Origin of the sequence: Belliella filtrata (genome assembly GCF_022549775.1) — a bacterium.
Lineage (GTDB): Bacteria > Bacteroidota > Bacteroidia > Cytophagales > Cyclobacteriaceae > Belliella > Belliella filtrata.
The window spans coordinates 115,343-173,013 of record NZ_JAKZGP010000002.1 but is presented as its reverse complement, the minus strand read 5'-3'; the positions used below and the strand labels follow the sequence as shown (position 1 = coordinate 173,013).

Genomic DNA, 57,671 nt, shown 5'->3' with positions numbered 1-57,671 from the left:
GACAAAATAATATTTTTTCTCTAACACGCTACTTGATTTCAGAAATTTGGTTAAAAACACAAATATTCTTTAATGGCCTACTCAAAAGAATTTTAAATTATCTCTTCTAATGCAGATTTCCACAAAATGAATCCTTTCTTGTTATCTGAGTAGTCATGTATAATTTTAGTGAAATTTTCAAGGCTATTTTCTAAGAAAGCCTGTCTGCCTTTTCCCATATAACACTCAACTGATTATCAATTCGTTCAACTTCTTTAATTAATAATGCATTGCTTTGGGCGTAAGCCATATATAAGTGGGCTCTTCTGTGTCTAAAGTTTCCAAAATAAGGAAGTAATGATTTTCACTAGAAATGAGAAACATGAATGAAAATGGATTTAATACAAAACGAATTTTCATTTTAGAACTATCGTGTCTGAATGCTAAATATTGGATGTGTTGAAAATGTTTGTATTGCTTATTTTTAAGGATTTCTTCCAGCACTTCCTCAGCATTGGTATAAAAATTACTTTGCCCTTGTAGTTGGTCAGAAATAAGGGTCTTTTGTTTATTAGGATTGAGTTTCTTAAGTAATCCCTTATTTAGACACTGAATTTTGACTCCTTCTATCACTTCTTTATTTATATAATCAATATCTGTTGATAGAGCTATTTGGGAAACCAGTTTCCCGAATTCAAACTCAGTAAATAATTCTATAGTGATACTTTTTGAATTTAAAGTTTTGATAAAGGAGCGTTTAAGCACCTTAAACTCCGGTCCCATTTCAATATTTTCGATCTGAAATTGAAGTTAGGAATTCAACTCCGTTACAGTATGGTGCCATCCTTCTATCACTTATCCTGTTTAAAAGTCATTCCATTTTCTTCAAGTGCCTTTTTAAATGAAGGTAGTGAAGCTTTTCCGATTCCATGTAATTTCAATATTTCTTTTTCTGTATAGGAAGCCAATTTTTCAATGGTATCAATTCCATAATGAAGTAAAGCATTTCTTGCAGGATTACTTAATAAGGCTAAAAATCCCGATGCGGGTTCTTTGAGTTTTTCACAGATAGGGCAGGTAGGGCAGTCGCTACTTTTGTAGAAAGTGTGACCATGTTTACAAATTCGCTTTGTCTTTTCTTGTGCCATGTTATCTATTACGTTTGTAATGCAATTGTGTTAACCCCGTATCAAAAGACTTACTTTCAATAAATTCAAGGTCTTGTTCAGGTCTATTGTCTTTGAATAACCTTGTACCGTTGCCAAGCAAAACAGGGATTACCGAAATTATAAGCTCATCTATTAAATCGTGCTTCAATAGCTCGTTTATTACTTCTGCACCTCCATCACAATAAATGTTTTTTCCATTCTCTGAATTTAGTCTTTTCACTAAATCTATCATGTTTCCTGAGTAAAAAGTGGTTCTACCTACTGGAGGTCTTTCAGTTCTTGTAATGACATAGACATCTCGTTGTCCATTGTCGTAATAAGAAGAGCCAATTTCTCTTACTACATAGTCATAAGTTTTCCGGCCTATGATTAATGTATCAACTGTGTCGGTAAATGCTGCATAACCATAATCTTCCCCTTCTTTTTCAACAATCTTCAAGAAGCTTAGGTCATCATTAGGTTTTGCTATGTAGCCATCTAGACTCATTGCAATGAAAAGTGATATTTTTCTCATTTGTTTTAAATCTTAATTTTAACCAATTTCCATTGATTGGGCTGGTTTCTACCAAAATATTATCATTTATAGAAAGGATAATTTCTCCATTTTTTTATCTCTTACATTAGCTGGTCCATCTATTCTTTCCCCTTTAAGTATTTCTTGGGTATATTCTTCCTCCTCAGTTATTAGGAGGTCTTGTGTTTTTTGATCTAAAATATTTTCATCCTCATATTCAGTCTTTGTAGAACATGCAACAATTAATAGAAACGAGAATATCAAAAATACGTGCTTCATATTACTTTATTGAGCTATGACTTCAAGTGTTTAAGATGCAATCTACCTAAAAAAAGCTATAAATAGATAGATCAAAATAGCCCTTGAAACATAGTTGTCCTAAGCCGCTTCATAGCTATCATCAGATATTCCGGAGGATGTTGACCCCCTTAAGTAGGGATTTTGATAATTTTCTGGAGCATATCCAAATAGTAAAAGGTAATTTAATTTCTCCTTTATATTGATTTGATTATTAATTTATTACAAATGTTTGAAGCTTAAATTTTTTGCATCCTAAATTGCCTTTTTACTTTTCAAATAGGTAAATGTAAATATAGGTTGAGAGCTTCTAGAATAAACAATATTTTATAATCAGTTCTTTTCATAGAAAGGGTAGGGCTGAGGCCATTCGGGGCATTTTTGCTAACATAACTTTTAGAAGTCAGATTAACTTTCTGTATTTCAGGAAAAGCTTGGTAGCCATGGCTAATAGATCTATTTGTTTTGAACTTCTTAAAGTTCTCCGCCTGCTCAAAGATTTCTTTGTACACTTCATCCCGATCTACAGGCGGATAGTCATTCTCCGCCAATAAAATGATAAGATCCACTTTTAGCTCTGCCTTGATATCATCTCTCTTACTCCAATCAGTGTACTTGGCTTTGTCATCGACCAAAGTCTTAACCTCCTTAGCCAGCGTGAGTAGCCTGTCATCAGGATACGTAAAGTCATACTTTACAGCCAAAGCTTTGAGAATGTCATAAAAGGCTTTTTCTTCAAAATCTATCCCCAGGTCTTTGAAAGAGTCTTTTTCCTTTCTAAGCTGATGGTAAAGATCAATGATTTCATCTGTGAAATCTTCCAACACATTGCTGACCAAGACATCGGCCTCTTTTCTTTCATTGTACTTGTCCACCAAGACCTGCATCTTTTTGCTGAAATCTAGCCCTTTGGCACGGTTGACTTTTTTGAATTCATCGATAGCTTTGGCAAGGAGTTTTTGAAGGAACTTGATTTTGGTATGTGGTAGCTTGATCTTGTCGATTTTGGAGAGATAATCTTCGTCAAAGATGTCCACTTCTTTTTGCTTATCATCGCCTAGTTTGAACATCTCTTCCACGCCCTCGCTTTCTATCGCTGCTTGGATCATGTCTCTTACTTTGGCATTCATCTGAGCGGTGTCAGGAGCTTCTCCCTTGAGTAACTTATAGACAATGGATCTTACTGCGATGTAAAAATGAATTTTGTTTTTCTCCTCCTGAGTAATTACTTCTGAGCCAGAACAAATGTCATAGGCAGCTTTCATCCTTTTGACTAAGTTCATAAAGCGCTTCTCCAAGTCTTTGGTCAACTGCACAAATTCAGCTGCCATGTTCAAGGTATTCAACTGCTGCATTGGGCTGCCTTCGAAATAGCCACCGCTGTCAAATTTTAGAAACACCCTAGAAAGTAAATCCAGATGATCTCTGACCACAACAATAGATTGTTCAATATCTTCAAAATTCTGACTATCCACCTTATTGTATTGGGCAAGTGCTTGGTTCATTTGCTTTTGACACCGATATCATCTACCACCAGCCCCTTTTCCTTGCCTCCAAACTTTCTATTGACCCTCGATATGGTTTGTATAAGGTTGTGCCTATGAATGGGTTTGTCGATATAGATGGTATCCAAAAATGGGACATCAAAGCCAGTAAGCCACATGTCCACAACTATGGCTATCTTGAAGTTTGACTTGATATTTTTAAACTGCCTGTCCAATTCCTTTCTATAAACTTTGTTCCCCAACAGCTGATACAGGGTTTTATCATCATCCTTGCCACGCGTCATTACCATTTGGATTTTTGCAGCAGGTAGGATTTCTTTTTGATCTTTCTCACTCAGTACTGCCAAAGAATCCGCAGCCATCACTTCTCCCCAATCTGGCCTGAGTTCAAGAATATATTGATACAGTTGATAGGCAATCTCTCTACTGCTACTGACAAAAAGTGCTTTGCCCGCAACGGTTGTGCCTTCTGAAACATCCACCATACCATAGATAGAGGTCAGAGGAGTGGAGTTGCTCCAAGTTGCGGATGACCTGCTCTATTTCAGTGGCAGTGATGCCAACATGACCATAGCGTGTTCGCAAAAAATCCCTCAAATCATCCTTCAGTAAAACCTCAGAAAGGTCTCTTTGTATAGCATTGCTATTGAGGTGCTCTAAGGCCTTTTTTTTGTAGCAAATCTATAATAAGTGACTCTAACTTAGCTTCTGATAACATGGATCAATTAAATTAAAGATTTAAATTAAGGAAAATATTTGAAAATAGAGTGCTATATGATTTGAAGAGCGACAAGTACCAATAAATCGTAACTATTCAGCGATATTCCAGGTGATGTGTTGGAGTCTTTTTTGAATCATATTCAATGTTTCGAAAATTTCATTTTCTTGAGGAAATTCACCGTAGACTAATTTTTTGAAATAAGTCACCCAGTAGTCTTTCTCATCATAAATGGCTGGAATCTTCATTTGGTCTTCCGCAAACAGAATAGCTTGTCTAAATAGCGTCTTAATTTTCGTGCAGTTTCATATAATATTCCATTTTTCAGTGCTGAATAAGACTTTTTCTGCACCAGCTAGTTTATACTTAGTGATTGGGTTTAACGACATATAAAGTGGTTTGGCTGCTTTGTTTTTTTGTAACTCTTCTAATAATGCGCCTAATAAGGCTCTTGTAGCAGGTGGGTATTTTAAAGCTAATCGAACCAAGGTATTGATATCCTTGTCTGTATATTTTTTGAGGATAGCCAAAAACCGCTTACAAGATGATTCCACTCTTGCATCAGGGATTTTCTTGATATATCGAATGCTATCCAACACTTGCAGAAGGGGGATGTTGTCTTTAGTAATGGTGTTTTTTTGTTTTATAAAAGAGATGCTATAGCGCTCTCTTTCAAAACTAGGCCGAGTCTGATTTTTTCCGATTTGTATGGTGTTACTGATTTGGGTAGTCAACCCCAATTGATTGAAAATACTAAAACCAGTTAGGTAACCTGTGACTTTACCATCTTCTTCCAACAGGTCTTTGACTACCTGCTTTTGTTCAGGCTGAAGATCACCGAAAATTGTTTTTTCAGGCTTGTAAAACTTCCCTTTTGATAGCTTAGCGATTTTTCCTGACTGTGCCATTCGATTTAGCGCTTTGATTACCGCTTCTTTTTGATTCACCTCCGTATTAAAATCATCGTAGGTGAATACAAATCCTTTTGGGAATCTATCTATCATAAACACTATATAATCAGTTGTTTTCATGTAAAAAAAAGGTAATTAATAAAAACATAATGTCCAGTTTTTTAATTAAAAAACTGGACATTTAAATGATGATAGTAAAAACCAACTAATGATTAACAATCTTAATTTTATCTTCACCACCTATCTTGTTCAGCTTTAAAAACATTCTTTTGTATAAGGTGTTATTAAATACTTATAAAGTCTTTTTATTAGGTCAATTTCATTTTCTACAAATTTTCGTAATATGCTTTAATCTTTTTAGCCATCAGCTTTCTTTTTTCAATTAAAAAGCTTTCGTATTCTATAAATGTACTAGTTTCTAAACCGAAAGGGATGTCATTGAGGAACATGGATATTTCGTCTAACCCTCTTATATATTTCGATTCCTGTATGGTGCGATTGAGAGGAGATAGGTCAGACACCGTCTGACCTATCTAGAGAATATTTCAATTCCTGTATGGTGCGATTGAGAGTTGTCCACTTGAATATGGTAACTCACGACCAAATTGATTTCAATTCCTGTATGGTGCGATTGAGAGAAATCATTGCCGTATGGGTATTGCTTTACTTACTGTATTTCAATTCCTGTATGGTGCGATTGAGAGGGTAGAGCCTCGCTTTGGCACTATTCAAGAACCTTTATTTCAACTCCTGTATGGTGCGATTGAGAGCCTCTAAGATTCAGGAGCAAGTGCACGGGTTGCTCCGATTTCAATTCCTGTATGGTGCGATTGAGAGGCGAGGACGGCCTCTATTGCCGACCAATCCCCGAATTTCAATTCCTGTATGGTGCGATTGAGAGAGTAAGAGTCACCGGTTAATTTTATCACATGCCTCAATTTCAATTCCTGTATGGTGCGATTGAGAGATGAACTGCCTCCATCACTTCAGCGGCAATATCCTCATTTCAATTCCTGTATGGTGCGATTGAGAGAAAATAGAAGAGAAAGCAAAACAACTCTTCGATGCATTTCAATTCCTGTATGGTGCGATTGAGAGGAGTGTTCGAGTTGTGCGAACGACTGCACGAGCCAATTTCAATTCCTGTATGGTGCGATTGAGAGCGCGCGTAGAGACTTTGCTCCAAGACTTCTTGGGTGATTTCAATTCCTGTATGGTGCGATTGAGAGACTCTCAGATATGGGATTCCAAGCATTCCACGGACTATTTCAATTCCTGTATGGTGCGATTGAGAGTAGATCAAGAAATCACCTTTTTAGGTGCTCCATCAATATTTCAATTCCTGTATGGTGCGATTGAGAGTCCGTGAACCTCATCAAAGAGTTGAGGGCGTACGTGATTTCAATTCCTGTATGGTGCGATTGAGAGTAGATTTAAAGATTGACCTAGGGGATGCTCCCATTGATTTCAATTCCTGTATGGTGCGATTGAGAGTGTTGAAAAAGGCCTAAGAGAAGTAAACACACTTTTATTTCAATTCCTGTATGGTGCGATTGAGAGCGTATTTTCAGTGTCAATAAGAAATCGAAATAAAATATTTCAATTCCTGTATGGTGCGATTGAGAGCATTATGGACGGCAAGATGCAAGCCTGTGAATATGATTTCAATTCCTGTATGGTGCGATTGAGAGCTACATTGAATCAGACATACCCTGCTCCCGTTCTTTATTTCAATTCCTGTATGGTGCGATTGAGAGAAGCACAAGATCTTCTTCCCTTAATTTCTTCGCCAATTTCAATTCCTGTATGGTGCGATTGAGAGATATCCGTTACTTACTCCTGTTTTCGATTCTCCTATATTTCAATTCCTGTATGGTGCGATTGAGAGAAACTGAAAAAGGAGATTATTAACAAAGTTGAGGCAATTTCAATTCCTGTATGGTGCGATTGAGAGCATAACCAAAAAGATTATTTTGAATAGGTTTTCTTGATTTCAATTCCTGTATGGTGCGATTGAGAGGGCTTCCCTTGCTTTTTGTAAGTCCGATATTGCATTATTTCAATTCCTGTATGGTGCGATTGAGAGTATAAAGTGATCCCCATTATAAACCTTACCAACAACATTTCAATTCCTGTATGGTGCGATTGAGAGAATGCAAAGTAGGATATGCAAAATTTGAGGATGAAGATTTCAATTCCTGTATGGTGCGATTGAGAGATCTAGCTTTTCGGCTTCGGTGAACGTGCCTGGGCTATTTCAATTCCTGTATGGTGCGATTGAGAGTTCTTCTACACAAGTGACTAACTGGAATACCGCATTATTTCAATTCCTGTATGGTGCGATTGAGAGATGAAAGATCATTGATTGAAAATATATCTACAGCTTTATTTCAATTCCTGTATGGTGCGATTGAGAGCTTTGCCCTTGCCTTTCTAAGCAATCTGTTTACCTCATTTCAATTCCTGTATGGTGCGATTGAGAGTGGCTAGTGAAATCTCTTTGACCCAGCTTGGTACCGTATTTCAATTCCTGTATGGAGCGATTGAGAGATTCCAGAGTTTATCAAAACACATATCAGAAGTATGATTTCAATTCCTGTATGGTGCGATTGAGAGTCATTGTCGATAGATTCATTTTGACGTGATTTTTGAATTTCAATTCCTGTATGGTGCGATTGAGAGAGTGATACTATTAAGGCACATTGAGTACAGAAACATATTTCAATTCCTGTATGGTGCGATTGAGAGAATCATCCATTAAAAAGTCCAAGAAACCTTTACCGTATTTCAATTCCTGTATGGTGCGATTGAGAGGTTGCATCTGTTATGACTAAAATGGTTGAAATGCTATTTCAATTCCTGTATGGTGCGATTGAGAGTTGGTCATTTTACCATAATTTCTTCTTATGAAATCTATTTCAATTCCTGTATGGTGCGATTGAGAGATTGAGTGAAAATGCTGTTATCGGTTGTTTTTCTTATTTCAATTCCTGTATGGTGCGATTGAGAGTGTTGCCGTAAGGGATGAATTATTTGAAAATGTATTATTTCAATTCCTGTATGGTGCGATTGAGAGAATGAACCTTGTAAAACCTCAAAACAAGATCGTTTAATTTCAATTCCTGTATGGTGCGATTGAGAGATGTTGATGGCTGTGAAAATAATCGCGTTCCAGCCTATTTCAATTCCTGTATGGTGCGATTGAGAGCTTTGCCCTTGCCTTTCTAAGCAATCTGTTTACCTCATTTCAATTCCTGTATGGTGCGATTGAGAGTGGCTAGTGAAATCTCTTTGACCCAGCTTGGTACCGTATTTCAATTCCTGTATGGAGCGATTGAGAGATTCCAGAGTTTATCAAAACACATATCAGAAGTATGATTTCAATTCCTGTATGGTGCGATTGAGAGCCTGGGAATCAAATTCAGCATCCAGTTTTTTGTTTCATTTCAATTCCTGTATGGTGCGATTGAGAGAACATAAATACCTATTCTAATAATTTCGATACTGCTATTTCAATTCCTGTATGGTGCGATTGAGAGAATTGAAAACCCAATAGTACATAATGCTTATGGAATATTTCAATTCCTGTATGGTGCGATTGAGAGTAAGGCATCCAATCCAATAGACCAATATGCCCTTCATTTCAATTCCTGTATGGTGCGATTGAGAGGTTGCATCTGTTATGACTAAAATGGTTGAAATGCTATTTCAATTCCTGTATGGTGCGATTGAGAGTTGGTCATTTTACCATAATTTCTTCTTATGAAATCTATTTCAATTCCTGTATGGTGCGATTGAGAGAAAGATAGAGCAGGTAATAAAGTGTCAAATACTGAAATTTCAATTCCTGTATGGTGCGATTGAGAGTTGGTGAATTTGAAGTACTCCATTTTCTAGTACTATTTCAATTCCTGTATGGTGCGATTGAGAGAGAAATGCCCCCAAGGAATTTCCCCAAACCTGTTTGATTTCAATTCCTGTATGGTGCGATTGAGAGATGACAAGTCAATTATAGATACTTTGGGTATTAAACATTTCAATTCCTGTATGGTGCGATTGAGAGATCAATGACATTACCGATGAAGGAATAGAAAATACTTATTTCAATTCCTGTATGGTGCGATTGAGAGAGAAACCCGAAACAACTACATCATAGATTCTGATTTATTTCAATTCCTGTATGGTGCGATTGAGAGCCTGGGAATCAAATTCAGCATCCAGTTTTTTGTTTCATTTCAATTCCTGTATGGTGCGATTGAGAGCATCATAAACTACAAAGGTAAAGCACAGTTTCAAGTATTTCAATTCCTGTATGGTGCGATTGAGAGTCATTGTCGATAGATTCATTTTGACGTGATTTTTGAATTTCAATTCCTGTATGGTGCGATTGAGAGCCATATCTGCAACTTGGATAAAACTATCAAATTTTATTTCAATTCCTGTATGGTGCGATTGAGAGATTCGTAACTTTCGCAAGTGATTGCATTCCCTGTAATTTCAATTCCTGTATGGTGCGATTGAGAGAAATCGAGGTGAAACAAGCCTTGATTGACATCAATAATTTCAATTCCTGTATGGTGCGATTGAGAGACAGTAAGGTCAGCAGCACCGTAAACCCCTCTTTTTAATTTCAATTCCTGTATGGTGCGATTGAGAGATACTCTTCATCATCATCACCCTCTTCTCTTTTTGAATTTCAATTCCTGTATGGTGCGATTGAGAGCACCTGTATCTGTATCACCTATCCACCAATTTCCATTATTTCAATTCCTGTATGGTGCGATTGAGAGAAAATATATGTCAGTGATCATCCTAGCGACCTGTTCATTTCAATTCCTGTATGGTGCGATTGAGAGGGAGATATAGCCCATTACCTATTTGATGGCTCGTACATTTCAATTCCTGTATGGTGCGATTGAGAGCAAGCAAGGTGATAAAATCCAATTAGCTGTATGGTCATTTCAATTCCTGTATGGTGCGATTGAGAGTGATCTTTCATCATCAAGCATGTAGGGCGTTATTTCATTTCAATTCCTGTATGGTGCGATTGAGAGAATGAAATTGTTTTGCTGATAGTGTTAACGTAACAAATTTCAATTCCTGTATGGTGCGATTGAGAGTCAATTGTTTGCATAGAGTCAAGATCGAAAACATCTATTTCAATTCCTGTATGGTGCGATTGAGAGACAACTTTGTAAGGGGTGTATGCAGTCGCAGAGAGGAATTTCAATTCCTGTATGGTGCGATTGAGAGTTTTTTCAGTTTCTTCGAAATAAACCTTATCAAAATATTTCAATTCCTGTATGGTGCGATTGAGAGCCATCCAGAAGGTGTATCAATGAAAGCAACTCCATCATTTCAATTCCTGTATGGTGCGATTGAGAGCATCACCACAAATATGATTTTAAAAACGTTTTCCTGATTTCAATTCCTGTATGGTGCGATTGAGAGAGCCCATCCCGAATTCGACATGTGTGATTTTCTTGATTTCAATTCCTGTATGGTGCGATTGAGAGTGAGATAGCTGAAACAAACAATGATATGCTTACAAATTTCAATTCCTGTATGGTGCGATTGAGAGAACAGCGTATGTTGGTAGACGGAAGGGATTATATACATTTCAATTCCTGTATGGTGCGATTGAGAGCTTTCAAAGAATGGTGTGAGCACTACACAGGAGCTTTATTTCAATTCCTGTATGGTGCGATTGAGAGATAATGAGTATTACCCCTATGTTTTGTTTACTTAAAAATTTCAATTCCTGTATGGTGCGATTGAGAGTCTGCATAATTTAAAGTTTTGTACTGTTAATAATCTTATTTCAATTCCTGTATGGTGCGATTGAGAGTAGCTGGAATTACCCTTCCTACAGATGATGAATATAATTTCAATTCCTGTATGGTGCGATTGAGAGTTGGACAATTCAAAAAGCCTGAATATCCCTTCACAATTTCAATTCCTGTATGGTGCGATTGAGAGTCCAGAAACGCTGAAATTCAAAGGTGCCGCTAGGTAATTTCAATTCCTGTATGGTGCGATTGAGAGAAATCAGGTTATCGTTCCGTTGGGTCAATTCGATTTATTTCAATTCCTGTATGGTGCGATTGAGAGCCTTACAAGCATCCCTGAGGGGTTTAATCCGACCGATTTCAATTCCTGTATGGTGCGATTGAGAGGATCGTTTTTGTAGCTGGCGCTCTTATGACAGCAGTATTTCAATTCCTGTATGGTGCGATTGAGAGAAGAGAAGTTTTTGAAAGGTTTGGTCAAATACAAGAATTTCAATTCCTGTATGGTGCGATTGAGAGATCTTTTTCAACTGAGGGTAGAAGCTGAGGATGATTATTTCAATTCCTGTATGGTGCGATTGAGAGTTTTTTACCATACAGCTCCCAGAAATCTTCAAAGCTATTTCAATTCCTGTATGGTGCGATTGAGAGAAAATAATTGAAAACATAGAGCTTGAAGGAAGTAAATTTCAATTCCTGTATGGTGCGATTGAGAGATTTCTGAATCCTCACGTGCAAGTTTATCCCACTCCATTTCAATTCCTGTATGGTGCGATTGAGAGAAGAATTTCTAACATACAGGATTTCCTTTCAGAGTAATTTCAATTCCTGTATGGTGCGATTGAGAGTCGTTGAAACGACAGACTAAAATAGTCAATTTTTAATCAATTTGGCTGTTTATTCAATGCAAATTCTTTGTTTAAATGCGTCGATCGGCAATAACCTGTTTATACCAGAGTTTCGACAACTTATTAAACCAATGATATTCATTGAATTAGAATTGTTTATGTTCTAAAAATCAAGTTTAGATTCAATTTTCAACGTCATTCGACAACTATAGAAAGGTATCTAGGTCATTTTTCTCTTGGCCAATCACTTCTTTATCCAGCCATTTTTCTTCTCGACTCTTAAATACTATCAAGCTATCTTCTTCGATTTTCATAATTTTCTTCGCATTAATTACCAATTCCTTATATTTTACCTCTGTGATTTCTCCTTCAAATACTGAATTTTGGATCCAATTCAAATACTTTCTACACAGCTTTAGCATTTTGCCTACTCGTCTTTCACCAATATCATAAACTAAGATAACATACATATTTTTTCATCGTTGAGAGATTAAGGGTTTTCTAATTATTATAGAACAGGTGAACTACCACCAAATCTTAAAAGGCTTATAGGTCTCCATTCCCAGAAGATGTTTGCTGAGTTTGTAGCATTCTAATTTCACCAAACTTTTGTAACTCACTTGCTTGTTCAAAGTCCGATGCTTGATCGTTTCATTGAGCCGTTCTTCAAAGGCTCGGATAAAAACCTTTTTGCCGGACTCTTTCAAAATAACTTTATTGACATGGAAATCAAAGTCCTTAGATTGGATTTCTTTTTTATTCAATACCCTAAAGATAATCCTATCGACTAGGATCGGCTTGAAAATCTCTGCCAAGTCCAATGCCAATGAATACCTTCTGTATCCAGGCTCATGCAAAAAACTGATCGTTGGATTCAATTGGGTATGGTAAATTTGATCCAAGCATAGCGTGTAGCACATCATATTGCCAAACGAAATCAAGGCATTGAGTTCATTCATTGGAGGCTGCTTACTTCTGCCTTCCATCGCATGATCCTTGACTATAATGTCAAAAGCTTGATAATATACCTGCCGAATATTGCCTTCTATTCCCATCAGTCCAGGGATGGTACTGGTATTTTCAATTTCTTGGGCATAAAGGTCAATTTTCGCTAGCTGAATCTCCAAGTCTTTGCCTCGATTATGGTAATACTTTAGGTTCTTGGACATATTGAATGCTGCTCCAGTAATCAATTTCTGGGCGATGGCCATACGCTTACCTGTGTGGAGGTAGTGCTGCGTTTGGTTGATTTGCATTTTACCAGCCAAAAGATACTCTTTGGACTGAAAACTACCCGTATAGTGCTCATAGTAATCGAAAAAGTGCACGCTAATTCCATTTTTTCCTAAAAAATTGTAGAGCGCACTGTTGGCATCCAAAGAACCAAAACAATAGAAATCCGAGACACCTTCAACGGGGATATACTTGGGTGTACCCTCTTTTCCAGACTCTTCTACCGGGGTAAACTTAAGCGTATTGTCTTTTCGGCTCATTCGGCCCCGATTGAAGAGATAGTAGGTCTTTTTCATAAATGATGAATAATGGGTGATGAATGATCGTTGATAAATGCAGCCTTATAAATGATTATTTTAAGGTTTTAGTTTTTTTCTATAGGTAGCCAAAGCTTTTACAATTTCCTCCGTCTCTGACATCAACTCATTTAAAGTTGCTACAGCTATTAAATTTAATTCCTTGATAATTTCAAGCCACTACAGTGTTTCATCTGCTTCTTCCACTACTATAGAAAGTTTGGCAAATCTTTCATTTTCTGATCTTGCACGACACATTGCTCTATAATTGGAGGCAACTGATGTTGATGATCTAATAATTTGTCTTCGGATTATTGAAACAGCGTCTGAGTACGGAATAGGTGAGAGGCATTTTATAATTTTAATAGCCAAAGTTTTAGCCCTGTCTTGAAAAATCTGATTATAGTTTATCATACAAATGGTTTTAGGAAAATATTCTCTTATCTTTTAATTACATAACACTAATCTCTTACAAATCATAATCTCCCATCTATCATCATTCATCATTTATGTCATTTTCCCCCGCATAGCAAAAATCAAAATAGCTGCATTTCTTGCAAATTGTTTTCTTCAGCAGGGGAGGGCAGTTGTCTTTGTGGATGATCTCCGAACTTTCAGAAATCCAATTTTCTACTTTTTCTTTGTCACCTTCCTCCCATTCTACGATCTCTTTTTGTTTCATTTTTGGATATTCCAAGATTGCAGAAGCCTCGTGAATTCCGTTTTTCAGCAAAACATATAAATAATACTTGACTTGGGCAAAATGAGCCTGTTCCAACTTATCAGTCTTTTTTACTTCGTGAATCACCTTGTTTTTGGCGTCATAGTAATCGATTTTGATGCCGTCCAATTCCAATTCGGTGTATTTTCTGGCTCTATCTAAATAGGTCGTTTCAGAAATCAATTTTCCTTCTGCCACTATTTGAGAGGTATGTTCCATTTGGATTCCATTGGCAAATAGCCAAAGTTTCCTATGGCAGGTGTGGAGGTAGGCGATATGTGTTCCGGTGATATTCATGGGTTTAGTAGACAAAATCAATAAATTAAAAAGGAATCTCTTTGAGTTGATCAAATAACGCCAACGACACTCAATTCATCTTTTAACGCACTTAAGCGACCGTTGGCATAGACTATTCTATTTATCAGCACATCAGTTTGATGCTGAATAGCTGGTATATCTTTAGCAATTTTTAGTATTGTAGCTACTCTTGCGTAGAAATTTCTTCCTCGCTCATCGAGAAGAAGTTCTTCTATTTTCTGGGCAAGGATGACTATAGTTTGCTCTGGGTCATGTTCTAAGCAAGGAGTCATTGTTTCGACAATATTCCACCTGTTCGTATGGTGTAGGGCGTGTTTAAGTGCTTCATTAATTTTCCCTTCCATGCACAAGACTGAGATGTATGCGGGGTGATCGTTTTGGAGTGTTTTCAAATACATCATCCGATCCTCCTCTTTCATTAGCTCTTGGATGATTCTGTAATATTTTTTGGAGAAGTTCCTCTTAATCAAATACAGTGTGACCTCTAGGTATAAGTTTGGGTCTTCATTTGGATTGAGAACATCAAAATACAGTTCTGCACTTTCATGACGAAATAATCCATTATTCCACAACTGCTTGGCGATGTCCCTGAATTTGATGCTGTTAGTAGATTTGTATAGGTCCAAAAGATCGAGTGCCACATGTACACTCAATTGAAAATAATTTAGTGCTGCTTTTTCATAGCTTTCAATTCCACCAGTTTTTCTATGTAGTTCGGTGTACAACCAGGGCAAATGTAACGCTTTGTTTTTCTCTTCTATGACATCGAGTAGGATACTCGCTTCCGAGCCAGAATGAATTAGGCTGTATAAACATGCCTCAAAAAACAACAGAAAACTCGAATCTTTAGCTTCTAATTCAGTATGCTGATCAAAAAGGAAAGTTGCAATGGTGTAGAGCTGATCTTCGGGAATTTGTATTGCCTTGAAGATCGGAAGACAGCTTTCTAAATGATTTTCAAATGCATTGAGCATCGTCAAGGTAGGATCTGGGACTTCGTAGTAATCCTCGTTGAGCTTAGCTTCCAAACATGCTTTATAAATACTGATCATATATAAGAAAGCCAAATCGAAATGTTTGATAGAGCAATACCTTTCTACTTCGCCTGCATGAATGCCGATGACCCTACTGATTTCTTCCTCAGCCATTTCTTCCAGTGCTTCATGTTCTGGAATATATCCATTGTGAGTAGGTACATAGTCATTCCAATCCAGTTCATCAAATTTGATAGATTCTAGGTCAATTTTGATCAGGTCCTTACTGGCCAATATAAAATCATCAGGATCTGACACCGTCAGCACCAGCTGTTTGTCCTTAGGCTTGAGATAAAAGTTGATAAATTGCTCTTTAAGCTGCTCATCTTGCTCAATTATAGTATTGAGAAATGAAAGTTTGAGTTGATCGGAAGCCTGTTGGTAGAATTGGTCAAACATGGGAGGGGAGAGAAGATGAAAAAGCACCTTCTTTTAGATATTCATCAAAGAAGGTGCTTTTAAAAATTAAGCGATTTGATTTTCGTAATCAAAGGCAGTCATTTTATCAATCAGCGCTTGTTCTGCCCGGTCAAGAGCATCGGCTTTTTCTCCCTTAGTATGAATAAAACCTCCTGCTTGAAGGGAAATAAATGTTTCAACTCCATTCAGGTTTTCATCAATAATTGGATCAGCTTTTCGCGAATCTTCTTCTGATAGCTTGGCTCGAATGCTACTTGCAATCAAATTGGCATTATCACTTATGGAAACAGCAAGGGTGTCCATCAAGCTAAAAGTTCTAGATTGGTTAGAAGTGATTCGCCAGTTAATTATAGCATGCGCTAAACCTTTGATCCATTCTTCCCTTAGTGATATAGGAGCGACTAAGCAGGGACCAAAGACATTTTTTGATTCAATCCAACCATCTTCTTTTAGTTTGGCTATCGTAGCATCTGCCATTTCGGGCTCCAACTGATTAGTACTTACAGAGAAAAGCCTCCGTAAATCTATCGCAATGTCAAACACGAAGAGGCCTGTTGCCCTTTCAGCAGGATTCAGCCATTTTCTTCCCAAGCTTCTGTCTGTATTTCCTTCAGTTTTCAAAACTACATCGATTTCCTCGTTGGACAGAATATTCCCCTTATCATCCCGAATGATGACGACATTATTCGGGCGTTCACTTCTGTCGAAAGAGCCTGCTTCCCCTCCGTTTGAATCCAATCCAGCTAATAATGGATGTAATGCCCTCATTGCAGAAATTGACAGAGGACTTCTTCTTTTTAACGTTCTTTCTCCACCGCCTTTTGAAGCTTTCATCCAGCCTCCAAACAATTGATCAGCATAAGTAGGGTCACATGTTCCATAAACTTCTCCTTCTTTAAGTTTCTTCTGTTTGTCTACCTCAAACAGGAAAGTCGTAGGTGAAGGGATTTGATCAATTGCCTCGCAAAGGGAGTCAATCAATGATCGCTTTACTTGTTGTCCACTGGAAAAAGGAATTTTCTTATTGAACTGAACATCGTAATAATACTTTTGGCCACTGGCTACGTTAAAAACGGTATGCTCAGCTCTCTTTAAGGTTCTTATATAAATAGTATTCATTTTTTGATTGTTTATGGTTATGATTTCTTTTGTTGGTAAGCATAGTCAAATTTTAAAAGCGTTAAAAAATAGCCAAACTCCTCATTTGTCATCAGGTGGACCTCATCTTTTAGAGTTTTTAGTGTTTCTAAATCTTCCCCTTCCAGATCAGGGATCATAAGTGTCAATGACTCTATAAATCCCCTTTTGGATTTGGATGTAAACATTTCCTTTTCTACCAGTGTGACCCTTGACATGCCTTTTCCGGTATTTCTATAGCGCAAAATGACTTCAGCCAATTTTGGGGTATAGTCTGTGATTTCTTCTTTGTTTCGTGTTAACATAGCGACTAACCAGGTTTTATATGCTTGATAATTTATTGTGTCTTCCTCTTTTTTGAAGGTTAAATTTTTGTCCTCAGTCATGTATTTTTTTAAACTGTCAGGACGTAAAGCCTGCAAACCAATACTTCCTAATTCACAAGCTCGCTTGATATGCATTCCAAAAAGGCTTTCAAATTCCTTTTTATTGATTTTAAAGTCTCCAAACAGTTTCTGATAAACTTCCTTGATATTTCCTCCTGACTTGAGTTGAAATGGAATAAAGCCTATCGTTTTATTAGTCTGCCCGAATCCATAGACATAGCCCATCATTTCATTATCAGGGAATTGGGTAGATAGACTAAAGAATAATTGACTCCAATTTACAGTGGCTACTTCTGCCAGATTGGTATCCACTTTGAAAATTTTCTGATTGGTGAGTTCTGAAAAATCAAAGTCTTCTCGATACTCATCAGGATTGAGAGAATAGGTCAACCACTGTCCATTCCAAGTATTAATTTGATTCCCACGAAGCTTTTCTAAAGTAGGGTCGTTCAAATACTTTCGGTAAACTTTCCAGCCTTCAAAGGTTTGTATTGTGATTTCGGGATTGTCAAAAAGTATCGTAAAGCCACCAGCCACACCAATCCCGAGGCTACTTCCTATCCAAGAAAGATAAACCTCCTCTTCATTTACGGGGATTTCCACATCGCTTACCAAGCCTGATGTACTGGCAAACTCTTTTGACTCAGATGCTGGATATCCTAAAGCAAAACTAGCATCAGGAATTTCATTTCCAGCCTTTTCAAACAGGTTTTCCAGTTTTTCAATTCTTGCATCTACCGAAAGTAAATGTGGTTTTTGTCCACTTTTCATTTGTACAAATGGAGAATTGGTCACCCATTGCATGTATTTGGAATGATTGTAAAATAATTCCCAATATTCTAGCTCAAAAAACTCTTTTGGGGAAAGCTCTTTGGCATACTTCTCATTGTATGCTTTTAGAAATGTTTTACCTATTACTGCTGTGATCATAATATTTGGTTATTTACATCAAAGTTGTTTTCTCTGATTTTCTTTACATCTAAGCCAATTTCAAAATCATACGCCTTATCAGGAATGATAAAGGGCTTATTGCCATTTTGCGCTTGGTTCATTCCTTTCACCGCAAAATACCTTACTGGAATTTCAAGTTCCAGCCTTCTCTCAAAATCAGTATTTTCATATATCTCCAAATCTCCTTCACAAATACAGGATACACTGTCAATTTCTAATAATTCAAAAAGAATTGATTTGCCTCTATGTGTTAGCTTGTCAATGGTGATTTTTCCATCAGATTTAAATACTGCGTGTTCTTCTATGTCCATAAAATCAATTTCTGGAAACACATAATCGATTTTACCCTGCAAATCCCTTTCTTTTAAAATCTGACTGTCCTCCAAAACATCATAAGATCTACGAAGCACTTCCACATCATAAGGCAAGGCATCATTTTTACTTTCCGGGGGAGCGATTATATAGATGGGTTTGGTTTTTCCTATGGTGTCCTTGGTTCTTTTTCGGTTTACCCTGCCAAAGCGCTGTATCATAGCATCAATAGGAGCTGTCTCAGTTATCATAAGGTCAAAACTAATATCCAGACTTACTTCTACGATCTGGGTAGAAACGACAATACATGCCTTGGTAGAAGTATTGAATTCACCAATTGGATTTCCGGCCTCATCCAAGCCTAGAAGTTGTTTTTCCTTAAAATTTCTGTCGCCTCTTTTAAAGCGACTGTGGAGCAAAAGGATTGGTGTTTCAGGATATATTTCTTTTAATTGGTCATAAGCATCTTGCGCTCTTGCGACACGGTTAAAGACTACCAATGTTTTTTTATTTTCTTCAATGGCTTGGCTGATTTTTGGCAAACTCTCTTCAAATGAATTGATTTTGTGTAAGGTATGCCTATCAAATTCATCCAGCTCTTCGAGGGTCAGTTTCTCTTCCAAAATATCCTCACCTAATTCCTCCACTATTTTCTCATAAAGCTTTGTAGGCATGGTGGCTGTACCTATATGAATGGCGCAATCCAATTGCTTAAGGATTTGAACCAATTTCAAAACGATGGCCTGGGACACCCCAGTGTAGGTGTGGATTTCATCTAAAATGAAATCACATCCTTTTAAATCGAGCAGCATGGCTTCATAACCTTTCATTCCAAAGGCTATTGCTGCCAATTGATGGGGAGTTAGAATTTTAATCGTTGACCCGAAAAGTGGTTGTAAGACACTTTCCTCTTCTTTACCATTTTGTCGGACAACCATGGAAGCCGAATGCAAAACCCGTATATCCAAGTTTGGGTTGTCCGGTTTTAAGTCCTTTGACACTCGCTTAAACATGGCATTGATTGACGCTTGAAATGGGAGTGTATAAAACACCCGTCCTTTTGTCCTTTTAAATAGATAGTCTGTTTTGCCAGCTCCTGTACTGGCCACTACAAGGGTATGTCTTTTTGAAGAAGCAGTTTCTTTATATGAAAGAGGGTAAAGGGGATGCGTACGGTTAAAAAAAGAAAGATCCGGAATCTGAAAAGCTCTATTAAGGTTTTTCTCTGTATCATTGATCAAAGCCGAAGCAAAGTGATCTGCCCCCATCAATAATCCTCGCCATTCCGCATACCCTCTGATTTTCGTTTGTTTTTTGCAATAGGTTATAGCCAAGGAAAGGTTTTGACGGGCGACCTCTTCGCCAAACGGAATACATTGTATCCCGATATCTACTAGGAGTTTAAACGCATCAGGTGCCCATTGATTCCATTGACCAACATGAAAGTCAATATAGTCATATCCGTTTTCCAAGTCCAACAACCCCTTATCTCCAGCATCGTTTTTGGCTGATTTGTGGTGAGCGATAACCATATCCAATAAAGCCGAATATTCTGATTCTGGAAATACAGATAAGAAAAGAAGAGAACTGATTTCATGTCTGAAAACTTTGCTGTTTCGTCCATTTCCTCTAATTCTTCTTTGAAACTCAGGGTGAGCCTTTCCCATATCATGTAGAATTGCACCATTAAATGCCACTGTTTTATCCATCTTTAGATAGTTGGCAAATGCTTTAGCGGCATAGGAAACGTGTAAAAGATGATCTTTTAGAGGAGTATACTCAGGTGCGGATTTAGCAAGTAGATTTTCCATCAGAAGTTGGTTACAGGTTGACCTACTACTCTAATCCAACCATACATAGGTTCATTGTTTAGCCTGTTATAGCCGACTAAAAATGATTTGTCATTTTTCCCGAAAACCAACTCGAAACCAGGGAATTTATCCTCATCTCCTTCAAATGCTTCTTTGGTAGTTTCGATGATAGAATCTGGATACATTACATCCTCGTTTCTACAAAGGCAAACATGCTGTTTAGCTGCATTAGATACATCTTCTTTAGATGTAAAAGCCAGTAACAGGGTCGGGTTTTGTAAAACTCCACGTATCAAGATTGCCTTAGGTCTGTCAAAAAGAAATTCTTTCCCTTTTCTGGTTGAATTCCAACCTCTGGTTTGAATTACTTCTTGTTGGTTACTTACTTGATCATATGACAATCTATGACCTACTATTTTATGGATACCTTCATTTCCCAGTAATTCTGGAAATAATTTCTTCTCAATCCCTTCCACAATTGATGGCGTTAAAAACTGCTGACTAAACGTTTCACTGTCTCTGACTGCCGTCCAAGGTTTAATAAAACCAAAGGGGCCTGAATATTTTACTACATAGTATTTCATACCTATTATTTTAAAGAGCCAAATCCAATTCCAGTACTATTTCCAATACCCACATTCCAAGCAAATTTGAGCTGCTCTTCACTACCCTCAATAATTACAGGACACATACTCGCTCTGCATTTGATGCCATTATAATTGATCATCTTGGTACTTGGTTTTTGATACGTATAGTCGAAATAGACCTTCACACCATTTGAGTCAAGACTTGCTTTTTCAAGTTTAGCTTGGAGGGTTTGGGTCATGTAAAGGCCTGAGTCAGCATCAGAAAATGTATAATGATGTACTCTTTCTTCTAATTTCCTTTTGATGAAAATGGGACTGTTTAAGAAAAACCGTTGAATTGGCTCAACTCTAGGATCCTCCATAATCGATACTTCTTTGACCCTCATTCCAAAATTCAATTCAGGGTCGTTTTGTATTCCTTTGATAAGTGTTTTTATCAAAGCTGTATCGTAGGAACTGATTTGCCAATAGGCACCATTTTTAAAATCAAAACCTTTTTTATCAATTCTTCCTCCCATTAGCCAGGATAGAGAATATAGAGAAATATCATCATGAACATGGTTTTCTCCAAGCCATTTGTGGAATGTACCAACAAGATTTCTTTGATATTCAAAAGGCACTACTTCAGTGTTTCTGCTAAGTTTTATATCTATTCTCATATACTTTTTTATTAATCACCGAGCCTTCTCAAAAGCCCCACATTCAAAATTTGCTTCATTTCTTTGATCATACCTTGTCATGTTACAAAGTATATTTTCAACCTTATCTGATTCTTCGTCATGTTTGCACAGTAAGCACAGGCATGGTTTCTTTATGGTCAATGGGTCTATTTTATTTCCATCATCATCATAAAATCCATTTAACTCCATCATACCACACCTCCTTTCACCTCCACACAGCCAAAGCCCTGACTACCTAAATGTCCAAATCCTGCGTGGTAGCCGATCTCATGCAGTTCAACAGGAGCTTTTAACTCAAATTCAAAGCTGTAGCCTATAAGTTGGGTTTCTTTTTCTGTCAGTTGTTTGATTTTGACCCCATTCTTGAAAATCTTGCCAATAGGAGTAAATTCAAAGTCAGGGATTTGGCCTCCGGTAGGGGATTCATCCCATTGATTGGCCAATTCATAAGCTTTGGATTTTGAAAGCAGGTTTTGCATTAAAAGAATTCCATAGTGGCTGTTTTCCGGATGGAGGTAATCTTCTCCGCCACCAGACCTTTTTCTGCGGAGAAACACAGGTGAAAGACATCTGTACCTCATGTTTTCCTTAAACAAAGGAGGCTGTACTGCCTCGATAGAACTTATCTGGTAAAATACCCTGCTGATTTTGTCACCTAATACAAATTCCTGATCTAAAAACAGACCTTTTATGAATTCTTCAGCGGCTTTGTCAATCAGGAAACTGATCTCAAAGAAGGCAGCATTCCCTTGATGATGTATTCGACCTGCATCTTTGATCACCTTGAATTGCTCAAAAAATATTCTAGAGAAAGTAAATAAGCGAAATTTATTACCAAACGCCAAATAACCCTCTTCATGCAAAAACCTACTGAAATCACTATCTGCACGATCTATAGTTTTATATATAGCAGCAGAGAGTTCATACTGGTAATTGATAGGTAAAAAACTCTCTTGACCAAACTTGTTAATATGTATCCTGAATCGCATAGGCTTTTATTTTGGGACAATCTAAGGATCTGTTTATCAATAAACTAATCTACTGACACAAATTGTCGTTCTTTGACTAAATTTATTTGATATCGTAAGATTGGGAAAATATGCTAGTCAAACAATACCCTAATCAGGGTATTTTTACTCAAGCTCACTTGATTACTTGTCACTTTTATGAGAAAGTGGCGACTGACTTTTGGAGTTCTCTCAGTTGATAGTTGTTCAGGTCTCTTGATGTGAAATCAGTTTACTTGAAGGTTGAACCAAATTAATATGGTAAACTAAATCACTGATATCTACTTGAACCCAATTCAAGATCCTTTTAATCCATCTATAAGACTTAAGAAACTACGTTTGGCTTCTAATGAAAAGCTAAAAAACAAAATCTAAAATATTAAAGTAGGGGATACCATACCCAAACCAAAGCAGAATCTGCCTATTAAAACCAAAAATTAAAAAAATCTTCCTGAAATTTACCAAATAGCATATTATTCCACCTAGAAAACCACACCCTGCTGATGTATGCCATTGCGTAGACCTAAGGATTCATAAATACCAAAAAAACAAACACATTTTCCATAAAAAGCTCCTATAGATTTTATCTCCTGTCAAGGCCTATCGATAGGGAAGGTAGGAAGGGATTTCGAATAGTGGGTTAAATATTACTTCGCGTGTATTGCTTAAAATTGTTTCTCAAAAGTGCTTCCGTTGAACTTGTATATTTTTCCATCTGCCATTCCAAACCATAATTCCTTATTTCTATCTTCATAAATAGAAAGAACGAAATCATTTTCCAATCCATTTTCCTTGGTATAATTTTCAAACTTTTCACCATCAAATTTCCAAATTCCAGCATCTCTGTCTCCAAACCAAATGTTTCCACTTTTGTCTTCAGCAATTGTAAAAACATGCTCCAGTGTGCCTTTTGGTGATTTCTGGCTTCATTAAGTTTGCTATTGGGATGAATTAAGCCATGTTTATTTGAAAAATTTATGATTGAATCACCTTCTTTTAGTAATACACCAATTCCGTTGTTCCCAATCCAAAGTCTACCTTTTGAATCCTCATAAATACTTCTAATATGCAAAGCTTCAACTTTCCTATCATACCCTAGGGTATCATCGTTAACAATTGTGAAATCATTTCCATTATAGCCGAAAATTCCTGCATAGGTAGCAAACCAAATCATATTATTTTTTCCACTTGCAATATCTGTTACCGCAAATAAGTTATCGGATAAATTAATGACTTTTTGAGGTGGCAAATCTAAATAATGTAATTCATGACCATCGTATCTATAAACTCCCGATTTATTATCAGCCTCAAACCATAAGTCATTTTCGGTTTTCATCCAGCCACTTTGCTTTTTGTCATTGCCTTGAATTGGTAAAACACCTTGAGAATTTCCCTTACTTGGATTTGTTCGATTACTAATCCTTGTTCCATCATAACTACTAACACCTGATTGAGTACCAAACCATAAAACCCCATTCTTATCTTCTTGAATGGAGTGGATTTGATTGTCAGAAAGCCCATAGTAATTGTCGAAATACTTAAATGATTTACCGTTGTAAACAGCAACACCTTCTTGGAGACTTCCAAACCAAAAATTACCTTTACTGTCTTGAAAAATGGCACGGATTCCTGAAGTAAATTTTAAGGTATCTTTTAATTCATTTGACTCCAAGTCAAGTTTGTTCGTGTGCCCATCTATTGACTTCTTTTCAGCACAAGAAAAGTTTAAGTTCAAAATAAATATCAGGCATACTAATTTGAGGGTTACATTCATATCAGATTCGTATAATGTTTAGAATTGCCAAAATTTAATCAAATATATTGGACAAAAGAAAGAGATATATATCCTAATTAGTCGAGACATACCATTAATTATGTAAGAGTATTCTATAAACTCAATTAGCCCAATCTTTTCTCCCAAATCCTTTCATACTCTACCTAATACAATCCAGATCCTCCCACAGATTCTAAGAAATCAATCATTGAATCAAAGTCAAGCTAGAAGACCAAATCTCAAAACAAAGCGTAGGGGTGGCCATAACCAAAGTAAAAACTCCCAAATACAACCAAAACTAGAAAAATCACTATATAAAATTCATCAATCAGCCACTTACCTAGCAAACCCTTTGCTCTGCGGATGTCGGTCAATAGGTCATAGGCGCACACGGTAGCGACTAGCCTCCCGATCATTATCGACAACCCTGAAAGATGAATGCATCAATGAGGTCTTACCGATAGTATCGGTAGGAAGTACTTTTGGTTCGTGGGCTAAATGTTAATGGTTCGCTGTCCTATTCAATTTAATTAGTAGCCCTTCTAATATCTCATCATTATCATCTAATAAATGGTCTTGAATATAGATGTCAGGTTTTAAACCTTCTAATTTTCTACTTCCATTTACCCTAATAATATAGCTTTTTGGTACTTTGACCACTATGCCACTGTGGGGAAGTGAATATGAAAACTGTGAAGCATATAATGTTGGAGATTCACCTGTTTCCTCACCAACTATTTTTCCAAAATTATAGTCTAGAATAAGTGCTGCACTTACAGCAGCCATAGAGTATGTTTGCCTATTTACTAAGATATATACTCTGCCATTAAATCTTTTTGATTTCTCTACAGGTTTATACTTTGGGAAATCATGATTGAATATCTGACCGTCTGTATTATTCAAAATCTTTTTTGAATATTCATCAGTAGTATCTGCCTGTAATAATGTATGTTCTTTCAGTATCTTGCTTGTCTTTACGGAAAAACTGGAATACCATTTGAAAGGTTTATTTGCAAAATAGGATATTAGGTAATCACTATAAGCATTATGACCTCCTGGGTTATTTCTAAAGTCAATAATTAAATTTTTAGCTTTTCGATCTTTTATTACAGTGAATGTTGAGTCAATGAAATTTTTAAACAGCTTTTCTCCATCTACTTCATTGCTGCCAAATTGACCTGCATTTAGATAAGCAACATCTCCGTAAAATTTTAATGTTTTTTTAGGATTTAAAATTTCTCCGTTCCTATTAGTTTCATAGTCCATTACAGAGATTGAGTTCACCTCTAAATTGATTACTTTGTTATTTTTATTCTTAATTTGAATAAGCCATTGGTCCTTTCTGCCTTTCAATTGATAAAAAAGTCTTGGGAATGACCAGAATTCTATTTTGGCATTTTTAAAATAGGCTCTTTCTGCTGAGACAAGGGGATTAAATTGTTTCCATATATCATCTATTGGTATTTTGTCAATGGATAATATTTCATCTCCAATTGAAATCTCTTTGTTTAATGAAAAGATCTTGCGTATAAATACCTTTTCATTTTCAAACGCCAGCTCCAAAGGGAATACTGTACCACCAGCATATGCGTAATCTATATAAGATGAAGCAGGATAATCTATTTCACAATGTCCTGTATTTGAAAAACTCACTAACCTTTGAAAAAAAGAAGTTGCTTCTAATAAAGTCAATGAATCCGTAGTCAAGTTTGATTTCAGATGACTAAACAAGCTGTCATATTTTTCTTTACTTTGAAAAGCAAAAAGATTATAATGTGTGTCTTTTAAAGATTGATATAAATAGTCAAAGTCCTCTTTTATAACCTGGTTGGATAATTTAGGTGATGTATTTTGTGCAAATGAAACTTTGCTTAACAATAAAATTATTAGTAATATAAATTGAAATCTCATTAAGGTAAGTTTTTATGCTTTGGACTTACAATTTTGACTAATGCTTATTATATCGATTAAACTAAGCTGATTTAGAGGTTTAATCCTAATTAGCAAGACCGAATTTATCAATTCCCTTAGCAATTCGATCAACTATACTGTGTTTAATTCTTTCAATATATGTTATTTTCTAATTTATCAATTAATTATTTGATAATGAGGAAATCTGCTAATGAGATGATGTCTATGGCACAATGGCCACCATATATTGGATGCCAATGAGTCTTAATTCCTCTTGAATTTGCCAAATCAACCAGCGTTTCTGTGCCTTCATAGTTACCAAATTTATCATATATACCACAAGACAGATACAATTCAGGGTAATCTTTATTTGCCTTTTTAATCAGCTCAATCGGAGAAATTTCATTCCACTCTTCATCATTTAAAACATATTTTTTAGCCATTAAGTATATTCCCATAGCAATTTTAGGATCTGCACCCGTTCGCTTCATAGCTGCCATTATTTTATCAAAATCTGAAAATGGCGAATCTATATATACGCCAGGACATAATGATGCAATTCTTGAGAACAATTCAGGATGACTAAGTCCTAAAATCAAAACATTAAGTCCACCCATGGATTCACCGACTAAAATTCGGTTTTTTGGTTTACCTATTTTAGATTCAATAAATGGCATATTTGCTATGAAGTCATCCATTAAGCCACTCTCTGTTTTAGAGTTTTTAGATGTTAGTAACCATTCAGGGCCATAGGAAATTAATACAACTGTTGGTGGCTTCACTTTTGATTTTTGCCAATGAGACTGAATCATTGATGTAAAGTAGGTGTCATCATTCCAAATAGTATGATCTAAATTCCTTCCGTGAAAATGGTAAATGATATCATCATTTACTCCATCATTTCCTTTATAAATTGAAAAAATCAAATCTCCTCTTGTAAATGTTTCAGATTCAGATGAGATGAAACCAACTTTTTGAGCTCCCCAAGGACTTGTGAATTTCCCATACAACCAATATAGAGTTATTGATATAATTAATATCAGAAAAAAAAATCTAAGATTTTTTGTTGAAATAGTTATAGATTTCATTTACTTGATTTAGGGATTAAAGTGTTTATCTAATTAATAATTTGAAAAGATTTATTGTGTTATACTGCTTTTAAACGAGTATTGAAAGGGAATTGCTCTCTAACTTCCCCATTCCACAGGTCTTATGAAAATTGATGCAGTTTGTGAGTAGCACTCTTATCAGGCAAGGAGGGTCAATTGGGTTTGTAAAATCTTCGCTACTAAATTAACTGAGGTTGAGTCAATTTCCAATGTTAATAAAAATAATCATCTCTCAAACCCAATCCAATTCCCTCATGATGTACTTATAGGATCAAATAAATCAAGGGTAGACCCCAAGTCAAACTAGCGTATCCATTTCAATAAAAAGGGTAGTGGAAACCATACCCTAGACAAAATCTTCCAAATACCACCAAAAACTAAAACAACCACTTCCTAAAACCCACACGCTAGTGCCATTCCAGCTACGGAACCCCTCCATCTGCGGTTGTACGCCACGTCGCACAAGACAGTCAATACGCCATAGGCACCCACGGCACCCACTACGTCTGAATCACTACCGGTGATCCTGATAGATGAATTGCATCAATCAGGGCTTATCGATGAGTTAGCATGTTCGTTTGGCTAAAAACTAGATATGGTTTTATCTTTGATGTGAGTTTCAATTTTTTATTTCAGTTAAAGGACTTACGAAACTCCAAAGGCGAGAATTGTGTCTTTGCTTTGAAGAGTTTACTGAAAGATTGAGAATGTTCAAAACCTAATTGATATGCAATTTCCGATATAGATAAATTTGTGGCAGTTAGATAATCTTTTGCTTTTTCAATTAATTTTCCGTGAATATGTTGCTGTGCATTTTGGCCCGTGAGTGATCGCAGTAAGTCTCCTAAATACCTTGGGGAAAGATTTAATTTCCCTGCCAAATATTCAACGGTAGGTAATCCTTTTTGTAATGTCACTTCTTGTTCAAAATAGTTATCCAATAGTCGCTCCATGCGTGAAAGTATATCGTGGTTTATTGCTTTTCGTGTGATAAACTGTCTCCCGTAAAAACGAGAGCAATAATTCAAAAGTAATTCTATAGTCGAAACAATAATGTTTTGACTGTGACCATCAATGTTTTCTTTCAATTCTAATTGTACCTTCAAGACACAATCGTACAATATTTGTTTTTCTTTCTCTGACAAATGAAGTGCTTCGGATATTTCATAAGAAAAAAAATGATACGCTTTCATTTTGCTCCCCAAAGATGTCGCTCTGATTAAATCTGCATGAAAATACAAACCCCAACCCAACATATTTCCTACATCTTCGATATCGTAATCCATCTCAATAATTTGATTTGGTGACATACAAATTAAACTTCCGTTTTGAAAATCAAAAACATGACGACCATACTTAATGTTGTTCTTTGAATAGTTTTTAAACATTATTGAGTAAAAATCTCCTGTGACTTTTGTTGCGCCACTTATATGTTCTTCCACTTCACTAAAATCAACAACCCCAACTAATGGGTGTTGGATATTTTGCTCTAATCGGAATAATTTAAATAAATCCGAAATGGTTTTTAAATGAATAAACTCACTCATTTTTATTAAAATATTTAATGCAAAGATAGCAACATAGTGCTGCCGGTATGTTGCTATCTGACCTTGTTTATAATTAATTGATCTTTAAACCGAATGCCTTTGCCATTACAATCGGATTGAAATACTCTGTATATTCAATTATTTGACCGTTCTCCAATTTGAAAGTCGCTAAATAATCATTTTCATATTTCCCTCCATTTTTCAATTCCATGTCACCCTTGAATTTGACAAAGAAGAAATTGGGATCTTCAGTTGCATAAATTTCCCTTGTAAACTTCATTTTACTAAAATAGGCGGTTAATCCGCTGAACTGATTGTAAATAGCCTCTGAGCCTTCTAAGCGGTTCGGAAACCCTTCGGGTGCATACGGTAATAATTGAACCGCATTTTCAGCAAAGACCTCTTTTATGGTTTCAAATTTTTGTGCTTCCATTGCACTGAAGAAACTGTCCACAACCTGCGTGTTTGATTTTGCTATTACTGACTGACTTTTAATTTGTTGAGCCATTGATTGGTTTGTAAAACTGGATAGCATTAAGATCATGAATAATGCTATTTTTAATTTTGAAATACTGTTCATCACTATGTTGTTTTTAATTGATTTTTATAACCTAAATTGTGCTTTCACTCCTCCAAAAAATGTTTCATCATCCGATTGCTTGCGGTTAGCAATAAACATTTTAGCGTCCTCGCCCGCGGTATATCTTAACTGATCTGTATTACCTTTTGCTGCCTCGTATATTACATTTGCAATTGACGTTCCCGATGCTGCATTCTGATACAAGGCAGGTAATGCTGCTAATACCTTATCTACGATTGGCTGATACTCAACAAGGGCTTCGTCGTTTGAAAAGTCTAAAGAACGGCTTGTAAAATCGGTAGCAATAGCCCCTGGCTCGATGATTTTTACCTTACCACCAAATTGCTCAACTTCATAATTTAACGCCTCTGAAATCCCTTCTACAGCAAACTTGGTTCCATGATATAACGAACCTAAAGGAAAAGCAAGCTTGCCTCCAATGGAAGAAATATTGATGATAACCCCACTTCTGTTCTGCCGGAAGTGAGGCAGTAATGCTTTAGTAACGTCTAATAGACCTATAACATTTGTGTTAAATTGTCGAATAATTCTCTCTCTTGAAAAAGATTCCAATGTACCATAAGCACCATACCCAGCATTGTTTACCAATACATCAATCTTTCCAAACTTCCGGATACCTTGATTTACTGCTCTTGTGATCGATTCTAAATCCAAAACGTCAAGCTTAGTAATTAAAACTTTTTCTGATGTCTTTAATTCGGTTTCATTTTCTGGGTTTCGCATCGTGGCGACTACATTCCACCCTTTTGACTGAAATAATTTTGCGGTTGCTTTTCCCAACCCTGCCGAAGCACCTGTAATTAAAATTGTCTTTTGCATATGCTTTATAAATTAAAACTGATGATGCAAAAGTCAGCAAAAGTCAAAAGTCTGCTGTTGCCAAATTGAGTTTGAATGTAGCTAAAATAGCGAAACTGCTGTAGGGAGAAGAGCTTATCATTGTTGGTTTTTGAAATGTTTGTTTTCAAGGAACAGAAACTAGAGCTGCTAATTGCCAAGTTATTTTATACTTTTCTTTTAGTTAAATGACTTTCTAAACTCCTTTGGTGAAAGTTTTGTCTTTGCCTTAAACAACTTACTGAAGGATTGTAAATGTTCAAAGCCAAGTTCGTAGGCAATCTCACTTACAGATAGATCTGAAGTGGATAGCTTTTCCTTAGCTTTCTCGATCAATTTTTGATGAATATGTTGTTGAGCAGTTTGTCCAGTCAATGATTTGAGTAAACTGGAAAGGTAAGTTGGTGAAAGGTTTAGATGTGCTGAAATGTATTGCACGGTTGGTAAACCTTTTGTCATTAAATCATCACTATTGAAGTAGCTAGAAAGTAGCTTTTCTAATCGGTCAAGAATTTGATGGTTGGTTATCTTTCTGGTTATAAACTGACGTTGATAAAAGCGCTCTGCATAATTCAACAATGTCTCTATAAGTGAAATAATAATGTCTTGGCTGAATTTATCAATGTTTGAATGATATTCTTGCTTTATGTTTGCAACAATATAATTGATAGTTGCTTCTTCTTTATCGGAAAGAAACAACGCTTCATTTATAGCATAATCAAAAAAATCATATTTCTTAATCTTTGTTGCTAATTGATAATTCCATAGAAAATCAGGATGAATCATTAAGATCCATCCTGATTGGTTAGTTACATCTTCTTTGAAAACTTCAATTCCAAACACTTGATTGGGTGCGACAAAAGACATAACTCCTTCGTCAAAATCGTATTGTTGCTGGCCGTATTGTAAGGTACCATTCAAATTACGTTTTACGGAAATGGAGTAATAGTCAAAAATGACACTTAACTTTTGGCCTCTTTCTTCTTCACTAAATTTCAGATCGGCATAATCAATAATGCTAATAAGCGGATGTTCGGGTTTAGGTAAATTTCGTGAACGATGAAACTCCGTAATGCTCTTTATTCTGCTTGCTTTCACGATATCAAATTTACTTTTTCTTTTTTTCTTTTTGCTTTTTCAAGGGTTTTGTCCATCAGGTTTAAGAAAAATTTTGGTGCAATTCTTCCCATGAAGTACAATGCCTTTGACATTCCAGGTTTGATCTCAAGTTTGTCATTCGTTATTCCCTTAATGGCAATTGCAACCATTTTTTCAACCTTCATTGCAGGTCCTGCACTTTCTTTATCTATGTCATTTGTAAAGGCGTTCATCAATGTCGTTTCGGTTAGAGGAGGTGCAATTTCAAACACTTTCACATTGGTTTTTTTGAGTTGCAAACGTAGGACTTTCGAATAGGCATGAACTCCTGATTTTGTTGCACTGTATACAGGAGATAGTGGGAAAGGTAGAAAAGCAAGACCCGAAGAAATATTTACTATTGCAGCAGATGTTTTTGTTTTTAAATGCGGTAAAAACTGGTGGTTTACTCTTATTACGCCAGATAAGTTAGTTTCAATTTCTTGGGTAATGTTTTCCAAAACTATGCTGGTGTCTCGCAGATTCAAATTACGCATAATTCCTGCATTGTTGATTATTATATTGAGTTCGGGAAATTGCTGCGTAACACTTTTATATAATTGTTCAATGTCTTGCGGTATGCTTACATCACTCTGAAAAATATGAACTTTTGGAAATTTCTTTTTAGTTTCCTTGAGTCTGTCAAGACTGCGACCTGTAATTATGATGTTTGCACCTTTTTCTGTTAGTTGTTTTACAAACTCTAATCCAATCCCGCTTGTACCTCCTGTAATAAGGATTGTGCTGTTATTTAGTTCCATTTCTCTGAATTTATGTTGGTACAAAGTTGCCATGAAGTGATTAAGAAAAGTTAGTCAAAATAACTTTTGTCTTAGCCAAAAAAATATCTGTTGGTTAGATTTGGCTGGTTTTTCTTGTTTATGTTTGATTTCTGTAACTTCGTTAATCTTATGAAAAAACCGAGAAGAATCCCTTAATTTGAGCTGATAGTGAGGTCTCAATTCTCTCAAGTCAGAGCCAATTTATCAATTTACTTTCTTAATTCTCACAACTAACCCCAACTTTGTTTCCTAAAAGTCCCTCAAACCTAATACCGCAACTTCTTGATCCACTAACAATATCTAATAAATCAATCATTAAATCCAGGGCATACTAGAAGCTAATCTCAATGAAAAGAGTAGGGGATACCACGCCCATACCAAAGTAAAATCTTCTAAATAAAACCAAAAACCAAAACAACCACTTCCTAAAATGCACCAATCATCCTACTATTCCACCTAGCAAACCCTTCACCCTGCAGATGTACGCCACGGCGCACAAGTCAGTCGATAAGCCATAAGCGCACACGGCGACCACTAACCTCCCGATAACTATCGGCGACCCTGATAGATTAATGCATCAATCAGGGATTTTTTTGAGGGCTTTTGGCTAGTGGTCTAAATTTTCTGGGTATTACTCTATTTTCAAGTTTCCTTCAATTTCTCTCGGTCTCTTACTTTTAAGTATATAGCAATAAGAGTTGTCTTCCGCAATTGCTATATGGTTTGTTTTGTTGTATTCATTTAAAAGACTTTCTTCTTTAATTAGTCTCAATTTCCAGTTTGGAAACGATGGTGGGCTCTGAAAAGATTGAGCCATTTGAGATGGACTCTGACTTTGAAGTCCTAGAACGAATTTTTTAAAGTATTCTCTGAAGTACTCATGATTTATGCAGTATTCTACTTCTCTGAATCTATCAATTAGTCTTCTTTTTGTTGATTTGGCAATATGCCAATATGACCACCAATAAGAGTAAAATTCATATTCGCCATTGACTTCAATTGTTAATAGGGCACGCCTTATGTCGTTACCTAGATCTTTTTCATTATCAAAATAGGTGTTAAATACATCAGCAATTGAAACGAATAAATCAGCATTGAAATTTTCAGGATTTAAGTCATAACTTATGCAATGAAACAGAAAATCTATCTTTCCACGAAGCAACTCATTGTCTTCAGCTTTGAAGATCATTTCCTTAAGACCGCTGTCGTGCTGAATGAGTCTTGCTTTTTCTATTTCTTCGTTTATTTGATCGCGAGCGTATTGAGATTTTAATGTTGGTTTTTCTGAAAGAAACTTATATATGTCTTCACATCCATCTGAAAGTTCATTGATAAGATTAATTACACCATCAAAAGACTGAGGACTCCTGACTATATCTGGCCTTGAGCCATCTTTATCAATGTCAGCCCTAGAAACAATATTTCGAATTACACGCATCCAATCTTGATAAATGTCATTTGAACCATGTTCATTCTTTTTGAAAAATACCGATTCAGCAAAGAAGAGTACCTTTTGAGTATAAGTAGCACTATCCCTTTGAATTGTGGATGAAGAATTATCATCATAAACTATCATAGATAATATAGAGCTCTTTGGGGCATGTCTCCACATCGGGAAAGGAAGCTTTTGACTTAAGTAATTTGTCAGAATTACTTTTTCACTGTAAGCATTAAGAGTAGATGTAAGATGCTTAAAACTTCTTTTGGAATAGTGATTGGGCCTAACTTGAGATGGATCTTCTTGAAGTTGATTTAGAAATTCAATTCTTGATTCAGTTGAGTTTAGTCTTTCAACTGAATGCATTATCATAGCAATAGCAGATACGAATCGTGTTTGCGCAGCGTCTACAGTATCCTCCTGCCTGAAATGATCCCAGAAAAAGTCTGTCCAATCATTGTCTATTTTAGTACTAAAGCATTCAGATAAGGGAAGATCTTCTTCCCAGTTCTCTTCATCAATGCGTTTTTGGAAACCCGCCTTAAAATTTTCAAATGGAGTCAGTAACTTTCCTCTTGCATTCATTTTGATGTACAGATCATCTGTCAATCCCATGTTTTCAAGCTCAACAAAGTAAAACTCGATAAGATTAGATGAAATTTTATCATACAAATTTTCTAAGGCGAAGAAGATTTCGTGAATTGCATCGATTGTTCTAAGCATAGCATCAATTGTTGGATCTCTAACCCATGAAAGGTAGAACCAATTTTCGTCAATTATGGCTTCACTTAATTTTTGATTATCGGGTATTTTTTGAATTGACTCTTCAACTAGTGCCTTACAAAATTCACGTGAAGAGATCCTGGTTTCGTAAGAAAAACGTGTCAGTAAATCACGAATGTCCTTATTGTTTGAATTACAATCTTTTATGATTGCGTACCAATGAAGTAGGAATAATGTGGTAAGTCGTTGCTGACCATCTAGAGGTTGAAATTTTCCATCAATTACACTTCCATAAATGAAGTCAAGCTTAATAGGATCCGAATTTATTAGGCAGGAATGAAGAGCATTGAGAAAGTTATGTCGAATTTCTTTTTGACTTTCACGACCTTGTGCATAGTCTCTTTGAATAATTGGAATTTGAACCTCATAGTCTTTTAGAAGGTCTAGGAAATTCAAAATACGACCTGTGTAGTTTTGTGAATTAATCATTGGTTTCCAAATATTTATCTAGTACTGCGTAAAGGTCTGTTTCATAATTCTCTCGGTCTTCATCTGTCCAAAAGGATATTTTTGGGGGGTATTCACTAAAATATTTTAGGAAAACATTTTTTGTGCAAATTGGAATAAAGATACCTGCTTTATCTCTGCTAATAATCGTCTTTCTTTTCAATGGAAAAACTGCGTTTTTATATCCTCTATTAGTTTCTGAATCCAAAAGTGTCAGATTGGAAATGTCATTTATTGCATCATCTCCCAGTTCAGAATTGAAATGGGAAACAATGTCTTGAAAAAGGGCTTTAAAATCTTCTTCGTTGTTTACATTACATTTTTCAGCTCTTTCTTTGAGACTTACACCTTCTGGTTTTGCGTCATCTATGAAGACTATTGCATCATCCAGCCAATGGTTTCGATTTCTGTCGGGAATAGCATCTTTAATTGAGGTAATATGTTCTATATCCCAGCTTTCGGTTTTAAAAAGGTTAAAAGGAAAATAGGAGTTGTCATCTGGACTATTGAGCATTGTGAGAATATTGTAAAGAAGTAAGGCCTTTCTTACCTCTTTCTTATCTTGATATTGAAGGTTCTCCAAATCTATATTCTTCATTGAGGAAGTAATCAATTTGTCTAGGCAGGCTCCGAATTCGTTTTTTGTTAAATTATTTGATTCCTTATATAACCTTTCAATAGATATTTCATTCACGGTTATTAAGAATCCAATTTTATGATACCATTCTCTTTTTGAATACCATTCGTTAAACCGTTGATAATATCCTTTAATTCTTTTCCAATTCTCTTCAATAGTGATTTGACTACTATTTGTAAAAAGCCTTGAGAAATATCTAAAAGTGGAGTAAGGGTCTTTATGATCTTTTTCTTCATTCATCAAGTTGAAGATGAATTCAATTCGATTTATTTGAGTTTTATCACCTGTTAAAAAATACCATAATCGATCATTCTGAAGACTGTGTTCAATGTTGTCCCAATCTGATGAAATTTCAAGTTGTTTTAGCCTAAGCTGCTCCGGGTTTGCACCTAAAAAGTTTGAACTATTAAGGAAGAGTGCTTTTATGAGCTCACTATTTGTTAAGGGGATCTTTCCAATATTAATTCTAGTGAAAATAGAAATAGGGTTTTCAGTTTTCGATTCGTACCAAATAATTTTTGAGTTATATCGAAACTTAGAACCAAACTCCTGTTTATCAAAGTTTATTCTTCTCTCTTCGAACCATTTTGCTATTGTCTGATAAGCTTGTGAGATATGAAAAAAATCGGAATTAGTTTCATTTAAGATTTCTTCATTCAAATCTTCTAAAAATTTAGAAGTTTCCATTCTTGTCTGATACTCAAGTTCAAACAGTTTTTCTCTTCGGTTTTCGACAAAGTCTTGATTGAGATAATGTAGTATTAAATAGATAGTGGTCAATCGCTGCTGTCCATCTATTACCTCAAACTTTTTTGAAGAGGAATTAATTTCCTTTATAACGATAGGTTGAAGGCAATACCAAGTTTTTTCATCAGAGATGTTTATAACTCTTGGCTTGAACTCATTGATATCGTTCAAAAGGTCAATTACCTCTTTTCTTGTCCATTTGTAACCTCGTTGATATGAGGGCACAAAAAACGAATATTGATTAAGTTCACTTACAGTTCTTAATTCTAATAAATTGTCCATTCAGTTTATTATTTGAGTATTTTCATGGTGTCAATGTTTGTATAAAGCTTCTCATTAAGTCCACAGAGTCTTTTAATTGTTGAAATGTATATCTTGTATTGTTTGTGTTTTCTGGGTGATGAATTTGATGCCTTATGTAATCTGTCAATACAACATTCTCAACCACTATCGTAACACCGTCTTTTCTAAGTCTATTGTATAGCATTGTCGGTTTTCCACCTTTGTAGTTTGTCATTTCAGCTTCTAACTCAATATAACCATACAATTCGTTGTGGTATTCTTCTGTAATTTCTGAAAACGCAAGAAAATTTACTTCATTTAAAGAGGGATATGGAAGTCTGTTTGGTAATATTTTCTCAATCGTTTTCGTTGAACTGTCTGATTTTACAAGTCTTAGATGCTGAAATTCTAGTTCCTTTACCAATGTTGCACTATGAGTAGTAATAATAACTTGGGTGTTTGGCGAATTAGATAAGTCCAAAAATGCTTTAATGAGTTTTTTCTGATGGTCGGTGTGTTGTGAGGTTTCAGGTTCTTCTATTGCGTAAACAATACTTGGAATATTTTCAGAAAGTTTTCTTCTTTCAGCTTCGGCTCTAAAAAAGTTCAATAGTATAAGTCTTTTTACTCCGCTTCCCCTTTTGTTTATAGGTATGTTTTCATCACCTGCAATAGAAACGTTTTTGAAAACATCAGTCCATTTCAAGCTGTCATTTGATGGAATTACTGGATTTAAACTGCTTGCAATCTCGGGATTCATTTCCTGAATTTTTGCTAAAGTCCTTGATGCAACATCTTGTAATTTGGTTTTTACTTCAATTGCGATTTCGTCAAACTTTGCTTTTAATGCTGTATCATTTAAAATCTGTTTAACAGCTTCCTTTAATGGGTCTTGGATTTCATTGTCTCCATCACTATTTTTTCTGTCAGACTGAAACAAAGAGTAGAGAGGTAAATAGGTTTTTAGTTTATCCCAAATTGATTTCGTGTCTCCTTTAGTAACGTCAATTTCAATCTCTCCCAACTGCAAATCGGAGATAAAATGTTGCCATATCGCATTTCTCATTACTGCGTTTATTGTCTGATTACTGCAAGTAATTGAATTGTCTTTAATGATTTTTTGTAGGTCAGTATTTTTCTTTTGCAAAAGGTCTTTGCAATTGTTGCTTGTCGGATGGTTTGCCTTTACAAAAACTTTTTCTTTAGAACCATTGGAATACTTTTTAATGATTTCAAGTTGATTGTTTGAATTTAAAAGATATTCGTTTTGAAGTGTAGTTTGATTCGTGTTGTCAATTACAATACTTGTTGGCAATTCCTCAAAACAAACGGAAATAACTGTTTCCGTGTCTCCGTCTGCGAGAGCTTGTTTATTTACATCGTCTTTGTCGAGTTTGATTACACCTTTGCTGTCATTGAAGAAAATGTCTAGCGCTTCTAATACTGTTGATTTACCAATATCGTTTTTTCCAACAAATGCGGTTAAGTCTCCAAATTCGATTTCAACTTCGTCTTTATAACTCCTAAAATTCTTTATTTTTATGGTCTTTATTTTCATAGTTCAATATCCTGTTTTGGTGTCAGTTAAGCTTGCTACCTACTTATAAATCTATCTGGAAAAACCATCCCTTATTTACCAGTAATAAGAAAATTTTCTGATTTCCCCTAAACCTACCAAATCCCTCTCAAACAAAAAATACCCCGATAAGGGTATTTTTACTAAAAAAGTGATAGTATTTCAGGTTAGATGAGATGAATTTTAAGACTTGTTAGGATTTTGCTTCAAACCAGTAATAATTCACCAGCTTTTTCCCTAGTTCACCGTTCTTAAGAATGATTTTCCTCTTTTCAGCTTTAAGAAATCCCGTTTTAACAAGATTGACTAGTTTTCCAGATAGGAACTCACTTGAATAGTTATATCCTAATTCATTAAATTTTTGAATCCAATTTTGAGTCAGATTTTATACTTTTCCTGAATCATTTTATTGATGACTTCCAAAATTTTGTTGTAATCAGTACCTATAAAGATTGCCAATTTAATAATTTCCTCAATTGAAAAATTTTCAGGGTTCCTTAGTTTTTCTAAAAAGGTATAGTAACCCATCTGCATAGCTCTTGAAAGGTTAGTAGGTTTAATCTCTTGAAGTCTTGAAAGGGACTTGACTGCTCCCTGATTAAAAAGTGCACCTATTTCTTCAAATTCTTCATTGAATTCAACTTCATTAATTTTTTTCTTTTTGTCTTTGCCTCTCATTATTTTTAAATCTGGCATAACAATCTTACTTCTAAAAGGAAAATTAATAAATAAGAAATAAATATTTTTAAAATAGAATTTTTATGATATATTTGAATATAGAATATTGATTTAAGAAAAACATACGCAGTACCTTTAATTAGGAACTGCTCAATGAGTCTCGTCACAAAATCTGGTAAATTTTCCGCACGAGAGTTCAAAGAGTGGTCCCGTCCCTTATATTTGTAAATATAGGGCGGGCACTCCTTGTTTCTTTTGTGCGGCTATCCTAAGATAGAGGCTTTACCAGAGCCATGTGACATTAGAATTTGGAGATTTGCCCGCCCTTCCATTTTTTGGAAGAAGAGCCCTTCTATTCTAAACTCTCGTTTTAATATTTTCCATTCATGAAAGCGAGCAAAATATACAGCCACCTGATTATCAAACCCTACTCCGATTTATCCGGAATGGCAGAGCTGTGCTTGATTGCTTTGAGATCTGAATCAGGAAAAAAACAACAGTCTGACCAGACAGAATCCCTCAAACCAACAGAAGATCCAGGCCTCTCAGCCTTCGACATCCTCTTTGAGCGCAAGCCCAAGAACCCTATCTAAACCTACTTTACCTAATGCGAGACAAGGTATCTACTCAGATATGTTTTTCCAAGGTCGATACGCCATGGATGTCCTTGCACCTTTCCGATCCTATCGCTACTGCAGGAGCAGCATCGGAAAGTCTATAATCCCATCTTCTTAGCCGCTAGAAGCACTTACTTGTTTCTGCATCCCTTTGGAAAAAACACAGTCTTTTTTCTTGCTGGGAAGAGTATGCCTTTTGGGAAGAGACAAGAGGCTAGAAACAAAGCTTGCCTCGATGAATATCGGGGATACAAGATAGGGTAGTGTGAAGAATTAAGCGCTGTCCTAATGAATATCAGGGACTTAACACTTAACGATTTAACGCTAAACGTATTAACACTCAAAACCCCAATCCCGAGTATCAGGACAAGTTCTAAAATCCCGAGGATCGGGACAAGTTCCTACAATAAAAAAGCCTGTGCAGCTACGGGGTATATGTTTAACAATAAACCAAGTGATGCTAAACTGGGTTTGTGGCGAACCTCATACGCCATGCCCGTACTGCCAGGTCTTTTTTTAGACTCAAGGTGAGATGCGAGAAGCTAAGACTGCTCCAGTAGATCGCTTAACGATTTAACACTTAACGCTTAACATTTAACACTTCTAAAACCCAAATAAATATGCTTACAGAAACACCAATCAAACCAAAGGGTAGGAGAGAAGAGCTCAGTCCGATGCCTCAGCCTCTACCAAGTGGGAACTATAGGCCATTGATCAATATCCTGATTATCAAAAGTGAAAGCCTTACTACAGAATCAATTTCTCATGCTTTAAAAGATCACTAACTCATGAATATGAAAAAGCAATTTACAATACTGATTACCATGCTGCTGTCTATTTATGCTTTCGGACAGCAGAAACTTGAACCTTTAGACATTGGAGACAAACTTCCCAATATCAAGTTTGAGAATGTACTAAACCATCCAGATGGAGAAATATCAATTTCCGATTACAAAGGCAAGCTTCTGATCCTTGACTTTTGGGCGACTTGGTGTGCTCCCTGTGTGGCTAGTTTTCCGAAGCTCGATAGCTTGGACAAAGCCTTTGGCGATGATCTAGCAATCCTTCCAGTGACTTATCAGAGTCAGGAGGAGGTGGAGAAGCTCTTTTCCCGAATGTCCAAGCTTAAGGAGATTAAGAAGCCTATGGTTTATGGGGATAATACGCTGAGAGAACTTTTTCCACACAGTTCACTTCCTTATTATGTCTGGATAGATCAGGAGGGAAGAGTATTTGCATTTACATACTCCGATGAGGTGAATTCAATTAATATCCAAAATGCGGTTAATGGTGATTATTCCGAAATCAGAAACGATAAGCAGCAAGCAAATGTATTTGAAAAAAGTATTTCTCTCAGGGATCAAATTCCTGAGTTGAGTGAATCTATCTATCAGTCTGGATTATGGGGATATATTCCTGGGTTTCCTTCCATGGCATCCATAAGTACTTATTTTGAAAAAGGAGATCACAATATTAGGATATACCTCACAAATGTCCCCTTGACTGTTTTATTCAGGTATGGACATAGAGATGATGGCAAATCACTGAATAGCAAGAATGTAGATGTTAGAATCAAGGATGATTTCTATTTTAAAGATTTGGAAAAGATGTCAACAACAGAAATGACTGAGTGGACAAAGAATTATACATTCACTTACGAACTGGAAGTTGCCAGAGAACATAAGGACAAAATATGGGACATTTTTAAAGCTGATTTAGGACTGATGTTCCCACAATACAAGACAGAGAAGGAGCTTCGAGTTGTCCCTTGCTATGCCCTGATTACCTTAGACGGTTTTTCTCCAAAAACGAAAGGAGGACAGCCAATAGATAATGTAACGCCTTATGAGGCTCTCTTACAGAATAAGAACCTTGGTTTTCTGGTTGGGCATCTCAATCTGAAATACCTACAGCATTTGGACAAAGTGCTCATTGATCAAACAGGTTATAATAAACCACTGGATTTGCATCTACAGTGCAATATGTCTGATATTGAATCTATTAAAGCTGCCTTGATTCCTCACGGATTGGATATAATAGAAACGACAACAGAGCAGGAGTTCCTTGTGATCTCTAAAAATCAAATTTCTAGCAACCAAATCCCATAATTCCCATGAGAAAATTCTACTTCATCATATTATTATTGACATGTTTCTTGTTTGAAAGTTTGGCTCAAGACATCACTACCTTAATGGGACAAGTGAAAAGCCAGAGAGATGGGTTATCATTACCCGGTGCAATTGTGACCCTAAAAGGAGAATCAAAAGCTGCTATAGCAGATGCAGATGGCTTATTTACTTTAGATTTACCAAATGGAGAATCGGTAATATTAGTGAGTTATATTGGTTTTGAAACATTTGAACTAAAACTAATATTGCCTTACGAAGGATTGTTGCAGATTAGTTTGGAAGAGGTAGGGCTGGACATTGATCAAATAGAAATCGTATCTACCGGCTATCAGCAACTTCCAAAAGAAAGAGCAACTGGCTCATTCGCATATGTAAGTGAAGAACTGATCAACCGTAGAGTATCTACAAACCTAATAGATAGGCTAGCAGATGTGACGTCTGGCTTGACACTCAACAGGTCTAATGCTGATCCTATTGGTATTAGGGGGAGAAGTACGCTATTTGCGAATCCTAATCCTTTGATCATCATTGATGATTTCCCTTATGATGGACCTTTGGAAAACATCAACCCAAATGATGTGGAAAGCATTACTGTGCTCAAAGATGCTGCTGCATCTTCTATCTGGGGAGCTAGAGCTGGAAATGGTGTTATAGTTATCACTACAAAAAAAGGAAATGTGAAGTCTCCATTGAGGGTTAGTTTAAACACCAATATAACCATAACGGAAATGCCTGACTTTTTTTATAGACCACAGATGTCGGTCAATGATTACATAGACACAGAAATAACCCTTTTTAACAATAACTTTTTCAACTCCAGGATCAACAATCCAAGAAGGCTGGCATTGAGTCCCGTTGTAGAACTTCTCCTGAGCCAAAGAAATGGAGAGATTACAGAAGCTCAAATGAACCAACAGATCAATGCATTCCGACAGTTTGATTCAAGAGACCAATTCGGACTTTTTTATCAAAATCAAGTCTTCAGCCAAACAGCACTAAATCTAAGTGGTGGATCAGAATACTTTCAATTCAATACTTCGATCGGATTTGACGAAAATCAATCTTCTTCTTTGGGAGATCAGAACAATCGATTTACCATCAATAGCAATCAGACAATTCATCTGTTAAACAATAGGCTAAAAATAAACTCTGCAATAAACATGGTTCAATCCGTGTCCAAAAATAATAGCATGGATCCATCTAGGTTTATGTTGTCAAGTACAGACCCAAGGATGTATCCTTATGCAGCTTACCAAGGCTCATCAGGAGAAGCACTGGAACTACCTAGAGACTACAGGGTTTCATATTTGAACAGTCTAGAGGAAGCAGGACTGAAAGATTGGTTTTTTAGACCGCTACAAGAGCGTGACTTGATGGATGACATGACAAGGCAGAACGAAATCCGGCTTAACCTCAATACAAGCTACAAAATCCACGAAAACCTGACAGCTGATCTTCGGTATCAATATTGGACTAATAGAACCAACCGAAGCGAAATTATTCACCCTGATGCATACGAGGCCCGCAATCTATTTAACAGCTTCGCTTATTTGGATAATGCTGGAACTATCCAGAGTCACATTCCAGAAGGAGGCATATTCAATCAAAGACTTTCGGAGGGTTTGAGTCATACTTTTAGAACAAATCTTACCTATAGCAATATATGGGATACAAATCATCGATTGACGGCGTTGGCTGGATATGAGGCAAAAGACCTTCAAAGAATGGGTCATAACTCCAGACAATACGGTTACAACCCTGAGATAGCAGGTGTAAGTCCTGTAGATTACATGGGGAATTTCCCTATGTATTTTGCTCCAAATGTCGTACAGAGGATTCCCTTTGGAGAAAGTCAAACAGGAATTGTGGATCGATTCATTTCCTATTTTGCCAATGCTGGATATGAATATAAAAGCAGGTATATACTATCACTATCGGCAAGAAAGGATCAGTCTAACTTGTTCGGAGTTGAAACAAATATGCGTGGTGTTCCACTCTGGTCAGCTGGTTTGGGCTGGATTATTTCTGATGAAAATTTCTTTGACTCAGGACTTTTTCCTTACCTGAAAGTTAGGGCTACTTATGGATATAGTGGTAATGTAGATAATTCATTGTCTGCCTATACTACAGCAAGGTTCAGTCCGAGTAGTCCTTTTACAGGTTTGCCATTTTCAACAGTTGTCAATCCACCCAACCCAAACCTAAGATGGGAAAGGCTTAATATGCTTAACCTTGCAATAGACTTTTCTACCAAAAACAATAGGATCAGCGGAACACTTGAGTATTATCACAGAGCAGGAGAAGATATGATTGGTTTTGCTGCTGTGGCACCTTCTTCAGGAGTAAGAAACTTCCGAGGGAATACTGCCACCATCAAAGGAGAGGGTGTTGATATTGAATTGAATAGCTTGAATATTGATAGGGCTTTGAAATGGAGTACATCCTTTTTGTTCAACTTCTACCAAGATGAAGTAACAGGATATAACACTGAACACCCGATTAATACCATCTTGAATTTTGGTCTCAGCTCTATGTATCCAGTCACTGGGTACGGGATGTTTCCGGTTTTCTCTTATCGATGGGCTGGGTTAGATCCAGACAACGGTAATCCTCAGGGGATCCTGGATGGTGAAGTTAGCACAGATTACTTGGGCATTACTAGAGATACTGGCCTTGAAGATTTAGTATATCATGGAACAGCCAGACCTAATGTGTTTGGGGCATTGAGGAATGATTTCTCTTGGAAAGGATTCAGTCTGTCTGTTAATCTTACTTATAGGTTGGGCTATTATTACAGAAGAGAATCCATTATTTATAGTAACCACAGAGGGCTAGGAGGACATGGTGATTATGCCCAAAGGTGGCAAAACCCAGGCGACGAGTTAATTACCAATGTGCCATCAATTCCTAATGCCACCAATACAAACAGGGATAATCTATACACATTTTCAGAAGCTCTCGTAGAGCCTGGAGACCATATTAGGCTACAGGATATTCGATTGGCTTACTTCTTTGATAAGGGCAGATGGTCAGGACTTCCTTTCAGAAATGCAGAAATCTATTTCTATGCCAATAATCTGGGAATACTTTGGAAGGCAAGCAAGGATCCAATTGATCCCGATTTCAGATCCATGAGACCGCTCAGAAGCTTGGCAGGAGGTGTGAGAATTAACTTCTGATTTACATGTCCCAAATACTTATCAATGGAAAATCTAAAACTAAAAATTAAAAACCGATGAGAAAACATATATGTATTATTGCTGTCACCTTATTAACATTAGGATGTCAAGGATTTTTGGATGAAAAACCTCAAAAATCACTTGTAGTACCATCCACGCTTTCTGATTTGCAAGCATTGATGGACAACGAACTGTTACTGATGAACCTTTCTCCTGGAATACCGACAATTTTATCTGATGAGTATTTGCTCAAGGAGGACATTCTTCAAAGTATCGCTGAACCATCGGAAAGAAATGGATATGTATGGGCAGACGACTTATACGAAAGTGGCACCAATGTAGATTGGATCGGAATGTATGAGCAGATATTCTATGCTAATGTTGTTTTGGAAACATTGGAAACAATAGAAAGAACTCAATCAAACAGCGTCCAATACGATCAAATAAAAGGAAGTGCGGTTTTTTACAGAGCACATGCCTATTTCAATTTATTAACCTTATTTGCTGCAATGCCCCAAGATGGAGTAGAACTCGAAAAGTATGGCCTGATATTCAAGGAATCTGCTGCTATAGAGAATCCTCCTTTTAGACTTTCTGTATCTGAATCTTATGCTTTTGTTGAAGCTCAGCTACAACTTGCCGAAGGATTGCTGCAGGAAGTAAATAGTTTTAAAACTAGACCTTCCAAGCTGGCTGCAAAGTCAATATTGGCAAGGTTCTACTTATTCCAAGGAGAGTTTTCAAAAGCTGAAGATGCTGCGGAATATGTTTTGGACAGGTATAATGTTTTAATTGATTATCATCAAATCGATCCCAGTGCTGCTTCTACATTCATAAGGTTCAATAATGAAGTGATTTACCACTCGAATACAATTGACTACTTATCTAGCTTTATTGGGGAAATATCTCCAAGGCTCTATGACAAATATGAACATGAAGATCTAAGAAAATCAAGGTTTTTTAATGTTGACCAAAGTACAGGAAGGGTAACCTTCAAAGGAAGCTATACTGGCTTGTTTACGTTGTTTAGTGGAATGACTACAGCAGAGCTATATTTGATATTATCAGAATGTAAAATTAGAAATGGCAGTATTCAAGAAGGATTAGAACTTCTAAATGCTTTGAGAAAAAATCGATATGAAGCTTCTACTTTCACTGAAGTTTCATTTACAGATCCTACTGAATCACTTCGAGAGGTATTTGAAGAAAGAACGAGGGAACTGGTATTAAGAAGCTTAAGCTGGTATGACCTAAGAAGATTAAATCATGAACCAGACTTTCAAAGGATCTTAACAAAAGAAGTCGGTTCCAAAACATACACTCTTATGCCAAATGATTTGTATTATATCCTACCATTAATTGATGTTGAAATCCAGACCTATGGACTAGAGCAAAACCCATAATTCAAGTGGAGGACATTGCCCTCCACTTGATATGAAAATTTAAGCTTTATGGAGCTGGTGTATATATGCCAAACATTTCACTATCTTCGACTACCTCACCCAATTCAGGGTCATTGTCGACAAGTTGAACAGTACAGATTGGGGATGACCCAATGCAAGTGTAATGTGTCCCAATTTGACCCTCGACCAATGTCCATTCGTTATCAACCAATCTAAATCTTGGCTCATCTTCATTCTTCGGCGTCGTAAACGCAAACGCCGCAATCACTGCAAGTATCACAAAACTTGCTTTTATTACATTTTCAATGTAATTTTTCATAACATTATTAATTATAGTTGTTAATAGACCACCGGTCGTTTTGGATTTCCTCCCTGGCGGGGGAGGAATGTTTTCCTTTGGAGAGGGACGATCGGTGTTTTTTTATCCCCCTGCTGGTGTCCGGCAACTACCTGGTAGCTTCACGGACCGATCTCATTTTTTTTAGTAAAAGTTACCATTGTTGAATTAACCCTGCTTGTTCTGCATGAAAATAACCCCAGAAGTGCGATGAAGAGGAGTATAATATTGAACACCAAATGCTCTCCCCAACCTAAGGTTGAAATGATTCCTCCACAAGAGCATGGAACCCTTTCAAATACTCCCAGAATGATTAGGGAGATATACCCTGTGAATAAGGTCATCAGGATAATGGAAAGCCTTAATCCCAATTTTGTGGTATGGTTTAATAGTAGCAAGACAGCTATTATTATTTCTATAGGTGGAAGCACATATAGCAGGATATCTGCTAACCAAATCGGAAATACCTGGTTATACAATGATCTCTTCGTACCTTCCCAATCATATACCTTACTGACAGCTGTATAGATAAAGACCATGGCCAGTATCCACGAACAAATTTTTGCTATAGTATAATGGTATAATTTCATCTTCTTATCCTTTTTCGTTTTATCCCATGCTTCAAAGCAATGGAATGTTAATATGTAATCTGTAGTGCAAGATTTTTGTGTTATCATATGGGTTATCTTACTGGATTATTCACTTGATTTTTAATTGATTATTGATTGAAGTTAGGGGTAAATGAAATGGCTCGAAAATTATTGGGCTGTTAATTTCTATGATTTCCTAAATAAGGTCTGTGGGAAGCTTATTTAGGAAATGGAAGGCGGAAATTTGCTTTTGTCATATTTTTTTCGTAATAGAATTCAAATACTAAGTTGTCAAAATATAAATTAATCATATTCATATGCATTACTCCTCTTTGGGGTTGTGCCGTCTTTTTTGATGAAAAACCACAAAAAGCATTGGTTGTCCCTGATAATGTGGAAGATCTTTGGACGCTATTGATAGTGATTTTAATGTAATGGGTTATGAACCGATTTATCCTGAAGTAGCATCTGATAATTACTTATCTCTAGGTCAGAACTTTACTTCATTTGGAGCAGTAGCAAAGAAGGCTTATTTGTAGAGAGAGGAAATTTTGACAGTAATAGATCTTTTGAATGGAGCGGCCTCACCACAGGTTTTTTATGCAAATGTTATATACCTCACCTATAGCACCAAATTCCATGTTTTTGGATACTGTACTTAATAAGCAAATAACAGGTGATGATTTAAGAAAAGTGATGTTTTTGAATACACCTAATCCTCATGGAATGTCTACTTTTAAAGGGTCATATACGGGTGGAACTCGTCCTTTCACTGGCTTATCTATTGATGAACTGTATCTTACTTTAACTGAGTGTTATGCTAGATTAGGTAGAGAATTTGAAGCAAATGAAACATTGGCTTTATTCAAAATTAAATGGTATAAGCCAGAATATATAGAACACTTAGAACCATTATTAGGCAAAGAGTTGCTGACTGAAATAATGATAGAAAGGAGAAAACAACTGTTTTTTAGAGGGATAAGATGGATCGATTTGAAGAGGGTAGGGTTTGACCCCGAACATTTTGTCACTTTAGAAAAACATTTGATAACCAAGTATATAATTTACTGTCTTTAAATAATCGATATGCATTTCTGATTCCTGAAAATGAAATTCAAATCTCAGGTATTCAACAAAATAATCGACAATAAAAAAGAGCGATCAAACATGATCGCCTTTTTGGTAATCTAAATACTTATAATAATCATTGGAATGCACCCTCCTGAATAGTTGCAGGTATTGGTCCACCAAACTGATCAAGTTCTATTGTACACAATACTTGTTCTTGCAAGTTACAGTTGTAAGGCTGGCCTGGTGGAATGGGATCCTGAGAGATTTCCTGTGTTACAAGATCATAAGAATGTGCAGGATTATTAGAGATTGGCCCTGTAAAAGCCAAGGGCATTGTTGCTCCGAGCACTAACCCGAGTGCTGGAAGCAACGATGTTACTTTTTTTATTTCAAGGCTAAAAAGCTATTGTAATTTTTTTTTGATGGCAGATAATCAGCTGTTTGATAAAATGGCTTTTTGATTCCCAGTGTTGGTAAAATGACGTTTTGTTGGACTGATTTTTCAAATTAAAATTTAGAGCTCTACTTTTTTTGCTGATAATTTATTATATTAATTTCTTAATTATAGACTTAAGTTGTCAATTGATGGGTAAGAATATAAAATATAAATTGGACATTGGCTTTTACGCTCATAGGCATGGAATGATTTTTAGAGCAGCTTTCCAAGAGATTTTTGAGCATGCAAAACAAGTTGTTTTTCAACAAGGAAAGCAAATCAAATTCCCCTATGCGGATGTCCCTCACCTGATCTTTGTACATGAAGGTGCTGTATTGGGAACGCTATCCTATGAACAAAAAATAGTTTACAAATCAATCAAATTGATGCAATCTATTTTTTTAACTGACCCTACTGGCTATTTCAAAAAGAAAGTGGATACCCATGAATGGGTTGCTGTTAATAAGGTATCTCTAACTGCTATTCCAATAGACTATTTAATGGAATCTTTGAAGTCTGTTGATGGTGCCCCAGATAAACTAAGCAAACATATCAAAAAAGTAATCAAATCTGATTACAGGCAGTACCAGCAAATGCAAGAGCATGATACTTTAAGTGACAAATTGGATTTTTTAATCAAAACCAATCCGTTATTATTCCAAATTGCAAGTAAGTATTTGGCTGTGTTTATGAATATCTCTCAAAATGATCTTTCTAAAGCCATCCTAACATGGGCAATCAAAAATTTTGGTATTCAAAAAAATGACGATACGAATTAGCTTGCTAAACTGAGTTAGTTTTTAGCTTAAACCTTTTGTTGTATTTTTATGTTTTTAATCTACCTAAATGCCCTGATCCACAAAACTTGCAATGGTAACAGTTGAGATCCAAGAGTTGGTCACGAACGAATTTTCCCCTATTCCCGATAGAATAATTGTACCTGGAAAAGACTAGCCATGCGGTTGCTTCAGATGGATATTTATTTTTCCCAAAGCAAGCAACCAATTCATGACGCATCATTTCATTTTCTTTTCCCAAATAGAAGTTCTGTTTCATCATTAGGCTTTTTCTTTAATTTAACCCTTTGAAACATATTTATCAATGATGTACCCTTTAGGAGTTGTACAAAAGAGCCTTTTGTACAAGCAGTTGTATAAAATTGGGTTTTGATATTCTGGGATTTTTTAGGAGAAGTTGCTAAGTTTTATTAGAATTAAAAAGGATGAAGCAAAAGTGGAATTTTCGCTTTATAGTTATCGATACAAATGATACTAATTTTTTTTTTTTTTCAATTCAACTTTCTCAGTAAAGGAATGAAAATTATCCACCCTGAAATAAAGTTAAATGACTGGCTCAAAAACCCATATATCGGATTTACAGTTGTTCATCCGGAGGATAAAGAAGATGTTCAAAAGGCAATAATTAAATCTGTAAGGGTTGAAAAGAAACTTTGTCATGAATATAGAGTAAAGCACAATGATGACTATAAATGGCATGCTTTGAATGCAATGCCTTTAAAATAAGAAAATGGAACGACCATTATGTATGGTTCACTTTCTGATGTTTCACATCATTTTCAGTATGAAGCAGCCTTGGAACAAATATCCTTTGATATATCACATGTACTGCGCAGGCCCGTGACAACCATGCTGAGCATAGTTAATTTACTTGAATCTGAAGATTCTTTAACTCATGAGAAAATCCTTGAATATTCAGGCTTTTTTAAAACCATAACAAATGAACTTGAAAACTTCACAAGAGATCTTAATCAAATATATGCAATAAAAAAAATAACAACTAATTAAAGTTGAACCAATAATTTTGCTTACAAATAGTTCTTCTCATCCAGAGAAATTCCCGCATCTGTGAGCAATGAATACAGGTAAGCTGCTTTTTTGGGGCCAACATTCCTGAACTCAAGAAGCTCCTTGGGCGCTGTAAAAGAGAGTAGTTTCACCAGGTCACCAAGTGTGATCTGTGAACCATTGTTAGGAATGCCCAAGGATAGTCGTTTCCCATCCGATCCCAAACACGATATCGCAAATTTAAGTGAGTAGTAATAGTTTACATTCAATTGATCACTCAAAAAGTTAAAACCTGGTTCATCCCAGCTTTTTGATAAATGCTTATGTTGTGGTTTAGCCTTTTTCCAGTTAATCCTATCACAAATGAATAATTCTTGGGATCTTTGTTTCAGTCCTGCTAGCGAGTGCAATCTGTTTAATTTGAATCCGGCAATAGGTATAAACGAGATCATGCATAACGGTTCCTGCGTAGTCTTTTTTGATCCCCAAGGTAAATCCTTGTAAAATGAATAATCAAAAACACCGTGCTTGTATCTTTCAAATTGAAAGTTTTCTTTATCTTCAGTATTGCTGTGTACAATATCGTATTTTTCATCATCCAGAAGAGTCGTTGATAAGGGATTGGAGGTTAGCTTTTGCATGGGATCATGTGCTTTAGAAAGTTTGTGAATTTATTCTATGGTTGGCGTTTTTCAGCGCTCCCCAATTAGTCTTTAGTCCAAATGTTGGTGGGGTTCTCTTGTCCTTTTAAATAGATTTCATGTTTGTTGAGGAATTGAAGTGCTTCTTCATAACACGCTCCTGAAATTGTCTGTAATGAGTCAGTACCGCTTTCACAAATAATGTAAAGTGCTTGATAGAGTTCTAAACCATAGATCGCATTAACATCTTTTAGCTTAGGGCTTGCAGCTACCAACCTCCTTAGAGAACATGCTACTTCAAAACCCATTTCCTTTTCTTTTTCCCTAAGGAAACTAACAAAAGAATTTCTCCAGTTATAGGAAAGTTTGGGGACTGGGTTAATCAGGAAATCAAAATCCAGGTGGAAGTCTGGGTATTTTTGGCTTAATTCGAATATGTCTTCCAACGATATAGATTTTAAGACTTCTTTGTCCTCTTTTACCCTAAAGGATACATATTCATTAGAGAAAGAGAAGCTATAGCCATAAATGGAATAGGTAAACTGTTCATTTTCAAATGAGTTGAAATTGAATTTACAAGCGCTGTATCTTGAAATAAGCATGGAGTGATAGCTGGGAGTTTTCATGGCATGTAATTTTTTGGATCGAGAGAAATGCCTGCTTCAGAGAAAATTGAATAAAATTCCTTTATGGATTTTTTACCGATTGACGTGATTTTCTCTAAACTTTTGGCTTTGGTGAAAGATAAATACTTAACCAATTGAGACAAGGTTAAGTCATAGGTTGAATGAGGGATTCCTAAGAATAATAGGCCATCATCATATCTGAATTTGTCAACTATCCAAAACAGCCTCAACACATATCCATTTTTACCTTTGTGTTTTAGAAAGTATTTGCATGAATCATCCCAATATGCTGAAAGGCTAGGGGGAGCTTCCACATCAAAGTAATTGATTTGGTTAAGTAAAACTATATCAACGGCAGCAGCTTTAAGCTCACTTAAATGATGACTTTCGATGAGCTTAATACCTTTCTTTGGAATCATTTTAATGCTGCATTTATAGTCTTGAATTAAAGATTCATCTAAGAAGAGCGATTTGTTGAATTCATAGTAATAGAAGAAATATCCGTTGTGGTATTTCTCCATTTTGAAAGAAATGTTTCTATGATGACTTTCAATGATTTGATACCAACTATTATCCATTTGTATCTTTGTTGATTGTTTTTTGCTCGAGTTTTTCATGATTGATGGTGCTTATGTTTCTAGACTAAGTTAGGAAGGTGCATTTCCAGATAAAAATTAATGGAATGAATTTTACTTTCATTTCCTAAATAAGGTCTGTGGGAAGCTTATTTAGGAAATGCTAGCAAATAATTGGTTGTTTATTTGGAAAAATCAACAATTATGATATGTTTGGGAGGTTGAGATCTGAGTTTTGGGTTTGTATTTTTTGGTTTGCAGTAGGTCCATTGAAAATGAAAAGCAATGAGTAAATATTTATGGGCGAAATCACTAAAAAAAGAGTTTGATCACCTGATTGATCTTAAAGAGAAGGATTATGAACTCCTTATTCCATATATCAAGATTCGTAGCTATAAAAGAGGGACAATCATTAGGGATGTAGGAGAGCTTGAGCCGTTTGCAAGGTATGTGAGCAAAGGATGGATTGCAAAAAAGTGGCCAGCTGATACAGGAAGGGACTACAGGGTAAGGGTTTTTGGGCCTGGTAAAATCGCTTCCGACATGAATGCGTTTTTTAGTGGTGAGAAATCCAACTTTTACATGAAAGCAATCACTTATGTGAATACATTTGAGCTCAAAAAAAATGTTGAAGATAATTTGTTGCAAAATCTACCCACATTTAAAGACTTAGCTAGTAAATTAGTCAGGATTTCCTTAGAAGATGCAGTTGCATGGCAGCGGTTGTCAGAACTTCCTTTGGATGAAGGTCTTAAGCAATTAAAATCCCATTATAGCGATGAAATGATGTACTTTTCCAACAAAGATTTGGCATATATTTTCAAAACTACCCAAACAAATATTGCCAATAGGAAAAAGGAGGTGTTTTAAAATCGCACTGATTTTTTTTTTGATTTCTTCAAACTGAAAGGACTATTACTATCTCTTTATTGGGTTGAAACATGATAAAGCTTAGGTTCTCGCCTTAGACATTTCAAGAAGGCTTTTGCGGCTTTGATCACAGCTTGATTGTCATAATTCATATCCTGATTTTATATCTTCTGCATAATGGCGCTCATATGTTCTTTTTGATGCAATAGGTAAAAAGGTATTTTCAAGACAATCTAGTGGCAGGAATAAAACTGTCCTAAAGCCATAAGGTAAAACCATACTTTTTGCTTAAAATCAACAGTTCACAAGATGCAAGTCAATTGCTTCGTGAAAACTGGGATGAAGATAACCTTGGGTTTATAGAGGAGTTCAAGGTGATGCTGGTAAGTAGGTGCAATAAAGTGATTGGGATCTGCAATATTGCTAAAGGAGGTACTAGCTCTGTAACAGTGGATTTGAAGTTCTTAATTGCAGTAGCGATTAAAGGGAACTGTGCTGGGTTGATAATTTCATATAAGCATACTTCTGTATAATTGAAAAACTCAGAATAGGGTAGGGGAAAAACAGCTAGGCTGAAAGAATCCTGCAAACGTTTTGACATAAGTCTGCTAGATCATATCATTCTGGCAGCAGAAAGCTACTGTTCATTTGCTGGTTGATATGAAGGCTCTTTTTGAATAATGGGAATTCAGGTCAGTCTATAAAAATTTGAATATTTCTATTATAGGATGTTCGTGGTTATGTTTAAATTATTTTGTTGATTATAAAATTCAAGGAATATAAACTTTGCTCACACTGAACCTCGGTCAATAAAATTGAAGACATTTCTTACAACGTCTGACTTTTTTCTTTTGATCATAAAAGCGGCAGTTTCACCCATAGCTTGAAAATTAGTGGACAACACGGTGATCCTTAATAGCTTTTTCAATGGGGAATCATTGTATGATATAATGCCAATATCCTTTCCGATTTCTAGGTCTTTATCTCTAGTTTGCTCAACAAGGCTTACCAGATCATTCTCTTCAATGGTGATGTAAGCATCTTTACTGTCAAACTCCATATCTGGGTAGATAGTCGATATTACTTCGAATGCTAAGTTATTGGTACGACAGAACTGCACGAATCCCATTTTTAATTCTTTTGGATAAGGGTATACGGCTTGGTCTGGATAGACAAATATTATTTTTTCATACTTCCTGAGTTTGTCTATGCCTTCTTCCAATGAGTCGTAAATGTCTGATTTGAAATCTTGGTAAATTGCGGCCACACCCTCTTGTAAGGAAGGGAGTAAATTGTCCATCAGTATCAATTTGTCTTTTGGGATTTCATTCAAAACAGTTATTACTCGCTGATCTGCATTCTGATGGTTATTATCTTTATCCTTGAAATGTGGCATTACAACATAGTAATCATATGCGGCCATGTTCTCTTGGATCAAATTACAGAGTAAGTTTGCATCACAATGGTATACTTTTAACTCGATGCTTGCATCACTTCCTAAGCTGCTAATAAAAGAGTTGTATATCTGAAGCTTGTAATTGCTGAGCTTATTGATCAAAAAAAGTACCCTTAGTTGTTTGTGCGAAACGTTTTTAGCAACGTAATATCCTTTTCCCTTTACTGAAACGATAATCTTTTTCTTCTTCAGTAAATTGTAAGCCTTCTCCACAGTATCTCTGGAAAGATACAGGTCTTCGCTGATTTCGTTAATAGATGGTATCTTTTCTCCAATGATATAAATGTCTTTCTCTATATTCTCAGTGATTGAATTGACGATCTGTTGATATTTTGGTACCCTGGAATCTGGGTCAATTCTGATTACATTTGAAGTCAAAATCATCTTGGGTATTTGTTAATTTGTGCAATCGATTACATTATGTAATTTTTCCAGAAAGAAGATATTTGTAATTTAATTTTTCATATGTTAATGCTTTTCTGAAATCGATTTATCGACGATATTCAATGAAAACATTTGTGAAACATGCATTTATAATACTTTTTGTTTTATACCTTACAGTATCACTTTCAATTATACTCAGGTTAATCTTTCTATGGACTTACATCTTAAATTATTTTAAAACTACTACTATATCTTGTTATTCCAAAGTGTAGCGCAATCGATTGTTCATAATTTTTAACTTTAAGGTTTTTTATTAAAATGTCGGGGAAGTACAGGATAGCTTACAGTTCTCTAGTCTCTAACTTGAAATTTCATTTCATCTAAAGCTTCTTAAAATTAAGCTTATTATACCTTATGTCAAAATACTCACTTGCAATATTGTCATTCATTGGAACCCTAGTTCTATTCTCTTGTAAAGATCCTGAGCCTACAGATTGGAAAGCAGGAATTCTTGTAGAGGAATTTATTTTTGAGCAAGCCCCATTTCCTTCTTGCCATTCAGCGACCATTGCAGAATCTTCAGAAGGTCTTGTCAGTGCGTGGTTTGGCGGTACCAACGAAAGGCATCCAGATGTTGGAATATGGTTGAGCCGCATGGAAAATGGATCTTGGACTTCTCCTGAAGAAGTCGCAAATGGACTGATCAATGATACTTTAAGATACCCAACATGGAACCCTGTGCTTTTTCAAGTTCCCCAAGGTGATTTGTTATTGTTCTATAAAGTTGGGCCTAAGCCTTCGGAATGGTGGGGAATGCTGATGCGCTCCAAAGATGCTGGAAAAACTTGGTCTCAACCTGAGGCGCTTCCAGAAGGTATCCTTGGACCTGTCAAAAATAAACCTCTCCTCTTAGGCAATGGCCTTTTAATGAGCGCAAGTAGTACAGAAGGTAATGGATGGAGGGTTCATTTTGAAGTTTCTGATGACTTAGGGTATACATGGAAGAAAATAGGGCCTATAGATAAAGGGCCAGATGATATCAATGCCATACAACCAAGTGTTTTGGACCATGGAAATGGGAAGTTGCAAATCCTTTGCAGAACCAAAAGCAGAAGAGTTGCCACTGCTTGGTCAGAAGATTATGGAGAGACATGGTCAGCTTTGGAATTGACTTCTCTTCCAAACAATAACTCTGGTACGGATGCAGTGACCTTGAAAGATGGCAATCACCTCCTCATTTATAATCACGTCTTGCCTCCAGGTGAAGAGGCTAAGGGACCTAGAACACCTTTAAATATTTCTCATTCCGCAGATGGGGTTGATTGGAAAGCATCTTTGATATTGGAAGATTCTAATATCAGTCAGTATTCTTACCCAGCGATCATTCAAAGTGAAGATGGCTTTGTTCATGCTGTATATACCTGGAGAAGAGAGAAGATCAAGTATGTAAAAATAGATCCAACCAAAATCAATAAAGAAAAAATTGATGGGTTGGATTGGCCTGGCGTCGAAAGGAAACAATATGATGAACCCCTGATTCATGAAGAAGATTAAGAAATCAAACCCAGAAATACCAATGAGTAAGCTGTCATCCCAACACGAAAGAAGAGATTTTTTAAAACGGTTTTGTCTTCTAGGGGTGGCAGCTTACTTCAACCCTTTGTTTATAACCAGAAATAATGCGAAGCAATCTATCAAGAATGAACAGTATAAAATCGCTGTGTGTGACTGGATGATACTCAAAAGGCAAAAGTTAAGTGCTTTTTCCTTGGCGAATGAAATCCAGGCCGATGGGATCCAGTTAGATATGGGTGGACTTGGCTCGAGGGATACTTTTGATTCCAAGCTCCATGATCCTTCGCAAGTAAAGTTGTTTTTAGAAGAGTCCAAAAATCAAAATGTAGAAATTTCATCTATAGCAATGTCTGGTTTTTATGGTCAATCCTTTGCTAACCGACCTACTGTACCTCAAATGATAGATGATACCCTAAGTACAATGCAAAGCATGCATGTGGATATCGCTTATTTGCCTTTGGGTATTGATGCTGACTTTACCAAATCACCAGACCTCAGAGAGAAAGTTATCAGCAGGTTGAAAGAAGCGGGAGCAAAGGCCGAAAAGTTGGATAAAATTATTGCCGTAGAGACTTCCTTAGAGGCCAGTGAAGAGCTTAAGTTCTTAAGTGAGGTTGGAAGTAAAGCCGTGAAGAGTAGTTTCAACTTTGCTCATGCGATCAAAAGGGGGACGGATATTTCTCAAGAATTGAAGATTCTCGGAAAAGATAATTTAGCGCAAATCCATTGCTCAGACACAGATGGAGTTTGGATTGAAAACAACCCTAAGCTACCCATGACAGAAATTAAACAAACCCTAGATGAAATGGGGTGGTCTGGTTGGTTGATCATAGAGCGCTCTCGTGATGTCTCAGATGTAAGAAATGTTAAGAGAAATTACGGGGCAAATGTAAAATATTTGAAATCTATCTTTCAAAGCTAAAACCAGAGAAAACTTCAAACCCATAACCTTTAAGTCTATATCATGAAAACCCATATAATCTATCTGCTTTTAGTAATTACCTTATTTTCATGCAATACTAGAAGCGAAATCACCCTAATACTTGACAAGAGTTTAGACGCAAGGGC

General features: G+C 36.1%; 52 protein-coding genes, 1 pseudogene and 1 CRISPR repeat array (1 of these 54 cut by a window edge). Of the genes and pseudogenes, 15 read left to right on the top strand and 38 right to left on the bottom strand.

Annotation, left to right across the window (positions count from 1 at the left end; all coding sequences use genetic code 11):
• Positions 1-258: 258 nt before the first annotated feature.
• The 31 genes from MM239_RS02105 to MM239_RS01950 all read right to left on the bottom strand — a co-directional run bounded on the left by MM239_RS02105 (position 259) and on the right by MM239_RS01950 (position 38,927).
• Positions 259-762 (bottom strand): beta/alpha barrel domain-containing protein, encoded by a 504-nt coding sequence (locus MM239_RS02105; protein WP_241346190.1) that lies wholly within the window; start codon positions 760-762, stop codon positions 259-261.
• A 68-nt stretch (positions 763-830) separates the two neighbouring features.
• Entirely contained in the window at positions 831-1,127 is a 297-nt protein-coding gene (locus tag MM239_RS02100; RefSeq protein ID WP_241346189.1) for an RNA polymerase alpha subunit C-terminal domain-containing protein, read from the bottom strand.
• A 1-nt stretch (position 1,128) separates the two neighbouring features.
• A complete protein-coding gene (locus MM239_RS02095) occupies positions 1,129-1,662 on the bottom strand; it encodes a dihydrofolate reductase family protein (RefSeq protein ID WP_241346187.1) in 534 nt (177 codons plus the stop codon).
• A 66-nt stretch (positions 1,663-1,728) separates the two neighbouring features.
• Positions 1,729-1,941 (bottom strand): hypothetical protein, encoded by a 213-nt coding sequence (locus MM239_RS02090; protein ID WP_241346185.1) that lies wholly within the window; start codon positions 1,939-1,941, stop codon positions 1,729-1,731.
• A 293-nt stretch (positions 1,942-2,234) separates the two neighbouring features.
• Positions 2,235-3,464: a DUF3387 domain-containing protein gene (locus MM239_RS02085; protein WP_241346183.1), complete on the bottom strand. Its 1,230-nt coding sequence runs from the start codon at positions 3,462-3,464 to the stop codon at positions 2,235-2,237.
• Positions 3,461-3,949: a type I restriction enzyme subunit R domain-containing protein gene (locus tag MM239_RS02080; protein ID WP_241346181.1), complete on the bottom strand. Its 489-nt coding sequence runs from the start codon at positions 3,947-3,949 to the stop codon at positions 3,461-3,463. Before MM239_RS02080 ends, MM239_RS02085 begins: the two co-directional genes overlap by 4 nt.
• 538 nt (positions 3,950-4,487) lie before the next feature.
• Entirely contained in the window at positions 4,488-5,213 is a 726-nt protein-coding gene (locus tag MM239_RS02075) for a DUF6088 family protein (protein WP_241346180.1), read from the bottom strand.
• Positions 5,214-5,568: 355 nt separating this feature from the next.
• Positions 5,569-11,730: direct repeats of the CRISPR family, unit length 30 nt; unit sequence ATTTCAATTCCTGTATGGTGCGATTGAGAG.
• 206 nt (positions 11,731-11,936) lie between these two features.
• Entirely contained in the window at positions 11,937-12,200 is a 264-nt protein-coding gene (gene cas2, locus MM239_RS02070; RefSeq protein ID WP_241346178.1) for a CRISPR-associated endonuclease Cas2, read from the bottom strand.
• Positions 12,201-12,254: 54 nt separating this feature from the next.
• Positions 12,255-13,223, bottom strand: coding sequence for a type I-B CRISPR-associated endonuclease Cas1b (cas1b, locus tag MM239_RS02065; RefSeq protein ID WP_241346176.1), 969 nt, complete (start codon positions 13,221-13,223; stop codon positions 12,255-12,257).
• Between the two features lie 216 nt (positions 13,224-13,439).
• Positions 13,440-13,673, bottom strand: a complete 234-nt coding sequence (locus tag MM239_RS02060; RefSeq protein ID WP_241346173.1) for a four helix bundle protein — start codon at positions 13,671-13,673, stop codon at positions 13,440-13,442.
• A gap of 82 nt (positions 13,674-13,755) precedes the next feature.
• Positions 13,756-14,277 (bottom strand): CRISPR-associated protein Cas4, encoded by a 522-nt coding sequence (cas4, locus tag MM239_RS02055; protein ID WP_241346172.1) that lies wholly within the window; start codon positions 14,275-14,277, stop codon positions 13,756-13,758.
• Between the two features lie 50 nt (positions 14,278-14,327).
• The gene (locus MM239_RS02050) at positions 14,328-15,731 is read right to left on the bottom strand and encodes a hypothetical protein (RefSeq protein ID WP_241346170.1); all 1,404 of its coding nucleotides are present in this window, start codon (positions 15,729-15,731) and stop codon (positions 14,328-14,330) included.
• A 66-nt stretch (positions 15,732-15,797) separates the two neighbouring features.
• The gene (locus MM239_RS02045) at positions 15,798-16,871 is read right to left on the bottom strand and encodes a CRISPR-associated protein Cas7 (RefSeq protein ID WP_241346168.1); all 1,074 of its coding nucleotides are present in this window, start codon (positions 16,869-16,871) and stop codon (positions 15,798-15,800) included.
• A gap of 17 nt (positions 16,872-16,888) precedes the next feature.
• On the bottom strand, positions 16,889-18,205 hold the full coding sequence (locus tag MM239_RS02040) for a hypothetical protein (RefSeq protein ID WP_241346167.1): 1,317 nt from the start codon (positions 18,203-18,205) through the stop codon (positions 16,889-16,891).
• Positions 18,202-20,349, bottom strand: coding sequence for a CRISPR-associated helicase Cas3' (cas3, locus tag MM239_RS02035; protein WP_241346165.1), 2,148 nt, complete (start codon positions 20,347-20,349; stop codon positions 18,202-18,204). Before cas3 ends, MM239_RS02040 begins: the two co-directional genes overlap by 4 nt.
• Positions 20,349-20,933, bottom strand: coding sequence for a hypothetical protein (locus MM239_RS02030; RefSeq protein WP_241346163.1), 585 nt, complete (start codon positions 20,931-20,933; stop codon positions 20,349-20,351). Before MM239_RS02030 ends, cas3 begins: the two co-directional genes overlap by 1 nt.
• Before the next feature lie 5 nt (positions 20,934-20,938).
• Positions 20,939-21,595, bottom strand: coding sequence for a CRISPR-associated endoribonuclease Cas6 (gene cas6, locus MM239_RS02025; RefSeq protein ID WP_241346161.1), 657 nt, complete (start codon positions 21,593-21,595; stop codon positions 20,939-20,941).
• 15 nt (positions 21,596-21,610) lie between these two features.
• Positions 21,611-21,808 carry a hypothetical protein gene (locus MM239_RS02020; protein ID WP_241346159.1) on the bottom strand — a complete coding sequence of 66 codons (198 nt, stop codon included), beginning with the start codon at positions 21,806-21,808 and terminating at the stop codon, positions 21,611-21,613.
• The gene (gene cas6 / locus MM239_RS02015; RefSeq protein WP_241346157.1) at positions 21,805-22,605 is read right to left on the bottom strand and encodes a CRISPR-associated endoribonuclease Cas6; all 801 of its coding nucleotides are present in this window, start codon (positions 22,603-22,605) and stop codon (positions 21,805-21,807) included. Before cas6 (MM239_RS02015) ends, MM239_RS02020 begins: the two co-directional genes overlap by 4 nt.
• 658 nt (positions 22,606-23,263) lie before the next feature.
• Complete coding sequence (locus MM239_RS02005; protein WP_449495059.1) at positions 23,264-24,397, bottom strand: ligand-binding sensor domain-containing protein; 1,134 nt, start codon at positions 24,395-24,397, stop codon at positions 23,264-23,266.
• Positions 24,398-24,898: 501 nt separating this feature from the next.
• Complete coding sequence (locus MM239_RS02000) at positions 24,899-26,308, bottom strand: S41 family peptidase (protein WP_241346155.1); 1,410 nt, start codon at positions 26,306-26,308, stop codon at positions 24,899-24,901.
• Between the two features lie 185 nt (positions 26,309-26,493).
• Positions 26,494-27,396: an alpha/beta hydrolase gene (locus tag MM239_RS01995; protein ID WP_241346154.1), complete on the bottom strand. Its 903-nt coding sequence runs from the start codon at positions 27,394-27,396 to the stop codon at positions 26,494-26,496.
• Positions 27,397-28,049: 653 nt separating this feature from the next.
• Positions 28,050-28,964 carry a helix-turn-helix domain-containing protein gene (locus MM239_RS01990; RefSeq protein ID WP_241346153.1) on the bottom strand — a complete coding sequence of 305 codons (915 nt, stop codon included), beginning with the start codon at positions 28,962-28,964 and terminating at the stop codon, positions 28,050-28,052.
• Between the two features lie 73 nt (positions 28,965-29,037).
• Positions 29,038-29,544 carry a nuclear transport factor 2 family protein gene (locus MM239_RS01985; RefSeq protein ID WP_241346152.1) on the bottom strand — a complete coding sequence of 169 codons (507 nt, stop codon included), beginning with the start codon at positions 29,542-29,544 and terminating at the stop codon, positions 29,038-29,040.
• A 24-nt stretch (positions 29,545-29,568) separates the two neighbouring features.
• The gene (locus MM239_RS01980) at positions 29,569-30,384 is read right to left on the bottom strand and encodes an SDR family oxidoreductase (RefSeq protein ID WP_241346151.1); all 816 of its coding nucleotides are present in this window, start codon (positions 30,382-30,384) and stop codon (positions 29,569-29,571) included.
• A 198-nt stretch (positions 30,385-30,582) separates the two neighbouring features.
• Positions 30,583-31,503 (bottom strand): helix-turn-helix domain-containing protein, encoded by a 921-nt coding sequence (locus MM239_RS01975; RefSeq protein ID WP_241346222.1) that lies wholly within the window; start codon positions 31,501-31,503, stop codon positions 30,583-30,585.
• Complete coding sequence (locus tag MM239_RS01970) at positions 31,497-32,300, bottom strand: SDR family oxidoreductase (protein ID WP_241346150.1); 804 nt, start codon at positions 32,298-32,300, stop codon at positions 31,497-31,499. The genes MM239_RS01975 and MM239_RS01970 overlap by 7 nt, the downstream gene beginning before the upstream one ends.
• 652 nt (positions 32,301-32,952) lie before the next feature.
• Positions 32,953-34,971: a DUF262 domain-containing protein gene (locus MM239_RS01965; protein WP_241346149.1), complete on the bottom strand. Its 2,019-nt coding sequence runs from the start codon at positions 34,969-34,971 to the stop codon at positions 32,953-32,955.
• On the bottom strand, positions 34,964-36,655 hold the full coding sequence (locus MM239_RS01960; protein ID WP_241346148.1) for a DUF262 domain-containing protein: 1,692 nt from the start codon (positions 36,653-36,655) through the stop codon (positions 34,964-34,966). Before MM239_RS01960 ends, MM239_RS01965 begins: the two co-directional genes overlap by 8 nt.
• A gap of 22 nt (positions 36,656-36,677) precedes the next feature.
• Entirely contained in the window at positions 36,678-38,213 is a 1,536-nt protein-coding gene (locus MM239_RS01955) for an ATP-binding protein (protein ID WP_241346147.1), read from the bottom strand.
• A gap of 396 nt (positions 38,214-38,609) precedes the next feature.
• Positions 38,610-38,927, bottom strand: a complete 318-nt coding sequence (locus tag MM239_RS01950; RefSeq protein ID WP_241346146.1) for a hypothetical protein — start codon at positions 38,925-38,927, stop codon at positions 38,610-38,612.
• 368 nt (positions 38,928-39,295) lie between these two features.
• Here MM239_RS01950 and MM239_RS01945 point away from each other — a divergent pair, with 368 nt between their 5' ends.
• The 5 genes from MM239_RS01945 to MM239_RS01925 all read left to right on the top strand — a co-directional run bounded on the left by MM239_RS01945 (position 39,296) and on the right by MM239_RS01925 (position 46,237).
• Positions 39,296-39,502 carry a hypothetical protein gene (locus tag MM239_RS01945; RefSeq protein WP_241346145.1) on the top strand — a complete coding sequence of 69 codons (207 nt, stop codon included), beginning with the start codon at positions 39,296-39,298 and terminating at the stop codon, positions 39,500-39,502.
• A 644-nt stretch (positions 39,503-40,146) separates the two neighbouring features.
• Positions 40,147-40,311 (top strand): hypothetical protein, encoded by a 165-nt coding sequence (locus tag MM239_RS01940; protein WP_241346144.1) that lies wholly within the window; start codon positions 40,147-40,149, stop codon positions 40,309-40,311.
• Between the two features lie 9 nt (positions 40,312-40,320).
• Positions 40,321-41,634: a TlpA family protein disulfide reductase gene (locus MM239_RS01935; RefSeq protein WP_241346143.1), complete on the top strand. Its 1,314-nt coding sequence runs from the start codon at positions 40,321-40,323 to the stop codon at positions 41,632-41,634.
• A 5-nt stretch (positions 41,635-41,639) separates the two neighbouring features.
• Complete coding sequence (locus MM239_RS01930) at positions 41,640-44,834, top strand: SusC/RagA family TonB-linked outer membrane protein (protein WP_241346142.1); 3,195 nt, start codon at positions 41,640-41,642, stop codon at positions 44,832-44,834.
• A gap of 56 nt (positions 44,835-44,890) precedes the next feature.
• Entirely contained in the window at positions 44,891-46,237 is a 1,347-nt protein-coding gene (locus MM239_RS01925) for a RagB/SusD family nutrient uptake outer membrane protein (protein WP_241346141.1), read from the top strand.
• Positions 46,238-46,283: 46 nt separating this feature from the next.
• Here the strand turns inward: MM239_RS01925 and MM239_RS01920 are convergent, their stop codons facing one another.
• Positions 46,284-46,556, bottom strand: coding sequence for a DUF6520 family protein (locus MM239_RS01920; protein ID WP_241346140.1), 273 nt, complete (start codon positions 46,554-46,556; stop codon positions 46,284-46,286).
• Positions 46,557-46,696: 140 nt separating this feature from the next.
• Positions 46,697-47,164, bottom strand: coding sequence for a MauE/DoxX family redox-associated membrane protein (locus MM239_RS01915; RefSeq protein ID WP_241346138.1), 468 nt, complete (start codon positions 47,162-47,164; stop codon positions 46,697-46,699).
• A 404-nt stretch (positions 47,165-47,568) separates the two neighbouring features.
• On the opposite strand from MM239_RS01915, the gene MM239_RS20940 reads away from it, so the two are divergent.
• Both MM239_RS20940 and MM239_RS01910 read left to right on the top strand, forming a co-directional pair.
• Positions 47,569-47,703 (top strand): hypothetical protein, encoded by a 135-nt coding sequence (locus MM239_RS20940; protein WP_262918396.1) that lies wholly within the window; start codon positions 47,569-47,571, stop codon positions 47,701-47,703.
• A 61-nt stretch (positions 47,704-47,764) separates the two neighbouring features.
• Positions 47,765-48,241 carry a RagB/SusD family nutrient uptake outer membrane protein gene (locus MM239_RS01910; RefSeq protein WP_241346136.1) on the top strand — a complete coding sequence of 159 codons (477 nt, stop codon included), beginning with the start codon at positions 47,765-47,767 and terminating at the stop codon, positions 48,239-48,241.
• Positions 48,242-48,368: 127 nt separating this feature from the next.
• Here the strand turns inward: MM239_RS01910 and MM239_RS01905 are convergent, their stop codons facing one another.
• The gene (locus tag MM239_RS01905; protein ID WP_241346134.1) at positions 48,369-48,605 is read right to left on the bottom strand and encodes a hypothetical protein; all 237 of its coding nucleotides are present in this window, start codon (positions 48,603-48,605) and stop codon (positions 48,369-48,371) included.
• Positions 48,606-48,820: 215 nt separating this feature from the next.
• On the opposite strand from MM239_RS01905, the gene MM239_RS01900 reads away from it, so the two are divergent.
• The 3 genes from MM239_RS01900 (at position 48,821) to MM239_RS01890 (ending at position 50,476) form a co-directional block, all read left to right on the top strand.
• Complete coding sequence (locus MM239_RS01900; protein WP_241346133.1) at positions 48,821-49,450, top strand: hypothetical protein; 630 nt, start codon at positions 48,821-48,823, stop codon at positions 49,448-49,450.
• A 534-nt stretch (positions 49,451-49,984) separates the two neighbouring features.
• Positions 49,985-50,194, top strand: coding sequence for a PAS domain-containing protein (locus MM239_RS01895; protein ID WP_241346131.1), 210 nt, complete (start codon positions 49,985-49,987; stop codon positions 50,192-50,194).
• 18 nt (positions 50,195-50,212) lie between these two features.
• A complete protein-coding gene (locus MM239_RS01890; protein WP_241346129.1) occupies positions 50,213-50,476 on the top strand; it encodes a hypothetical protein in 264 nt (87 codons plus the stop codon).
• A 20-nt stretch (positions 50,477-50,496) separates the two neighbouring features.
• Here MM239_RS01890 and MM239_RS01885 read toward each other — a convergent pair whose 3' ends face one another.
• The 3 genes from MM239_RS01885 to MM239_RS01875 form a co-directional block, all read right to left on the bottom strand.
• Positions 50,497-51,117 carry a hypothetical protein gene (locus MM239_RS01885; protein ID WP_241346127.1) on the bottom strand — a complete coding sequence of 207 codons (621 nt, stop codon included), beginning with the start codon at positions 51,115-51,117 and terminating at the stop codon, positions 50,497-50,499.
• Between the two features lie 65 nt (positions 51,118-51,182).
• A complete protein-coding gene (locus tag MM239_RS01880) occupies positions 51,183-51,743 on the bottom strand; it encodes a hypothetical protein (RefSeq protein ID WP_241346125.1) in 561 nt (186 codons plus the stop codon).
• Positions 51,740-52,321: a hypothetical protein gene (locus MM239_RS01875; protein ID WP_241346123.1), complete on the bottom strand. Its 582-nt coding sequence runs from the start codon at positions 52,319-52,321 to the stop codon at positions 51,740-51,742. The genes MM239_RS01880 and MM239_RS01875 overlap by 4 nt, the downstream gene beginning before the upstream one ends.
• 282 nt (positions 52,322-52,603) lie before the next feature.
• Between MM239_RS01875 and MM239_RS01870 the strand changes: the two genes are divergently transcribed.
• Both MM239_RS01870 and MM239_RS01865 read left to right on the top strand, forming a co-directional pair.
• Positions 52,604-53,188 (top strand): cyclic nucleotide-binding domain-containing protein, encoded by a 585-nt coding sequence (locus MM239_RS01870; protein WP_241346121.1) that lies wholly within the window; start codon positions 52,604-52,606, stop codon positions 53,186-53,188.
• 284 nt (positions 53,189-53,472) lie between these two features.
• Positions 53,473-53,847 (top strand): annotated as a pseudogene (locus MM239_RS01865) (JAB domain-containing protein).
• A gap of 131 nt (positions 53,848-53,978) precedes the next feature.
• On the opposite strand, the gene MM239_RS01860 reads toward MM239_RS01865, so the two are convergent.
• Positions 53,979-55,028: a GntR family transcriptional regulator gene (locus tag MM239_RS01860; RefSeq protein ID WP_241346119.1), complete on the bottom strand. Its 1,050-nt coding sequence runs from the start codon at positions 55,026-55,028 to the stop codon at positions 53,979-53,981.
• 414 nt (positions 55,029-55,442) lie between these two features.
• Here MM239_RS01860 and MM239_RS01855 point away from each other — a divergent pair, with 414 nt between their 5' ends.
• The 3 genes in view from MM239_RS01855 to MM239_RS01845 are tightly spaced (at most 42 nt apart) and all read left to right on the top strand, a layout consistent with a single transcriptional unit that may run on beyond the window.
• Positions 55,443-56,582 carry a sialidase family protein gene (locus MM239_RS01855; protein WP_241346117.1) on the top strand — a complete coding sequence of 380 codons (1,140 nt, stop codon included), beginning with the start codon at positions 55,443-55,445 and terminating at the stop codon, positions 56,580-56,582.
• Positions 56,569-57,525, top strand: a complete 957-nt coding sequence (locus tag MM239_RS01850; protein ID WP_241346115.1) for a sugar phosphate isomerase/epimerase family protein — start codon at positions 56,569-56,571, stop codon at positions 57,523-57,525. The genes MM239_RS01855 and MM239_RS01850 overlap by 14 nt, the downstream gene beginning before the upstream one ends.
• A gap of 42 nt (positions 57,526-57,567) precedes the next feature.
• Positions 57,568-57,671: the beginning of an alpha-d-galacturonidase gene (locus MM239_RS01845; protein WP_241346114.1), read on the top strand. Its footprint extends 2,635 nt past the window's final position; only the first 104 of its 2,739 coding nucleotides appear in the window; the start codon lies at positions 57,568-57,570; its stop codon lies off the right edge, out of view.

Excerpts from the sequence above, each read along its gene's own strand:
- MM239_RS02105 (WP_241346190.1), bottom strand. The coding sequence starts at position 762 with ATGGGACCGGAGTTTAAGGTGCTTAAACGCTCCTTTATCAAAACTTTA.
- MM239_RS02100 (WP_241346189.1), bottom strand. The coding sequence starts at position 1,127 with ATGGCACAAGAAAAGACAAAGCGAATTTGTAAACATGGTCACACTTTC.
- MM239_RS02095 (WP_241346187.1), bottom strand. The coding sequence starts at position 1,662 with ATGAGAAAAATATCACTTTTCATTGCAATGAGTCTAGATGGCTACATA.
- MM239_RS02090 (WP_241346185.1), bottom strand. The coding sequence starts at position 1,941 with ATGAAGCACGTATTTTTGATATTCTCGTTTCTATTAATTGTTGCATGT.
- MM239_RS02085 (WP_241346183.1), bottom strand. The coding sequence starts at position 3,464 with ATGAACCAAGCACTTGCCCAATACAATAAGGTGGATAGTCAGAATTTT.
- MM239_RS02080 (WP_241346181.1), bottom strand. The coding sequence starts at position 3,949 with ATGGTGGATGTTTCAGAAGGCACAACCGTTGCGGGCAAAGCACTTTTT.
- MM239_RS02075 (WP_241346180.1), bottom strand. The coding sequence starts at position 5,213 with ATGAAAACAACTGATTATATAGTGTTTATGATAGATAGATTCCCAAAA.
- cas2 (WP_241346178.1), bottom strand. The coding sequence starts at position 12,200 with ATGTATGTTATCTTAGTTTATGATATTGGTGAAAGACGAGTAGGCAAA.
- cas1b (WP_241346176.1), bottom strand. The coding sequence starts at position 13,223 with ATGAGCCGAAAAGACAATACGCTTAAGTTTACCCCGGTAGAAGAGTCT.
- MM239_RS02060 (WP_241346173.1), bottom strand. The coding sequence starts at position 13,673 with ATGATAAACTATAATCAGATTTTTCAAGACAGGGCTAAAACTTTGGCT.
- cas4 (WP_241346172.1), bottom strand. The coding sequence starts at position 14,277 with ATGAATATCACCGGAACACATATCGCCTACCTCCACACCTGCCATAGG.
- MM239_RS02050 (WP_241346170.1), bottom strand. The coding sequence starts at position 15,731 with ATGTTTGACCAATTCTACCAACAGGCTTCCGATCAACTCAAACTTTCA.
- MM239_RS02045 (WP_241346168.1), bottom strand. The coding sequence starts at position 16,871 with ATGAATACTATTTATATAAGAACCTTAAAGAGAGCTGAGCATACCGTT.
- MM239_RS02040 (WP_241346167.1), bottom strand. The coding sequence starts at position 18,205 with ATGATCACAGCAGTAATAGGTAAAACATTTCTAAAAGCATACAATGAG.
- cas3 (WP_241346165.1), bottom strand. The coding sequence starts at position 20,349 with ATGGAAAATCTACTTGCTAAATCCGCACCTGAGTATACTCCTCTAAAA.
- MM239_RS02030 (WP_241346163.1), bottom strand. The coding sequence starts at position 20,933 with ATGAAATACTATGTAGTAAAATATTCAGGCCCCTTTGGTTTTATTAAA.
- cas6 (WP_241346161.1), bottom strand. The coding sequence starts at position 21,595 with ATGAGAATAGATATAAAACTTAGCAGAAACACTGAAGTAGTGCCTTTT.
- MM239_RS02020 (WP_241346159.1), bottom strand. The coding sequence starts at position 21,808 with ATGATGGAGTTAAATGGATTTTATGATGATGATGGAAATAAAATAGAC.
- cas6 (WP_241346157.1), bottom strand. The coding sequence starts at position 22,605 with ATGCGATTCAGGATACATATTAACAAGTTTGGTCAAGAGAGTTTTTTA.
- MM239_RS02005 (WP_449495059.1), bottom strand. The coding sequence starts at position 24,397 with ATGAATGTAACCCTCAAATTAGTATGCCTGATATTTATTTTGAACTTA.
- MM239_RS02000 (WP_241346155.1), bottom strand. The coding sequence starts at position 26,308 with ATGAGATTTCAATTTATATTACTAATAATTTTATTGTTAAGCAAAGTT.
- MM239_RS01995 (WP_241346154.1), bottom strand. The coding sequence starts at position 27,396 with ATGAAATCTATAACTATTTCAACAAAAAATCTTAGATTTTTTTTTCTG.
- MM239_RS01990 (WP_241346153.1), bottom strand. The coding sequence starts at position 28,964 with ATGAGTGAGTTTATTCATTTAAAAACCATTTCGGATTTATTTAAATTA.
- MM239_RS01985 (WP_241346152.1), bottom strand. The coding sequence starts at position 29,544 with ATGAACAGTATTTCAAAATTAAAAATAGCATTATTCATGATCTTAATG.
- MM239_RS01980 (WP_241346151.1), bottom strand. The coding sequence starts at position 30,384 with ATGCAAAAGACAATTTTAATTACAGGTGCTTCGGCAGGGTTGGGAAAA.
- MM239_RS01970 (WP_241346150.1), bottom strand. The coding sequence starts at position 32,300 with ATGGAACTAAATAACAGCACAATCCTTATTACAGGAGGTACAAGCGGG.
- MM239_RS01965 (WP_241346149.1), bottom strand. The coding sequence starts at position 34,971 with ATGATTAATTCACAAAACTACACAGGTCGTATTTTGAATTTCCTAGAC.
- MM239_RS01960 (WP_241346148.1), bottom strand. The coding sequence starts at position 36,655 with ATGGACAATTTATTAGAATTAAGAACTGTAAGTGAACTTAATCAATAT.
- MM239_RS01955 (WP_241346147.1), bottom strand. The coding sequence starts at position 38,213 with ATGAAAATAAAGACCATAAAAATAAAGAATTTTAGGAGTTATAAAGAC.
- MM239_RS01950 (WP_241346146.1), bottom strand. The coding sequence starts at position 38,927 with ATGCCAGATTTAAAAATAATGAGAGGCAAAGACAAAAAGAAAAAAATT.
- MM239_RS01945 (WP_241346145.1), top strand. The coding sequence starts at position 39,296 with ATGAAAGCGAGCAAAATATACAGCCACCTGATTATCAAACCCTACTCC.
- MM239_RS01940 (WP_241346144.1), top strand. The coding sequence starts at position 40,147 with ATGCTTACAGAAACACCAATCAAACCAAAGGGTAGGAGAGAAGAGCTC.
- MM239_RS01935 (WP_241346143.1), top strand. The coding sequence starts at position 40,321 with ATGAAAAAGCAATTTACAATACTGATTACCATGCTGCTGTCTATTTAT.
- MM239_RS01930 (WP_241346142.1), top strand. The coding sequence starts at position 41,640 with ATGAGAAAATTCTACTTCATCATATTATTATTGACATGTTTCTTGTTT.
- MM239_RS01925 (WP_241346141.1), top strand. The coding sequence starts at position 44,891 with ATGAGAAAACATATATGTATTATTGCTGTCACCTTATTAACATTAGGA.
- MM239_RS01920 (WP_241346140.1), bottom strand. The coding sequence starts at position 46,556 with ATGAAAAATTACATTGAAAATGTAATAAAAGCAAGTTTTGTGATACTT.
- MM239_RS01915 (WP_241346138.1), bottom strand. The coding sequence starts at position 47,164 with ATGAAATTATACCATTATACTATAGCAAAAATTTGTTCGTGGATACTG.
- MM239_RS01910 (WP_241346136.1), top strand. The coding sequence starts at position 47,765 with ATGCAAATGTTATATACCTCACCTATAGCACCAAATTCCATGTTTTTG.
- MM239_RS01900 (WP_241346133.1), top strand. The coding sequence starts at position 48,821 with ATGGGTAAGAATATAAAATATAAATTGGACATTGGCTTTTACGCTCAT.
- MM239_RS01895 (WP_241346131.1), top strand. The coding sequence starts at position 49,985 with ATGAAAATTATCCACCCTGAAATAAAGTTAAATGACTGGCTCAAAAAC.
- MM239_RS01890 (WP_241346129.1), top strand. The coding sequence starts at position 50,213 with ATGTATGGTTCACTTTCTGATGTTTCACATCATTTTCAGTATGAAGCA.
- MM239_RS01885 (WP_241346127.1), bottom strand. The coding sequence starts at position 51,117 with ATGCAAAAGCTAACCTCCAATCCCTTATCAACGACTCTTCTGGATGAT.
- MM239_RS01880 (WP_241346125.1), bottom strand. The coding sequence starts at position 51,743 with ATGAAAACTCCCAGCTATCACTCCATGCTTATTTCAAGATACAGCGCT.
- MM239_RS01875 (WP_241346123.1), bottom strand. The coding sequence starts at position 52,321 with ATGGATAATAGTTGGTATCAAATCATTGAAAGTCATCATAGAAACATT.
- MM239_RS01870 (WP_241346121.1), top strand. The coding sequence starts at position 52,604 with ATGAGTAAATATTTATGGGCGAAATCACTAAAAAAAGAGTTTGATCAC.
- MM239_RS01860 (WP_241346119.1), bottom strand. The coding sequence starts at position 55,028 with ATGATTTTGACTTCAAATGTAATCAGAATTGACCCAGATTCCAGGGTA.
- MM239_RS01855 (WP_241346117.1), top strand. The coding sequence starts at position 55,443 with ATGTCAAAATACTCACTTGCAATATTGTCATTCATTGGAACCCTAGTT.
- MM239_RS01850 (WP_241346115.1), top strand. The coding sequence starts at position 56,569 with ATGAAGAAGATTAAGAAATCAAACCCAGAAATACCAATGAGTAAGCTG.